This is a genomic window from Siminovitchia jepli, assembly GCF_047228825.1.
GTDB lineage: Bacteria > Bacillota > Bacilli > Bacillales > Bacillaceae_C > Siminovitchia.
Genome location: NZ_JBFEGN010000002.1, coordinates 115,344 through 167,931 on the forward strand (window position 1 = coordinate 115,344; position 52,588 = coordinate 167,931).

A 52,588-nucleotide genomic window follows, 5' to 3' on the forward strand; every position below is an offset into this window, starting at 1 on the left:
AATGGGCAGTCTAAAACCACAGCAGACATAGCGGAGGCCCTCGGAGAATCCGAAAAGTCTACACGTCGCATCCTAAAACTAAACGATCTAATTCCTGAGCTTCAGCAACTAGTCTCATCAAAGCAATTAGGAACAACAGCAGCAGAGCAATTGGCCTATCTCAGTAAGGATGAACAAAAAGCTTTAGTTAAAAATAATAAAGAAGAAATTTCAAATATGACTGTAGCAGAGTCAAAAAAACTTAGAAAAGAGATTGAAACACTTAGAAAGGAGCTAGAAGAAGAAAAAAATAAGCCACCAAAGGTTGAAACTAAGGTTGTAAAAGAGGTTGCAGAGGTTATTCCAGAACATGTCACGAAAGAACTGCAAAAGATGAGAGCTCAACAAGAAGCAGAAGAGAAAGCAAAACGTAAATTACAAGAAATGATTGGAAAACTAGAAGATGAAAAAACAAACCTGGAAAACATATTAAAATCTGATGAATATAAACTGAAACAAAAAAAGGAAAAAGAGGAGGCACTAAGATCAGAGGCACATATCAGTATGTTTGAAGCACAAATAATAATACAAAAATTCATAGAAGAGTTTGCGCCAACAATATATCTTCAAGGGGCAATGGCATATGCAGATAGAAATGTTAGAAAAGAAATGATGGAATCAGTTAAGGCTCTAGAAAAATGCGTTGAAAATTTAAAAGATATGTTACAAGCAGAAAAAATAAAAGGATAAATAGAAAGCTGAAGTCTAATAAAAATAAAAAAGGGAGAATTGATTACTATGAATAACATTAATAACAACAATAATTATAACTTTAACGATGAATAAATTAACAATAAAGAGTATATTTTAAATACTGATACAGGAGCAATGAGTCTTCAAGTATTAAGACAGTTGAAGGAGCAAAATGCTTCCATAAGAAAACAAGCAGAAATCAATGCAGCAAGTTTAGTTGAATTTGAGAATATGTACTATGAGGTTATGAATGTTAAAGATGAAGTGAAGCACATAGTTGCAGAAGTTAGGCAGATTAAAGATGATGTAAACAAAGTAAACGAAGAGATTGATAATAAAGTGTTTATTACTGAAGCAATGGCAGATACATTGAAAGAATTAATCCGTAAAAAATCCACTTTTGTAGCTAAAGATGTTTATGGGTATAACTTAGACTGGAATGGTCTAAGCAAAGCCATTGGTAAAGTAAGACCTAAATTCTGGGCTCTACTTAAACAACATTGTGATGATGCACGTAAATACACAACTATTAAATATAAGGATTATGAAAAAGCAGTTTCGTTTATTGAGTCCTTATCAACACAAGATTTTATTAATTATTGTGGGAAATATGGGATTCCGCCATTGATTTAACTATATACTATATAATTTAGAGCAGCTATATTAGGCTGTTCTTTTTTGTATATATAAATCCTATTAACAACTTAAATAAATATTATAAATTAAAATCTCTGTAGAGGCGTTTTAAGTCTTAAGAGGGTATTTGTATTAGAATCATTTTAAAACCTCTGTATGAGCCTCTAGTGAGCTCTCATAGACATGTTTGAAGTGGATGCAGCATAAAACTAAAAGTGTAAAATTTTCTCTAGTAAATATTTGTGATTGTATTGTATATTGCGATATTATGATAAGACAATTACCTGTTTAACATGGAGGAAAGATAGATGAGAATCGAAGAGGAGAAAAAATATATCTATGACATGATGCGTGAGATTACAGAAGAGAGACGGAAATTAACAGAGGTTTATTATGACTTGAAAAAAAGACTAGATGAATTAAATGAGCTTGAGATCAGAGGATTAGAAAAACTTTCAGTAAAAGGATATGTTGATTTACATAATGAACGCATTAAAGAACTTGCGGTTACTAATGTTACCAGAGAAGCAAACAATGTAATAAAAAGAATTGAAAATGAGCATAAGAAAACCCAAGAAGAATCTATGCAAAAAAAGAGTAGTACTATACCAAAAGAGGAGATATTGAGACTGAAAGAGATAGATAATAAAGGAAAAGTTAAAACAACAACTCCAACTCCAACCCCAACTCATGATAATACATTTGAGAGAAAAAGCATAAAAAGGCTTAATATGAATGAATTAATTCCAGTAATTGAGGATTTGCTGAAAGAAAAAGGAATTCCTATGAGTATAAGTGAAATCCATCAAAAGGCTGAGGAAAAATTAGAAAGAAGAATTGATCCTAAAAATTTTCAAAAGAATGCATTACCAAGAGCTCTTAAGTTCAGTGATCATATTGATAGAGCTACTAAAGGATATTACCAGTATGTAAGAGAAAAAAATAGGAAATGAGAGAGAATAAGAAATGAGAAATAAGAAATATGACTTCAAATTCTTTTGTAGGGGGCAGGTAGGGCTTTAAAGGGTTATTTATCATAATATTATTTAAAGTGCCTATATAAAGATTCTAGAGCGTCTGGAGTAGGTTTTTGAAGCAAAAGAGTCGACTTCGAGTTGAAAAATGGTATCGAAAGGAACGAAATATTAAATCGAGTGATGATAAGGATTATTGGTGTACGCTGAATGAGAAAACGTTGATGAGATAAGGAATGTTTTGAGTTAAGGAAACAGGAAAATTAGTATACTACATTTCAAATAGTAAAAATGAATCGAGACAATGGATATTTTATAAGGGTTTTGAGATCATTATGAGGGGGAAATTGGTGGATTTGAAGAAATTTTAGGAAAATGTGAATGGGGGAGAATGCATATTCTATAAGGATTGTCTCGAAGAGTGTCGAGACGGAAAACGAGATAAAAATAGGGGAAATCGAGTCGGAAAAATTGAGAGTGTGTGAATGTAGGTGGTCTCCGATTAAGCGAAAATATTTGCATCCATTTATTGGAAAATAGCCCCCGTTTTATGTAAATAATAGTGTGTAAAAACGGTATTATAATAGGCATTATATAACCATTTTTTACATAAACGTTTATATAAATTGTAAGAAAATTAAAATACTGAAACAATGAATCTTGAAAAACGATATATTTTTTCATAAAGTCGGAAAAATCGGAGTATAACAGGCGCCGGTTTCGTCAAGACTTCACCCATTATCATGATTCATTTTCCCAATTTCCTATATTCCCATACCACTTTCATCCACTTTCACAAAAGTATAAATCCTTTCATTTCCATTCCATTTCCCATTTCCCACAAATGAAAATATAATTTCCCTAAAATGCAAAATGTAAAAATATGAAACGCCAAAGCAAGAAACGTATTCATGCACTGGAAACTATTCATTTCCCCATAAAAAAAGAATAGCTTTTCAGCTACCCTTTTTCAAAGCATACATCATTTCTACTTCTCCATACTCATTTAATCTCACAGCCTACTTCTATCCAAAGATAACTGCATCCATGGCATTCCGCTTGCCATATTTGCCTATCTTCATCAATCAGATAGGCGGTTACAATTTCATAGCAATTTTCACATTTAACTTGTTTCTCTCTCATTCAAATCAATCCTTTCATTTTTATTTTAGATGGGGGGGGATCGGCTCCATCCCGAGTTTTTATCTTATCGGACAAGGAAGGTAGCTTGCCCATGTGACATTGACATCACCACGTGAATCAACACTAATGTCCACATCATCCCGCAGTTCGACGTAACAAGCAGGGGAATCTTCATACACGGTTGTGCTTCCAGGAACAGGTTGGCGCTGATATGTGTATGTATACGATTCACCATCCCTGTTTTCTATATAATGTACTGAATAGTAGCTATGTTCGGGCAACTCATATACTTTCACACCATCAACGATTTCAACATTTTTCATCTTCATCATCATCCTTTTCATTTTTATGTAACGTTCAACTTAAATACAATTATATACCATTATGTTATTTATGTAAAGCATTTTTATCCTATATTTCACTTATTATACAAAATAAAATAATTATGAATAGTCAAACTATAGATGACTCAACACACACATTTCCATATTTGTTAAGCAAAACAAAATCCTCTCAGATCGCTCAGATTGCCCGATATAGCACATTAAGTTATTCATGTGTACTAGCATTCAAAATTAATTCAAATAAAAAGCATACTATTTTAATAATGTCAAGATATTTATTTTAATATCTTTTATTATTTTTCTTGACAATTCAATATAAGTATGATTTGGCAGCGGATAGCGATTTGTAAAAAAATGCAAACAAAAAAGCGACTATAAAAGTCGCTCATGAATCCTCTATGCTATCATCATAATATTTGACACTGTAATCTATCCAATTGACCATATCGCAAACCACATCACTAAAACTATGATCAAAAGGATAGTGGTTTCCTGCGATACAGTCAAACCATTCCTTTTCGTTCATTTCCAAGCTCTCATTCACATCCAACAATAATTTTTTTAGCTGAATCATTTTATCTCTTGTCTCATCCATTGTGTATTTCCTCCTCTATATAGATCCTGCTTAAATCAAAATATAAGCCATTTTCAGTACAATAAAAGTCTTCTCTTTCCTCTTCATTGTAATCATGATATAAACCAACATATCCATTTTCTAGAAAATATTCTGCCAACACATCTAATGCATATTGCTCACACGTTGCCCACACATCAAAAGTTGGATTAATTGCATTTGATATTGCAAGTGTAATTCTGTGTAGCTTATCATCGTTGTAATATTTTTCATTCACTTTTTCTATTTTCATTCTATATCATCTCCCTTTATGTTTCTAGTTTGCTTTTGCCTACCATCTGTAAGCAAACAAATCATTGTCAAGCTCTATTTCTTCGCCGTCATAATATGCCAAAAAATGACCCGCGCCGTCACATTCAACCGCTTTTTCAACAAATTTTTTTAGTCCACATGTTTTTTCAATTAATTTCAAAACCGCATCGTTGGCAGATTCACATTTTTCTGCCAACATTTCAAAAATTTCTTTGTTCAAACCTGTCATATCTTCTAAAAAACTCGGATTAAAAGCCCATACGCTATTTTTTATTTCTTTTTGTAAAGCTTCCTGTTTTTCATCCTCATTATAGATGCGATACTCTATTCCGTCGGCTGAAAAAATATGCCCGTATTCATGATTCACATTTTTAGTATTTTCGCCTATATATTCTGCAATTGCTTTTATTTTCATTTCAATTTTTTCATTTTCCATTTTCTGTGCCTCCAATATTATATTAAATTATTTTTATCCCTTTCAAAACTTCTTTTCCTACCCGATAAGTTATTTCCTTATCACTTATCACCTGCCTTTCCTGTATTTTTCCTCTTTCCATTTCAATCCATTTTTCTACGTGCTTCCAGTAACTACAGATATAAATAATTTTTCCGCAGGCGTATACATAAATCAGATTCATTTTACGATCATGGCAGTAGCTGTCCAATATCCGCCATATTTCCCCATTTCCATTTTTATTCTCAATCCTTCTTGCTCAAAACGAGCAAAAAGGGATAAAAAAGAATCAATATATTGGGCATAGTATCTTTTCGATGCAATATAATCACAAAAAACAATTTTATGTCCATTCAGCAAGTCATATGCCATACTTTTTTGGACATGACCGCGGGCAACTTTTTCAATTGTCATTTCATTCATTTTCATTTTAATTCCCCCTATCAATTGATTAATCATAGTATAACATTAAGTTACTCATGAAGTCAATGACAAATATGTTACATAAGTGTTACAAAAAGTGAATTGTTTGTAATAAATTAGCCAATAAATGTAAATCAAATCGCTTCCTATAAATACACGCGCGCACGCGTTTATCATAATTTGATAAAAAAGTCAATAGAAAAACTGAAAATCAGAAAAGTAAAAAAATATTTGATAATTGGATTTGATAAAACATGCTGCCGGCCATCGAATGCCGTATGCCGTAGATGGTCGCTATACTAACAGCAAACGGAGAATATCACGGGCAGCTTTTGATCATGCACGCCAGCAGGGAAAGACGTATACTAACAGAAAAATAAAATTATCACTGAAACCAAAAAATATATATTATTTTATGTTATTATTGTTGACAAGCAAAAAGTGGTGTGATAATCTATATTTAAGATCAAAAGTAACATAATAAAATATATAGAAAGGAATGATCAAATGATCCAAAAAATCATTGAAAGACATGGATTCACAATACTGTTTATGCTCATTACATTTGCATTGCTTTTATTTTATATAAACAGCATTGTTGAATAAAAATTTTATGAATAACTTATTGACATATTATTTAAAATGCATTATGATCTATTTAAGCTCAAAAAAACTGAATTGATCCCTTGCTACTGTATCAAAGTTATTGCTTGGGTATGGATGGAAGGGATTAATTCCGGGAAAAAGGGGAATGAGTAATGGAAAAAGTAAAAGATGTTTTTGTTTACAATTTGTTAACAGGTGAAGAAAGATGGTATTCATGTGACGCAATAACGGCAGTCAAACAAGCCTATGCTGAGGAAAATGGTCTTGGTGCACAATTTGCGGTTACACTAGGAAAAATGGATTTGCCAATATTAAAAGGAAAAGACGCCGTTTTTTGTGGGGATTGGGGAGCAAGGATTAGGTAAAAAATTAAATTAAAAATAACATAAAATAATATAAAAAAACACTTGATATGAATAACATAGTGTTATAAACTGGTTATAGAACTTGAAAGGAGTGAATAAAATCGTATAACCATAGTAATCGGCAAAGAGGATTACAAAAACAAATTAAAACAATACGGACAAAAAGGATGGGAAACTATGCAAATTGATCCAGTTTGGTCGGACAGTACAAAGTTATTAGTGGACTTAAAAAGATTATAACAAGCCGTTGCATATATCACTGGAAAAATAAATTTAAAGGAGCATTGAAAATGACTAAACAAACGCCATTGTTTTTAAAGGGGAACGATCTAATGGTAAATACTCCAAACGGAAATTACACATTACACAAATTTAAAACTTTTTCAGAAGCTTTAAATTCCTTGGATATGCCAATATTAGTTATAACCGAAAACGTAGGAGAGAATAAAGTAAAAATTTGGGATAACACAAAAAATAAATACATTACCAGGAAAATAGGAGGAAGTGTATACGTTGACAAGTGTTATTTCACATATAACGGGAAAAAGTACAGGTTAGGTAGACCAAATAATCAGACAGGAAACGGGATAGAAAAAGGTTATTGGATAGTTTGAACTCTTCAAAATGTCTTAACACGTAGCCCGAAATATCACCAAGGAATTTCATAAAACTATAATTTTATTCAAAAAGGAGAATGTAAATGATAAATGAGAGCTTAATAATTAAGCATGGGAAGTCACTAGGTGCTAAAAAAATAAATGTTCTTGAAAAATATGAGGATGGGTCAGCTAAAATAATTTTCATATGTGATACTTTCAATATATGTTATAAGGTAAAGGGAAGTTTATTCGATCAAATATATATAGATTACATTTAAAAATAATTTAAGATAAAAACAACATTTCAATTAGAAAAGGAGAATGTAAGATGTATGATATGATTATTAAAATTAAAAACGAAAATCCTAAAGTAAGATTTTTAACTTCAAAAGGTTGGAGATCGCCAAAAGAAGTGTGGATTGACACAGAATATGGACATAAAGACATGACAAGAAAGGGTGTTATTGCACATAGAGAAAGACTAATTAGATTGGGTATTGAGCCAGATATGACAGAGGAAGAAGCAAGGGAACATATATTAAAAAGTAAGGCTAATTAAAAGCGTGATATAAACTCAATAGCTTATTGAAAGGGAGAATGAAAAAATGGAGAAATTAATATTAAATTTTAGAGAGGAAAAATTTAACTATCAGTTGTTAAGTAGATTGAAATCAGATTGTGAATATTATTTAGGCAATGGGAATAGAAATAAAAAACATCTATGGGCCGAAGATGAAAGGGATCATATTAATGAAATGAAAAAACTATATAATTCTTTTGATGATAATAAAAAACCGGAATGGCTTACATGGAATGATATTCTAAACTATGAAATAAAAATGATTTAATTTTAACTTATCATAAGCTGGCAGGGATAGCCTTAACAGATTAATAAATATATCGCTGCCGGAAATATTAAGTTAAAACAAAAAATAAATTAATAAAAAGGAGAATGTCAAATGACTGTAGAACAGTATAATGAACTTATTAATGAATTGAACTTTTATGATAATAGTATAGGTGTTAATCAAATAACTTTAAAAGATCATGAAACAATAAAAGATATTTTGACAGAATTTAATTATATTCCTATTGGCCATTATGAGACAATAAACAGCGAAGGCTTTAAATTTAAAGATGATAAAGAAACATATTCAATACAAGAAAACAAAGGGAAATTAGATATTTATAAATTAATTGAATTGTAATTAAGGATGTTATTCAATGGATAACAAAAATTATACAATTGAATGGAATGCTAGGGGAATGGATTTTAATTATAACGGAAGTATTGACGTTTGGGCTTCATAAGCTGGCAGCGATAATCTATAACAGATTAGAAAATATATCGCTACCGGAAATGTCAAGTTAAAACAAAAATAAATTAATAAAAGGAGAATAAAAAAATGATTATAAAGGTTATAAGTGTAAAAATTGACGATTATTACATTATCAATACTGAAAAGGATATGTCAAAAGATTATGAGCAAACATTTTTAAACAGCTTAAAGCGCAATAAAAAAGCTGGATTAGTGGATTATGAAATATTAGCAAATTAAGATAAAAACGATATTTTATTAAAAAGGAGTACTTAAGAATGGATAGAATCAATCAATATACCAAAGAAGTAGAAAGAAAAATCCATCGCTTGGAAAAGGAATTGCAACAAATTAGTGAGGACTTAACAAGGCGAATAGATGGGGATCATCGTACAATTATGAGTCATGGCCTTGCAAGGGACGCAGAAAAAATAACTGTCATCCATGCTAAATTAGAGGAATTGTATGATATGAGAGATACTTTATATTCGATTTTTGAAAGTGTCGATTAACAGATAAGTTGTCATAGCAACTATATAAAAATGGTATAATCAAATTATAAAATTTTCTAATTATAAGGAGGAAGTAAAAAATGAACATGGAAACACTTGATCAAGCAATTAAGGATTTTAACGAATGGGATCGGGCAGCATGGCTTTATTATAACGAGAAGGAGGACTATTTTAACACGGAAGCTTTTCCAAATGATATTAGCATGACAGAAACATTTTTGAATGATGATTGTTTTGTAATTTTAAGCAAGTCAGAGAGAGAAAATAAACAAATAGGCAAAGTTAGAAAACAATATATTATTGATTTTGTAAATATGGTTAACGATGGATGGGAGCCATTCCAGGCAGAATATAAGCTTTTAGACAAATACCATCATGTTATATAAAGTCAACCATGTGACTATAAATAGGCCATTAAGCATGGAGCGTTGCCGGATTCTTCCGGCAGGTTGGCAATAACAAAATAACCTATAAGGAGTGTTAATAATGCTTTATCATACTCACAGAGACCAAAATACCATGTTACAATCTTTAAAAGATCAATACAAGGATACATTTATCAATATTCGTTTTTCACACAATGAGGACATGTCACGCTATTATACGGCTGATTGTGTCCATAACAGCCGCGAGAATGTCTTGCTCAAAGTATCATATGAAGAATACGATTCATTTCTTAAAACTCACATATCAAATGTTTCTTACCAGTCTACACATGTCAAAGATGAATTTATTTCCATATAACAGAAATAAAATATTATCGCTAACCAAATTAAAACGAAAAGGAATGATTTAAAATGAAAATTGAAAAACACAATCCATATTACAAATTGGTATCTGCTCATATTGACGATGGACAAAAACATATAGAATTAGTCTATGGTATTTCAAATGAGGGGAAAAATGAAGGTATGGAAGCATATTACTATAGAGATAATGAAATAGACCATTACAGGTCATATAGATGGCTAGATGGAAATATACCACAAAAATTTAATGAATGGTATATTGCACTACGTGAAAATGTAAAGCACTGTCCAAACGGCCACAAATTAGAAATAAATTAAAAGGAGCAAACATAATGGAAAAGATCAATCAATTAAAACAAATTGTAAAGAGTCACTCATTCCAGGAAATAGAAGGCATGATTGTAGACGTACAAACGGCTAACATAATTTTACAAGTATATGAAGCAATCAACGAAAAGAACAAAGAAAAATTTATTAATCAAAGCATTGATAAAATGGCCCATATTGCCTGGCAACTTGTTATTCGATAAGTTTATATAACAGAAGTAAAACAATATCACTAGAAAGGATAGATAAAAATGATTTTAGTCACTAATAAGGAATGGAACGCGATCCCTAAAGATTATAAAGGAAAATGGACAAGGGACATTAGAGAGAATGGATGGCAGCCGGACTTGCCGGAATCTTATATAGACAAGCGGAATGTAATGTCTGGTTGTATCAGTGATAAAATGGGAAGCTTATTAACTGAAGATGTGCATTTTAAAATCATATAACAGAAATAAAATAATATAGCTGGAGGAATGGAAATTGAAAAGAGAAAATCTTAATTTAAACGGTATGTTGGATGAATTATATGCCTTGACAAAAGAAGAACAAAACAGAGTGCTTTCAGATATCGAAAAGGATAGGTACATTTTTCTTGTAAATATTCTACAGGCAAATGATGTTGAAATCGACTTTGGAATTAATATCTAATAAATCCATTATTTCATTATGAAAAGGAGAATGTGAAAATGGATACTTTAATAGCTGTTTATATCGAAAATATTGATACTGGGGGGCAAAACTGTTTTGAGTTTTTCGAAGATGAAATGAAAGCAAATAGTCACTTTCAAAAAATACAAAATGAGATTAAAAAGTATGGAAAGGAATTAGAATTTAAAGTAATAAAGCGACTAGTGGACTATGACAAGTATAATAATCGAGTATCTTTTAGTTAAATAAAACAAATATTTTAAAGTGAGAGGATACTTAAAAAAATGAAAATGAATTACAGTCAAGCTAAAGCATATAAACATGAGTTAGAAACACTATGCAATGAAGCTTCAAACAAGCTGCAACTATTTGAAAGAAATGAAATGGGATTAGTACTGGATCATATTAGAGACACGGAAGAATATAAAGATGCCAAAGATAAATATTATACAGTATTTACCGCATTACAAGACTTTAATAAATGGTATGTAAAGGAGTTTAAAAAAGAAATTAGACAAGACAGAAAGAATCGGTATGTTACTAAATAGGCAAACATTAAGCAAAAGGAGAATTTAAATTGACTGATAAGACATATGATGCTCATGAAACTCATTTTAATAATAATGAAATAAGGTATTATGATTGGCTTGAAAATGCTGATAAGTATGCTGATGAAAATAGCCTTATCATTGAAAACCTGTAAAAGTCGTTGGTTCTTTAATAGAAGATTAAATAAAAGGAGTGTTTACGATGAAAAGATTAGACATGGAAACATGGAAAAACATTTTTAGGAACTTAAAAGAAATGGATGAGGAAGATTATTGCGATGGTGAAGTGGATTGGGTTGAAGTGACATGGCTTGATCCTGGAGATAGTAGCGAAGGGGAATGGTGCTTACACTATGGTGAGGAATTATTCGAAGATGAATTTAAAACTGAAAAAGAAGCTATGGGCCGGCTGCAATACTTGGAAAACAACTTTAATATAAATAACATATAACAAATTTATAAAAATATCACTGAACAAAAAGGAGAATGATTGAAATGGAAAAATTGTTCATTGTAGTTGAGGATAGTGCAGAACATGGAATTGAAACATTTATCTATAAAAACAAAAAAGAAGCTAAAGAGTGCTATGTAAACATTATAAATGAATATAGGGAACATATTAAAGAATTGGGTAACGGTGAAATAGGCGAGTATTGGGCAGAATTAACAAACAAGTGGGATGAAGAAGTGGCAAGGGTATTTTGGCAAGAAAAAACTATACAATAAAATCAATATTTTAAAGGAGTGTTAAACCATGACAAAATTACAATTAGAAGTAGAAAAGCGACTAGAGGATCAATTTAATGTAGAAATGGTTAAGCAAAACGATTCAGAAGGTTATACAAAAGAATTTAAAAAGATGGAGTATCTTTGCAGCCTATCTCCTATTGAAAGATTGAAACAGTATTCAAAAGGAATAGAAATGACGCCTTCACATGGATTAACGAACAATGAATTTTTAGAGTTATGTAATTCATTCAATATAGAATTAAGTTACATTACCATCAAATGGGTAAATGAAAAACTTGATTATATTATTCCTGGTGGATATTCATTCCGTGGCCGATCTTATAATGGCGAATTAAAAGAGATTGGAGAAGCTATTGACGCTATTTTTATAAGTGAATTTTACCCACAAGACATTGAATGTGAAACAGAAAGCAACCGATTTTTAAAAGAGATGAAAGCAGGGCAAATAGCATAGATCAAGATAAGATTAATCATTTATTGAATAACCAACAAAAACAATCTAATGTAAAGGTGGAATATAAAAATGAATACACTGAACATAAGCAAGATCAATCTAAAAAGTATGAATCGCTTTATGGTGGGGAATGGTGGCTTTATACACACATATTATTATCCTTTTGAAGTCACCTTAAACAAGCTTAAAGGAATCCTCCAGGAAGCTGAAAGAAACGGCCAGCAAGTATACTATGTCAAACGGAATCATCATAAAGGAGTGCTAACGATTTAACTTTAATCGGATCGGCAATATGGCACACAAATATGCTATAATCTACATAACAGAAATTTGAAAAAATCACGGTCATATTGCCAATGTAATTAGAGTTAAATTAAATTTAAGGAGTGAGAAATTTGAAAAGCAAAGAGGAAATGAACAATGTGTATTTTGAAGGAAGAGAGTTGATACACGCTGGTTGGGCAGGTGGAGACATCCCGGAGAAAAACATATACAAGCATTTCTACGTTGATAAAAAAGACAGCCCTGCTGATGATGTCAACCATTATGCTGTATGGTGGGATCTAACCGATTTCTTTGAAGCGGAAGAAAAACAAGTGTTTGATTGGCCAGAACCACAAGTATACTATCCTATCTCTGATGATTCTGCCGATAGCGTAATCGAGTATTTTTCAAAATTCACGCCGTTAAACAAAGAATTAGAAATACAAGGAAAGAAAATGACCATTGTAAACAGGCCAGTACGCTTTGCTGAAAACATGGGAGGTCAAGTGATTTATTGGGCTGTAATTGTTTCAGAGGATGACAAAGCTTATCAAGCTTATTGGAACATCCTGAACCTAGAAGAACCATTTAAAATAGAAATGACTGTTGATAATAATAAACATTGCAAACATTGTTTACAAAATTGGACATTAACAGAAAGAAGACAGGACACGAATTTGTAAAACAATGACTAGCGATCTTTACATATAACAGAAAACATAAAATATCGCTAGACAGATGCAATCAATGAACATAAAGTAACATAAAGTTTTTACAGAAGGGAACATAAAAGAATTAAACCTAAAGAATACTCATTAAATGTAGAGGATTATAATTATTGGATTGAAATTAAATAGGGAGTTGATGATAAATGAGTTTTGAAAAAGTCGGAACATGGTGGGCAAACAGGGAAATTGAATTAATTAAAATTGATGGGAAAGTATATGCCTTAGATGGTTGGAATGGTGAAAAATATCTTGATTGCTGGGAATGTATTGGCGATGAATACATGGAAGTAGGTGAACAATATATTATTACACCAATCATAGAAGTTTTTGATGATGAATTTAAAACAGTGAAATATGAGGTCTTTCCAAAATGAATGTTTCATATCAAACAAGAAGAGATAATGCCGAAATCATTGCAAATATACTAAACAATTGTCATATGTTATTTGATTTAGATGTCTTTGAAGAAGGAAAAATAAAATTAAGAGTTATCACTGATTTAGGACATTTTGAGTATGCAGAGGAAAATATTTTCAGAATGCAAAGATTCTTAAAGGAGTTGAGACATTTCGTCAAAAACAAAGAAGATATTGATCAATTGATAGAGGAAAATAGTTGGGAATGATCTATAGCGAATTTAATTTCAATTGAATTCAGTGATAAATGTTACGAAATCTAATATAACAGTCTTGAATATTTATCACTGAATGTCGTTGAAATTAAATTATATCAATCAACAGAAGGGAAGATGAAAAATGAATTTTAAAATTCCTAAAATCAAATGTATTGAAGCAGAAAAACAATATAGAAACAAAGAAGGTTTTAAGACGTTTATTGGAAGGAGAGTTATTCCAGTTGCTTATATTATAAGAGAGTATGGTGGTATTGAGGAATTTATTCAAGCTGAAAAGGGAACGATCTTTGAAGCAGATAGATATGCAATTATTGACTCTAAGGAATATGATTTAAAAAGATATATCAATTACATTCTATAGGAGTGGATTGAGTTGAGGAAAGTTGATTATCATGGTTATACCATTTTTGAAGATGGCAGGATCATCGGACTGTACGGAAAAGAAGTCAAAAAGAGAATTAATAATGGTCGGTATGAAATTAGACTTGTTATTGATGGAAAGCGTAAAAATTATATTGTAGCTAGGCTTATGTATTTTGTATTTGTAGGTTTTGACATTTCTAACAAAGACTTATGTATTACTCATAAGGATGGTGATTATTTAAACGTCCATATAAACAATTTGCAATTGCAGCATCGCAGGGATTTAATACAGGGCGACAAACATGTTAATAGAGCAAAGCTAACCAATGAGCAAGTGGAAGAGATTAGAAGGCTTTATAGAGGAAAGACAGGCAATAATCAATATGATAAGCAGGGCTATAGTCTCCAGGACTTGGCAAACATGTACGGAGTCTCAAAAGCAAATATCAGAATGATTATAAGTGGAGACAGTAGAAACAAAAAGGATTATAAACTGAAATAGATATAACAGCAAGCGAAAAATATCACGGATCTATTTTTAAAAAAGAATTGATTTATAAACAAAAATAACTTATAATTATATTATAATAAATAAAAAGGAGAATAAACATGAATATTATTAATCTTACACCACATGATATTAAAGTTAGAACGGAACAGGGCGATCGAGTTTTTCCGGCAACTGGGGAAGTAGTACGAGTAGATGCCACTTTAGAAGAAATTGGACTAATTGATGGAATACCTGTCTCAAAACAAACATTCGGAGAAGTAGTTGGACTTCCTAAACCAACTCCGGACACTGTATTTATTGTTTCAGCATTGGTTATATCAGCTTTAAAAGCTGCGGGAATAGAGAGAGATGACGTAGTTGCACCCGATACCAATCCCGGGAGAGCTTTTCGAGATGAAAAAGGTTTAATTGAAGCTGTTCCTGGATTCGTTAAGTGATATTAAAATTTTCATTGTTAAAATCTATCTTTTATTAAGGAAGTGATTCTTATGAAAAAGATTCATTTTTACAGAGGAGAAATAATAATGCTTAATACCTTTAATGATAAGGGAAAATGGACTGTATATGAATTGAATTTATATGCCGACAGTCTTGATGAAATTAAAAATAAGATTGATAAAAATTTAGGTGGCTATGCAACAAATAAGAAACCAAAAAGAGCATACCGATGTAAGTCAGATTAAAGTGAGCATTTCATTAGAAAAGGAGAAAGTAATATGAACGGTCTAGCGAGTAAAGTTTTATTTGAAGGTCAAGCAGATGAATATGCAGAGATTATAAACCATAATGCAATCTGTCATGAAGACTGTGTTGAGGTACTGAAGGCAGTAGCAAAGCTAAAAAATACAGGTCATTCCAATGAAAGTATAATCAATAAATTATTGCGTAATTAAAGAAAATAAAATAGACATTTCATTTAATAAAAGGAGAATGATAAAAATGATTAACATTAGTACACTATCTATGAATGATGTTAAAGAAGTAGTAAGTTTTATTTCTGGAACTAAATATAATAAAAAAGAGACAATGAAAAACTTAATCTTGTTTTCAGTTGATACAGCAGCATGTTTACAAGAATGCTTAACCTTGAAATGGTCAGATTTTCAAGTATACGATGACCATGTTGACGTAAACTTTAAGAACAGAATAGCTAAAATATCGGTTAAATTCTATAACCAACTGTCTGTCCTTAGAAACAAGAATTCAGATCGTGTATTTGATATAAGCAACCATTCAGTCAATGTCATGATGACAGCCATTAGGGAGTATTTAGATCCTCTGAACTCAAGAAATATCACGTTCCATTCATTCAAGAAAGCAGGAGTAAGCTTTACAAGAAAAATTCTAGCTAGCACAAAGTTCTAAAAAATATAGATTAATAAATCAGACATTTCATTTAATAAAAGGAGAACAGATAAAATTGAAAAAGTATAAATATTGTTTAAATGAATTGGGAAGGAATGGGTGGAAATTTTCATTTTATGACAATGAAAACGAAAACTATATCCTCATTAAAGAATACGAATAAAAAGATATTTAAAAAGGAAGAAGAATCTATGCCTAATAAAGTTTATAAAAAAGTAACTAAAGAGTTCTATGATATGCTTAAAGCTTTGCATAATAATATCTATAATGGAAAATTTGTTAGCTTTGACTATAAAAACTCGAGAGAATTTATCATAAGAGGTTATAGGCAGGTAACAAGTGAACCTGTGGACTAAGCTTTGTTCATATTGTTGGATTGGCAGAGCTAGAAGAAATAACAGGAGAAAAATATAATGGCGCCGAACAATTGCCCTATTTTGGAGCCATTTTAACTGAAACAGGTAGAGATTTTTTAGATAATGTTAAGGAGTAATAAAATGGGAAGGAAAGTTAATTTTGAATTAGCAAATTTATTACAAAATCTCTCAAATACATTGAGTGAAAGAGAAGGAAGAGAAGCCATTCACCTAGATAATGACGAGTATTTGATCGGTGTAAAGAAAGCTATTCCTGAAGTTGAAAAAGCATTGGCTGATATTAAAGAGTATTTGTTGAACAAGGGAGTGTGATGGTATTGTAAGAATAATAATAATAAAACAAGGGTTTTAACGTCATAACAGACTTAAAATATTATCACTGAAATAGAGAAATAATAATGGAAATTGAACCGAATGTAGAGGTTAATATTAAATTAAAAACTGGAAAGATTGAGTATAGATATTTAATTGGCGATACCAGAGAAATGAATAAACATTTTCATGGTGGATGGGTTAATGAAAAGTATATTGAAAAAATGAAAGAAGAATGTTTAGTTGGTTGATAAAAAGGGAGGTTAATAAAAATGACTGAAAAAGAGTTTGTAGCACATGTAACTGATATATACGAAGTTTTGCCTTCTCCGAATGATGTTTTTCCAAAACTAGAGATACAATATTCCACTGAGCCAAATTATGAATGGTATGCAATCGTAAATGGAGTATTTGTTGATGTAGGAGGCTATGATTGGGAGGACTTTGATGGTTTTATTGAAGCATGTGTCAAAGAGTATCAAAAGCAGAAAGCCCGCTGAAACAAGTAGCGGACTGTAAGATAATGGCCTCCTTGATTTTATTACTATTTAAAATCCTCATAGGTAAGATAGGGAGGCCCTTTGAATCAAGAATAAATGTGTAGGATATAGTAATCCTTGTTAAATTTTAATTCCTTTTTAGGGAAGATAGCCACTGTTTAAGCCTAATTATACGTTAAAATGAATTGTAATGTCAATATAAAATGAATATAAATAAATACAAAGGAGGAAGTCAAGGTGAATGTGCAGATTTTTGGTAAAAATCATAATATTGACTATGACTTTGAATTAAAAGGATATATAAATTATCTAAAAGATGTTATTGAAAATTTAGATAAACCTTTCATTTAAACATGTATACAAAGAAATATATCCAAAAGGAGGGGAAGATGGACAAGATGGATTCTTGGATGTTGAAGTTTTAGATAATGATTCAGGGAAGAGTGTCAGGTTTTTTGTCAGAGATGTATTTGACTTTGGTGTGTACAACTATCCAAAACGTGTCAATGGTACAGATGACGTATTTAACAGGGAAAACTGGACAAGTGAAGAAAAAGCAATTTCCAAATGGCTAAATGAATTCAATCCATTTGGAAACTGTATTAGAATGTAAATTTAATTATAACGGAGGGAACAGAAAATGAGCAAACTTCATTTTGGTAAAAACTTTCCGTAAAAATTTGGGTGGAACGGAGAATATAAAAAGAATTTTGTCGGAGTTTAAACAGAGGAAAATTGAAAGTGGTAACTATGAGGAAGAGGTACAGATGTTCTTTTAACTCGATCAGGAGGTATAAAAGATATTAGACCCATTGCGCTACCTCCTATATAACAGGAGGCAGATGGTATCACTAAAAATACTGATATTTACCTTGATCAAGTGATATAATATTTAAAAAGGAGTTGATTTGAATGGTTATGAGCATTGAAGAAAAAAGAAAACAACTCAAAGAGTTTGTAGACAAGTTGGATAGTGAGAAATTAGACAAGTATCTGTTTCAAATGTTTTCAGATGTATTAGAGAAGCAAGATCTCACGGATGAAGAAATAAAAGAAATTGAAGAAGGCCTTGAGCAGATAAGAGATGGTGAGTTATACAATTTTGAGGAAGTGTTTGGTGATCGTGATGTATGATATTAAATTCACTAAAAAGGCAAAAAAATTTCTAGATAAACAAGACACAATCACCAAAGAACGAATTAAAAACAGCTTATTGAAATTAGCGGAAAATCCAAAAGACAACATTAAAAACGACATAAAATTATTAAAGGGTTTGTCAGAAACAGCTTTTCGTTTAAGAGTTGGAGATATAAGGATTGTCTATAAATTAGATGATGACCATTCCTTGATTATTGTTGTGATTATTGATAGCAGAGGACAAATATATAAACGTCTGTAGCATAACAAAAATAAAATAATATTATATATAAATATAAAGGAGTTGCGAAAATGGCAAAGTTTAATTTGGGTACAGTGTTTATGACTAGAGGGATAGTAGACTCATTAGATGAATTGGGGATAGAAAATATAAAAAAGATCATAGCAAGACACTCACAAGGTGACTGGGGCGAACTAGAAGAGAAAGATAAAGAAATGAATGACATGGCTGTAAGAACGGGAGAAGACCGTATATTGTCAAAATACACCATCAATGGAGAGAGTATTTACATCATTACTGGAACAGATCGTTCATTTACGACAATTATGTTTACACATGAGTACTAAAAATTATTATAACAATCAAACATTTGTCGTAGAAATGACCGGAGTATGGTATTATCAAATAAAAAACAAAAAGGGGAAAATAAAAATGAGGAAGATACTTATGGCAATTATGGGAATAGCCGTCATTTTAGCCGGCTGTGGAAAAGAAAAAGAAGAATCTCTAAAGGTTAAACAAGAACAGTTAGATGATATATACGCGGAAGATCAAGATGAAGACTATTCAAGCACTGACAATAATTTAACTGATCATTTAGAACTAGTAAGCTGGAATTCTGAAGATCGAAGCAAACTTACCTATGCTGTAGGTGAGATCAAAAACAACAGCGATCAAGATATAGACAGTATTGGTGATATGGTGTTCTTATCTGAAGATGATTCAGTGATTACTGTGAAAAAAGTTATGGTCAAAGTGGGAGCTGGAGAGTCTATCTATTTTGATGAGTTGATTGGACTAACTGAGGATCTCACTGAAAGGCCTAATAAGATGTTATTGCAGGGGTTTGAATGATATAATAGTACCAATATTTTATTTCTGATTTTCATCAGTGATTTCACATAACAGCCATATTTTTAAATCACTGATGTAAATCAAAAATAAAAATTAAATAAAGGGATGGAACACGATGGAATATATCAATCATGTTACAATAACCACTGGACATAGTAGAAAAACATATCCAAACGAAGTGGACAAAGAGCTTTACTTTATTTTAAAAAGAATTTACAAGGATTGTTTTAAGAATAATGGAACAGAAATAATGGAAAATTATAGGATAAAAGGGACGATTTCAGAAATTGGCATTTTAATGACGATATTTAATAATGAAGATTTACCAGTTCTTACTACAGCTATAAGCAACTCCGATCATGATGGAGTTTTGTGGGAAATGCTTCATTCAAACACTATGATGCCTATAGTCACTGATTCCAAAAAACGCATAGGACTTCCGTATATTGCTGATAGACTAGAAGTTGGTGCAATATCTTCAATTGATGCAATGAAATGGACTGGTGACTTTTCAAGGTGTATGGGATGGATTGCCTTAGCACCAGAAAAGGTAAGATAGAATCTATATAACAGATTGATCAAAATATCGCTGGCGTAATTAGATATAAAAATAAAATAGATTATAAAAAGAGGGAGTGTTCAGGGTGAAAAGAGGTGACATTTACTTCGCAGATTTAAGTCCAACAAAGGGCAGTGAACAAGGAGGATATAGACCTGTTCTAGTGATTCAGAATAATATAGGAAATAAGTACAGCCCAACAACTGTTGTAGCAGCCATAACAGGGCAAATACAAAAAGCAAAGCTGCCTACTCATGTGGAATTAGATGCTAAAAGATACGGTCTTTCTAAGGATTCTGTGATATTATTGGAGCAAATAAGAACCATTGATAAAAAGCGATTAGAGAGCAAGGTCACAACATTAGATCATTTTACAATGAATAAGGTTGATAATGCGATTATGGTTAGCTTGGGAATGGCAGAGGGGTTATAATTGATATAACAGCAGTGACTAAGTATCGCTAGGATGATAAGGAAGGGTGATTCAAGAAATGAATGAGGAAAAAATTAGAATAGTAATTTTGAAAGAATCTCGGCCAGGTGGATTGTTAGAATATACGAATGAAGATCTTTTTGATTCAGAGATATTAGGATTCTCATGGAAAAAATTCGTTGATCAAGTAAATTACTTGTATGCAAATGAATATATTACTAAGCCTCCATACGGTGATGGCACTATCCCAGAATATGCCTCAAGTGTAACTGAAAAGGGCGAGGAGTATTTAAAAAATAGTAGATGGATAAATAAGCTTTATAAGACTGCAAAGGAAATTAGAGATTGGATTAAATAAAGCGAATATTTTATTGAAAGGAATGTTAGCTATGGAAATGGAACTGTTCAATATTCTAGAAGAGTACAAAAAATTAGAAACAAACTTGTATTTTCGTTTGATTGATGATGAGAAAATGGAAATAGAAAAAGCAGAGGAGCTAGTAGAAGGATTCACCGATTTCTATGAGAGAACTTTGAAATTAGGTAAATATTTAGATGAAGAAGCCTATGTCAATAAAGACACCTACCTAATAAAAAGATATAAAGGTCTAGACTCTTATTTAAAGTTAAATATCATTTATGAATACGATAACAATCTTGTGCTATGTGAAACAACATCTAGTATGATTTTGTTAGTGCCTAAAGAATACATAGAAGCCTATCAGAATTAATACTAAATAAAATGACAATTCTATCATGGTCAGGAGGGGTTTAATGCAGGAAAAACAATGTAGCATATGTGAAAATTATTTTAAAGCAACTAATGAACATTTTTATAAAAACAAGTCTAGCAAAGATGGGTTATTTCCATATTGTAAAACCTGTACTATTAAAAAGAACTCTAAGTGGCAACAATCAATCAGCCGAGAAAGAAAGCGTGAGTATTATAAAAAATGTGACTCCTCTCCAAGGAGAAAGAAAATAAAAAGGGACTATAGTAAAAAGCAGAAGGAAATTGGGTATTACAAAGAATGGCAAGAGCAAAATAGAGATAAAATATATGATTATCAATTAGAAAGAAGCATGAATAAAGATCATGATATTTCGGACACAGAATGGTTTGAATGTCTAGACTTCTTTAATAACAGTTGTGCTTACTGTGGTATTACAGAAGGAGAAGCATATAAATTATTCGGTCAACTGTTGCATAAGGAACATGTTGAACATTATGGTGTAAATGATATAACGAATTGTGTTCCATCTTGTAAAGGCTGCAATAGTCAAAAATGGGAGTTTGAATTAAATGAGTGGTACAACGAAGAAAATCCTGTTTACAGTAAAAGAAGATATAACAAGATAATTGAATGGTTGTTAAGTTTCTCGGAAGAGAAAATCACGATGAATTAACTAATTTATGGAGGAATGGAGATGGAGAAAGAAACATTTGAAGCCATAAAAGAATACGAGATACTAATTTCTCAACTTTATATGAATCTATTTGATTTAGGTGTTTCAGAAAAAGATGAAGTTCAATGGATGTATGATGATCTGGAAGATTTACACGACAGATTATTTAAGATAGGAGAATATGAAGACAAAGATAAAGCAATTAACAAAGAAGGATACTTAATTAAAGATTATAACGGTTTACCAAAATACTTTAAACTTTTAATTATTTATCGGTATGAAAATGGATATTGTCTATGTAAAAATACAGCAGGGCATGTAGAGCTTATTCCTAAAGACTTAATATCATATGACATATAACAGAAACACAAAATTATCGTGGGAGTACAAAATTAATGGATAAGAAAATAAAAGAAATATTAAATAGAAACATTGAAGAATGGGGTGACATTTCACTTAGTCAATTTGAAAGTGACATTAATTTATTAAAGCAACTAATATTATCGCTACAGTCAAAGATTAACTCACTAGAAAAAATGATTAAACCGAGAGTGAATTTAAATGACCTTACAGTGGTGAAGGCTGTAACATTAGAAGTAATGTATATATTTATGCAGGTAAATAATACAAGTGTTAGTTTTTAATATAACGGGTAGGTGATTTAATGACTAAGAAAATTAAAGATAAGGAACTTAAACTTAAAACAATATGTTATTTTCTTAATGTAATATTAAATAATAAGCATTCACTAGAAGAACGTAAAAAGGAGTTATTAAGAGTTGCGGCTAAACTAAATGGTTTTCCTGAGTTTTCAGATATATGGGGAACAGAATTAAGAGCACTTGATGAGGTTAGTCTATGGGAATTAAGAATATTATTAAATGAATATGATGAGTCTAAAATATTGGCAGAATATCAATAAAACAATGTTTTGATAATAACAGGTGGTGGTTAATATCGCTGATAAAATTGATAGAGAAAAAGCGTTAAGGTTAGCTCAAGAATTTAAACTAGACGTTGAATTCACTGAGGATCAGAATGGCGGAGTTTATGTTGAAAATAAAAAGATTAGTTTTAAAGAGTTCTTTCCAGAATTAAAAGAAATAAAGCAATAAAATAGGTTTTTTATAAGGATGGGCGTAAAACCCCTACGCCTTTAGGCTAGGGGATGTAAGCCCTAACGACCTTGTTCTTGAATATATTTTTGGATAATCTCTTTGCTTACATTCCCAATACTACAAGAAAAATATCCATCACTCCAAAAGGTTCGTTCTTTCCAAAAATGCTGAGAAAGATATTTGTTATGCTTTTGCCATATTCGATAAGTTGTGAGTTGCTTCAATAATCTAACGATTTCAAGAATACTCCATTTTGGAGAATATCTGATTAAGATATGAATATGGTCTTGGTCTATTTCTTGCTCAATAATTTGCCAACCGTAATGATTAGCTATTGATTCGATTTTACAAAGAGGAGGTGAAAATCAATGATTGTGAATAAAGCATATAAATTTAGAATCTATCCAAACAAAGAACAAGAAATATTAATTAATAAAACATTTGGTTGTTCCCGATTTGTATTTAATCATTTTTTAGCAAAATGGGACAATACTTACAAAGAAACAGGAAAAGGTTTAACTTATAATTCTTGTTCTGCTCAGTTAACACAACTAAAAAAAGAGTTAACTTGGCTAAAAGAAGTAGATAGTATTGCGATTCAATCGTCATTAAAAAATCTCGCTGATGCTTATTCTCGTTTCTTCAAGAAACAAAACAATAGACCAAGTTTTAAGTCCAAGAAAAATCCTGTTCAGTCTTACACGACAAAACATACAAATGGCAATATTGCTATTGATGGTAATAAAATCAAATTGCCTAAACTTGGATGGATTCGTTTTGCAAAGAGTCGTGAAGTAGAAGGTCGTATTCTCAATGCAACAATTAGACGAATTCCAAGTGGAAAACATTTTGTATCCATTCTTGTAGAAACAGAAGTACAACCCTTAGAAAAAACAGATTCTTCTGTGGGCATAGATGTCGGCTTGAAAGATTTTGCTATTCTTTCAGATGGAACTGTCTACTCTAATCATAAGTTTTTTCGAAGATTAGAAGAAAAGTTAGCCAGAGCACAACGTATTCTTTCTAGACGTACAAAAGGTAGTTCTAATCATGACCGAGATATTAACGCAAGTTTAAATCTTCGCAAGGAAGCCTTGCGATTAACCGTAGGAACTACGGGGATAGCCTAATCAATTAGAGTTCGATAGAACTCTGTACTTAGGAATCCACTATGGCTTTAGCCTAGTGGTAGTTCAATCAAGGAGTAGCTTATGCAGCGGGACTTGTTAGAAGGTATGGGAGTGATTCAGATCAGATAATTGGAGAGTCTGGTATTACAAAAGAGGAGTTAATGGAATATTGTGATGAGTATGATTTAGAGAATCTTGGATTGATTAATGAGGATGAACCGGAAGATTAGTGTAATAAAAACATTCATTTTAAAAAAGAATATAAAAATTAAATAAGATGGGGAAAATGAAAATGAATTTAAATGAATATAAAGAGTGGTATAAATTATTATTAACTGCAAAGGATAACAAAATCGCAATTGATGAAATCAAAAATTTTCTAAGAAAAAGTAAAAAGCTTGAAATTACAATTAAAGTGATTGACAAAGATAACATAATGAATTACAATGATGATAGGGATAAAACATGATTAATTTAAAAATAAAATAATGTCATACAACTCAGGAGGGTAGTTTAAATGAGTGAATTGATAGCACTAAATGATTACGTTACTAAAGAAGGGAAAATTATTGAAGAGTTTCTTCAAAGCAAAAAATTGAAAAATAAAAACACATATTTAGCATATAGTACAGATATTAAGCAGCTTATTGAAGGTCTTTTTACAAATAAATCTATTTACAATGTAACAAAGCGTGAATTAAATAGCATTAACTTGTCTAAACTAACATCATACTTTAGTGAGCTTTATGAGCTTGCTAAAAGTAAAAAGATCAGATGTAGTAACAACACTTTAAACAGAAAACAATCAACGGCTAAAGAATTCATAAGATACTTAAAGGCAAGAAATGTCATTGAGACGGAAATATCATACCTTGATTTAATCGAAAGCTTTCCTGATGATAGTGAAAGCATTGAATATATGCCTTTGGATATTGCTAAGCAATATGCAGAGCATATTCGAAAGTTTGAAAAACATAAGGCAGAAGAGAAGTACCGACTAGTGTTATTGGCAATAGATTCGGGGCTTAGATTAAGCGAGATACTTTCAATTAGATGGAATGATTTTATTGAAGAAGATGGTTTTGTTTTAATTAGAGGAAGAGGAAAAGGAAACAAGAAGTGGATTGAAAAAATTAGTTATGAATTATATAATTTGATACTAGAAATAAAAAGTGGAAATAATGATAAAGTGTTCACTTTGACTCCGAAAAATGTAACAGATATGATGAAAAGAACAAAAAAAGCATTAAGACATGATAACAGAAACTATAGCTTTCATTCATTTAGAAAGACTGCTGTTACTTTTACTCGCAGAATTACAGGAAGTGTTAGAGAGGCTCAACGTAAGGGAAGACACTCAAATGTGGCAACAACAGAAATATATCTAGCAGAAGAAGAATATCCCATGACCGGAGCCATTTCACTTGGGCAAGGATTAAATCACAACTTATATAGAGAAGTTAGTCATAAAGAACTTATTGAAGCATTGTCTGAAATGAACAAAGATACACTATTTGCATTAAACATGAAGCTAGTGCTGAATAGAAAAGAAAACTAGTGACAAGACAGTATAACATTTGTTATATTAACTTTATATATTAACTAAACTTATAAGGAGGGGAAATTAATGAAAGTAAGTAGAGCAGAGGTTATAGAAATTCTTAAAAATAACTTAGATATCGTAAGGAAGGATAGTAAGATTAAAAAAGAAATTAAAGATCATATGGCGAAATACGGAGTGGTTAGTGGGATAATAAACTCGTACTTAATTAATCCAGACAGAATAAACGATATAGACATTAGAGAGATCGGTCTTTTAATTGAGCAACTATATTTGAAAACAGGTGATCAAAGTCTAAACCCAGAGAAATTTTTTACAAAAAGTGAAATAACAGAAATGAGACAGTATCACTTTGTACCTGAAGACGATAGCGTTCATTTACCAATAGAATTAGAAAACTTTTCAGTGGTTGGAAATGGGGTCTATGTTGGTGTAATATCTGCAAACTTAGTTGCAAGGTTGATGAAATCTCACTCACTTTATTATAATTTTGATATTCAAAGACAAGCAACAAGACAAAAAAGAATGGATGAAGTTATTCTTAAGCCAACTATTTACAAAAAGAATGTTCGAGAAATTAAAGACATGATATTGAAAGGAGAATTAGTTAGTACCACATTAGCGTTTAATGCTGCAATTGGTACAGCAGACGAAGGAGAAGAATTAACCTACAATAGTTCAAATCAAACATTGACAATTAATGAAGGAACAAGATTAGATATTTTAGATGGGATGCACAGATGTCTAGGGAGCCTTGAGGCCTATGAAGTGGATAAAAACATAAAAACAAATTTTATCTTGAAAATTTCTAATTACACAACCAAGCAAGCCCAACAATATCAGGCACAGTTGGCTAAAGCAACTCCGATTCCAAAAACAAGAGTGCAAGAGCTAGAAGCTAATCGACTTGCTGATACGGTTGTACAATCTCTTCGTTCTGAATCGGAATTAAGGGGTAAAATATCTTCTACACATACTGTATCAGTGTCAACAGGTGAAATGGTGAGTTACAATACCCTAGCAGACACAATAGATGATAACTTTAAAATGGAATCTAGATTAAATGCAATTTCAGTTGGGAAATATTTATCTGAGTTTTTTGATTATCTTTTTGATTATTTTGCAAGAAATAAAAATAAGTACTCTGAAGATGATTTATTGACATACAATAAAATGTTTGCTGGATACATTATACTTGCCAAAAGAATGCAGGACGAAGAAATTAATTTAACGGATTTGGATAATATAATGGACAGTATAGATTTTTCTAGAACAAATCCACTGTGGGAGAAGTTAGGTGTAGTTGAAAATGGAATCGTAACTACAAAATCTGAAAAAGGAATAAAAAAATATTTTAAAAAAATTAAACTGAAAAAATAAATAAAATATAAAAAGGAAGGTTGGTCTAGCCATGGAATTAAAAGTGAAAAACCTTTTCAATGCAGAAATTAAACAAAAATATCTTGATACAATCGAAAATGAAGGCACAAAAACTACAATATATTTTCAACTACTAAATGCAAAAAGTACAGAAGAGCAGCTAGAGAAAGACTTATATGAAATGAACATTGATGAGATAGCGTTAGTAATGTATGATATTTCATGTTCTACGTTAACAAGTGTAACTAATCATTTATTTTGTTATAACAGCTACATTACTTGGGCTATTAAAGAAGGATTCACAAAAGGATCAAGTAATTTTTCAGTACTTGAAAGTAAAGATTTTTATGAATGGGGCAAGCAGTTTGTAGCCACTTATAAAACAAGAATATTCACCAGGGAAAAAGTGTTAAAGATGACTAATGAGCTGGTAAATTACACTGATAGAGCGCTTATATTAGCTTTATTTGAAGGGATTAGTGGCTCAGGATTCAGCGAAATTTTAAACTTAAAAACATCTGATTTAAGACAGGATGAAAGCAAATATTTTGCTCACCTTTATGACTCTGATGGAACAGAAAGAGAGATTGAAATTAGCAAGGAACTTTATGAAAATCTAATTAGAGCCGATGAAGAGAAAATGTACATCAACGCTAATGAAATGAGTACTAACCCTAGATCTGCAACCAGTTTGTATGTTGAGTCAGATAGGATCTTCAAAAAAGCATTACGCGGAAGACAGAGTGGAGAAAATCTATTGGATAGAATGTTTATAACAAGGAAATTCCTCCTCTTTAAGAAAGTATTCAATAATAAATATTTGACAGCAAGAGACTTTTTAAAAAGTGGAATGTGCCATATGGCATATGAACTTTATAAAAAGCATGGTACATTAGGAACAAAAGAATATAGAATGATTGGTGATCAATTTAATACGGCTATGACGAATACAGGTGGGAATTATTACAGGAATGTAACTGTGATAAAAAGAACAGTTTGCACAGATAGTTTTAAAGAAGTATACGGAGTGTCTGTTTGTGAATAAAAGAAGTGCATCTAAATGTAGCAGTACCACTGTTTGCATTTAGATGGAACTCAAAATTAATAATAACTTAATGTAATAAATAATTGTAAATTGCTTGTGTTATTTTTAAATTTAATGAGTTTAATCTTAAAAGTGCCACAAGGAGTTTTCAATTTGCGAAGAGGAGAATTAAGGATCTGTAAAAAACTTGTAAAAAAAAATTTAATTTTTTGTTGCAATAGCATGAAAAAAGACGTAATATATAAGTAACATATAAAAAGAAAATAATGTAAATTTTCATGCAACCTGGTAATTTCATTTAAGAGAGGAAGAATTAGATTGAAGAAGAAAAACATAGCCGGAATAATTAAGTTGAATTTTTTAGTCCAGGGGTGTGATGCAGAAACTTTTTTAATAGACTTTAATGATTTTATGGTATCTAGTATTACACTAGAAAATGAATATGGCGAAAAGCTTGAAATGGAATTAATGGAGTATGAATGCGAAGAGCTATATGAAATTGACGAAGATGATCAAGATAAAGTTTATTAGTTAGTAATAAAAATTACTTAATGCAACATAGTAGGGTGCATATTTTTGGAAAAGTATTAATTTTATTAGTCACATTACTACATATTCTCCTTAATTCATTTTAAGATTGTTGTTTGTAGTATTAATGAAAAGACGATACTTAAATACTAGTCAACAAAGAGTAGTTCTTGTTGACTAGTAACAAAAATAATATATTAATATGTTATAGGGAGTGTACCTTATGAAAGATGTCTGTTTATTAAAAGTAGGTGACATTATTCAATTTTATGGAAAAGAAGAATGTCCATATTTAGTAGCAAATGTTGATGGAGAAGTGTTTTTAATGGGACTTGACGGGAAATCAACGCTAGAATATCATGCTGAATTGGAAACCGCAGAGGATCTTGAATTGGTTTTAGCAATGGAATATCCTCCATTTAAAGTATATTCTAATAAACAATTGATGATCAACAATAAAGAAAAATAATTATAATAAAAAGGGGATGAAATTAATGAACATATGTATAAAAGACAACATTTATCTGAAATCAGATGGTAAAGGCTATACAATAGCAAAATTAACTGGGACTGATAATAAAGGAAAAGATTTATTCTAGAAAGAAGGTAATTAGAATAACTAAAAATAAAAGAGATAAAGGAAAAGTTATACTAGATGAAGCTAAAGAAGAATGTCCTGCCTGGGAAAGAGTAATTAGAGATCATAAGCCTGTTACAGACTATATAGGTAAACAAATATATAAAAGTATTCCTGTCCCACCTAAACCTAAAGTAATGTATTGTCCATATTGTTATGGCTATAAAACTTTTAAAAAAATAAAAAATGAATATGGATTAGAAATAAAGGGATGTGAAAGCTGCGGGATTTCCGTTGAAGACTTTCATGTAAAGACTGTGAATGGATTATGGAAAGAAATTAAGTAGCAGATCTATCGGGAGAAACTGATAAGGAGGCAATCAAAAATGAAGACTATCGTGCTTCAGTATAGATACGAATTAGGTAATCGTGATTAGTTGATGATGATGTAACCAAAGTAAGATAGAAAATGTGACGTAACCATATTTCTTAGACGAGAAGAAAGGGTGAAGAAAAATGATAAAAGATAACAAGTATATTATCAGAATTGATGGTGATTATCTTGTAGGATTTGAGGGTAAAAGTGGACTTGGCAAAACTTCTCATGGCGGATGGAATCAGCAAGCGACTGAAATGAGAGAAGTTCAACTGTCAATGTATAAATGTGATGCAAAAGTGTTTGATGGCAAAATAAACCTAAAAAGTGGGTTAAATAAACTATATGACAGAATGAGATATGGTAATTTTGATTTCGACCATTTGGAGGTGATCCGTTGTGAATAAGCTTTGGTGATTTCAAGGGTTGATTTTACACTCTTTTTGTATTTTGGATAAGTGTAATCGTAGGGGTATTAATATTTTGATTATGTCGCACTTCGGAGAAAATGTGAATTAGAATGGTGAGATAAAGGTGAATTTACCAATAGCAGTAGCGGATGAAAATGGAATTTTTCATTAAATGGTTGTAAGTAGTGGTTTTTTGAAAGATGTGGCTGAAACATTACGGACTGAAGGAGTGTCACCAATTCGAACAATTAATGACAAGGGAAATAAAAATACATACAATGCCCACGCCATTGTGCTAATGGCTAAAGGTTGTAATGGCAGTGTGTTATTTATCCCAAATAATTAACTCGCAGCTCGGAGAAATTGCGAAGGAGTGAAGTCATTGAGTAAGATATTAACCACAGGACAAATGATTGATAGATTAACATATGGACAAGTTGCTGAAAGAATTTTTGAGCCAATTGGAGTTTGTTCTGATGCATACACTAAAGCAAAGATTGACGAAGATGGAAATTTAATGTTTTACGTTGATCATTGGGGAGACTGGTCATACGAAAGATTGACAGAAAATGTCATTGCTTCAAAATGGATTATTCAAAAGTAATTTGTAGTACGATGATTGCCCCTAGGAAAGAAGAAGTGATATTGAACAGAGGAAAAACATAACAGCGACTCGAAAATAACACGGAACGTTTCAAAAAAATTTTTATTTCTCTTTTACAAAAGCAACTTATATACATATAATTAAAAGTAGTTGAATAAACACGGAGGCTTTAAACGGATAAAAGACTTTTTCATTACTCACAAGATGAGTGGCAACTAGAATTAAGGCGAAAGTAGGGGATGGTTTGCGTTTTTGTGGTTTGGATTTATCAACTAAGACTGGTGTGGTTATACTTGATCAGCAAGCTGAAGTTGTTTTGGCAGAAGAGATTGTGGCTAAGAACAAAAATGATCCTGAAAGAATGCTAGAGATTTGGAAAAGAATTAAAAGACTTCTTGATTTTGAAAAAGACAAGATTATTATTGAGGGATTTGCATATAACGCTCGTGGTCAAGGAGTGTCTTTTCAATATGGATTAGGGTGGATAGTTAGGACAAAGCTATTTGAAGATAATATAAGATACTTAGATGTAACACCAACTCAAGTAAAGAAATTTGCCACTAACAAAGGAAATGCGGCAAAGGATGCAATGGTTCTTCCTATTTATAAAAAATGGGGATTTGAACATGACAGTGATAATGTCCGTGACGCTTACGTGTTGAGTAGGATAGGATATAGTATGTATAACCATGATGGATTAACAAAATATGAACAAGACATACTAAAAAATCTTAAAAAAATTTAATTGTAAGTTTACATTAATAATATAGAAACATATAATAAATATTGCGGGTTAAAACCTGGATACATAAATTATTAAAAAACAAAAGGAGAGAGATTTTATATGACAGAGAAAAAACAATTAAGACAAGCATTAAATCAGGTTGTCGTAGTTGGCACATTGGTAGAGAAAAATTTGGAGTCCAAAGAATTTACTCGCCAAGACGGAACAAAAAGTGAGGCTATGACAGGTTCAATTAGCGTTCGTACTGGGGAAAATGAAGTTCATCAAATTCGCTTTTTTGCTAATAAATTTACTAAAGCAGGTGCAGAAAATAGGCAATATAAAGCATTGCAGACGGTTATTGATGAATATGTTAGTGTTGCAGATACAGAGAGTAATCCTGATGCAGTACCATCTAAAGTAAGAGTAACCGGAAAGCTTGCATTGAATGAGTTTTATGCTCCAGATGGTCAACTTAGACAGTATCAAACCATTGAGGGTCGTTTTGTAAATCGTCTTAAAGAAGGCGAAGACGATACTCCAATGGCACAGTTCGATACAGAAGGTATTGTAAGTGCTGCTAAACCTGAGTTTGATAAAGATGGAGAGGAAACAGATCGTGCAATTCTTGAATTGTTAATTCCGCAATATAACGGTACAGTTATTCCTTATACATTTGTGGTCGGTGAAAATGGAAAAGATTTTGTTCTTGATGAGTATACGAAAGGCAAGTCGGTCAGGATTTATGGCGACATTGTAAGTATTCGAAAAGAACATACAAAAGAAATTGAAATGGGCTTCGGTGCAAATAAAATAGAAACTACATATGAATATTTAGATGAGCATTTAGTATCCGGTGGTATTCCTCCATATGATGAAGACAGTAACAAAGCTTTTGATGTTACATTGGTTAAGGCTGCTTTGCAAGATCGTGAAGTTTACCTTGAAGGATTGAAAACACGCAATCAAAATCAAGGTGGAGCAAGCAAAGAAGAACGAAACACTTTTGGCTCAGGCGGAGCTAAGAAGGAAGCAGCAAAAAAAGAAGCAGCTAGAGTTGATGTAAGCAATTTATTTTAATATCTCAAAAGTAACTTAATGTTATAAAAGAAACATTTTAAACTATTCTACATAATTAAATGAGAGGTAGGGATTCAGCACAGGATATTACTGCTGCCTCTCATTTGATATGTACATTTTATATTACAACGGTTTTATAAATAACTAAAAAAGGGAGAATGATAGTTAATGAAAATTGATATTTTAAACCCAAGTATTTCAAAAGTCTCTGCTGGACTTGAAGGCAAGGTTATACTTCTATATGGGGGAAATAATGTTGGAAAAACTCTTCAATCAACCAGGTTAGAACGCCCTTACTACATAGGACTAGAGGACGGGCTTCGGGCTATTGCTGGTATACCATTTGCTTCTGTAAAAGATTGGAAAACCTTAAAGGATATCATTAAACAGTTTACAGACCCTAGAACTATCGAGGCTGTAAAAGAAAGATATCAAACGATCATTTTCGATGGTGTATACGACTCAGCTATCATGTGCCAAGAGTATATTTGCAGAAAACATGGTGCTACTCATATTGGAGAGACTGCACCAAGAGGAGAAAATCGTCCGAATTTATGGACGGCTTATGAAGTTGAATATCTAAGTGAGATTGGCAAACTACTGAAAAGTGGGTTTACAGTGGTGTTTATAGGACATGCTGAAACCGATAAAGATACAGGTCAAATCAATCCTCGTGGAGACAAGCGCAGTATGTTATTGATTCGTAATAAAGCAGACATTACAGCTTATATTGAATCAAATGGAATTGATGAAGATAATAATGTAATTAACTCTACAGCATGGTTCGTTGAAAGAGTTGGCGAGGGAGGACATTTTGCGAGATCAAGATTTACACATATTGTTCCTAAAATTGAGTTTACAGCAGAAAATTTAGAGAAAGCTATTTCTGATGCAATTAAAAAAGAAGAGGAAGTTACAGGTATTAATTCAGTAAGCTTTGAAGAGCAACAGAAAGATTACAGGGCTCCTGAGTATAATTATGAAGAATTAATGAAAGAAGTCGGAGAAGTGGGAAATAAGCTCTTTGAATTAGGAAAATCAGAGGATATTCAACATATTGCAGAAAAGCACTTAGGTCAAGGTGGAAAAGTTATGGAGTGTAGTAAAGGCCAAGAGCAGATTATCGCTGTAATTTTAGATGAGTTGAAAGAGTTATTAAGTAGTCTTGAATAAGAATTTATTACATGTTGTGGCTAACTGTCTATTATTTTAAAACAGCTAGTGAGAGTGTAAAGGAAGTCTGTGTAGATAAGAACCCACCGACTTTAGTCGTGTGGAGTTTCAGAAAGGGCAACCAATAAATAACATTTAAGTCATAGTTATAAGAGCAAATAAATACCATTATTCAGGCACAGCAAAATATTGTTCTCACAGTATTAGCTGTGCCTCTTTTGTAAAGAAGGTGAGTCAAATTACTGAGCCAAATCAATCACAGCCAAAAAAATATCGCTCGGTTAAATGTCCACATTGTAATGAGACATTAGATCGCAATATTGAACCATTTGTAACACATAATAAGCGATACTATCATAAAACATGTTTTGAGTCGTTCAATCAACGAGCAACGCATCGAAAAGAGCTAATTGATTACATATGTGAGTTGTATAATATACCAGCACCAACTGGTTTTATGCTTAAGCAAATTAAAGAGTTTGAAGATACACATGGCTACACGTTAAAGGGAATGGAGATGACGCTCAGATATTTCCATGAGATTAAACAAGAGCCAGTTTTGAAGGGCGCTGGAATAGGCATTGTAGAATATTTCTACAATGAGGCAAGAGATTACTATACAAATTTAAGCAAGATTAGAGAGTCTAATTCAAAAGTAAACTACGACAATAATGAGGAAATTATTTATATAAAACCTCCTAAACATAAATCAAGAAAATTAAAACAGATAGATATTGGGGGATTATAAACAGTGACATTATTACAAGACAAAAAAGCAATTTTACATGTGCTTGCTGGATTGATGGCAAACCCACATCTACTAAGTCAAACAAGAGAATATGAACTATCAGTTGATGATTTTCCAGAAAGGCATCACCAAATTATTTTTGGAGCAATTTCAAACTTACAAAGCCAAGGGATTGAAAAAATTACTCCTCCTGATATTGATGGCTATCTTTCTGAATATCCTAACCAATACCGCATATTTAACGAAAACCAGGGTATTGAGTATTTATTTAAGCTTCAAGAAATTGGTGAGCCTGATAACTTTGAATACTATTACACCCGTATTAGAAAATATAGCTTGCTTAGGACTTGTAAGAAGTTAGGTATTGATACAACTGATTTATACGATGTGGATGTATTAGATATTCAAGAAACAGAGCATCAGCAAGCTCAATTTGATTCCATGCCTATTGAAGACATGGTTAAACATGTAGAGGCGAAAATGGTTCAAATTAAGGATGAGTTTCTTGCTACCACAGGAATTCTAAATAGTCATATGTCTGATAACACAAAGGAGATTCTAGAAGAATTAAAACAAACGCCCAATTATGGAGCAAATACAATTTCAGGATATTTGAACACTGTTTCTCGCGGGCAGCGGCTTAGAAAACTATTCCTATATTCCTCAAGCACGGGTGGAGGCAAGAGTCGATGGGGTCTTGCTAATATATTAAATGCCTGTGTGCCTGAGATATACGATCCAGACAAAAAACAGTGGATTAAAACTGGAGCAACGGGAAGAGGTTTGTTTATCACAACTGAGCTAGAAGAGGATGAGGTAAAACTACCTGCCTTATGCTTTATCGCATGTGTAGATGAGGAAAAGATACATGAGGCAAAACTAACAGAAGAAGAAGAAGCCAGGTTAGTCAAAGCCACAGAGATACTTGAAAATACACCAATGTGGTTTGAAGAATTAATGGATTTTGATATTGCGGATATTGAATATGCAATCGAAAGAAACGTAATAAAAAATGATGTTCATTTCATTTGCTTCGACTATATACACAGTTCATTGAAAATATTGTTGAGCATCACAAAGCAAGGTATTAGGAATCTGAGAGAAGACCAAATACTTTTACTGATGGGGATTGCGTTAAAAAATATCTGTAACAAGTACAACGTATTTATTAGTTCAGCAACACAACTAAATGATAATTATAAAGAAGAGGGTAACTCCAATCTTGACCAAAGTTCAATTAGAGGGTCAAAAGCTTTGGCAGATAAGGTTGATTTAGGAGCCATCATCCTTCCAGTTAATCATAAAGACGAAAAGATTATTGAGACAATTATTCAATCAGGAGCAATTAGCGGATTTGGTACACTTCTTCCAACTCATACTATTAATGTTTACAAAAATCGTGGAAACAGGCATAAAATGATTAGAATCTGGATTTATTTTAATGCTGGAACACTTCGCTGCAAAGACAGTTTCGTGACAGACTATAAAGGAAATTTGATTGACAACATAAAACCAAGATTTATTCAATACATAACCGAAGAAGAATCACGAGAAACAGACATTCAAGAAGACGAGCTTCCTGAGTCTTTTATGGAAGAAGCTGATATTCAAAGTGGAAAATATGATTTTTAAGGTGGTGAGTAATCATCTATGTTTGGACACAGATATGATAAAGATCACCTTAAAGATACACTTACAGTTGATGATATTATTAAACTACTTAATGAGTTAGGAGTAGATAATATCATCAACGAAAGGGAAACTAAAGGACAGCTAATCACCAATACAATCTGTCATGATAATTCAGGTACAAGTAGCCAAAAGCTTTATTATTATATAGATTCAAAAACTTTTCATTGCTACACGGAATGCTCGTGTAGCTTTGACATATATGAATTAGTTAGACGTAGCTATGAGGCTAAGGGCATTGAATTGCATTTTTCCAGTTGCGTAGACTGGGTAGCAAGAAAGTCGGGCAAGTCGTTTGGTTTCGGGTTTGGTATAGACCTTCCTGAAAAGAAACCTATTGATTCAGAATGGGAGTGGATGAATAGGTTTAACCGCAAGAAGATAGTAATTCAGGAGCCGAAAGAATATAGTGATAGGATATTAGATGTGTTTAGTAAGGTTTATCACCCTGAATTTCTTAAAGATAACATTAATGAGGAAGTTATGGATTTTTTTGAGATTTCCTACTATAATCGAGACTCTCGAATCACCATTCCGCATAGACACTGGAAGACAGGCAAGATTATTGGAATCAAAGGTAGAGCAATAAGACAGGAAGATATTGACAACGGCTTTAAATATCTTCCTTTGATGATACAAGGGAAGCTATTTAATCACTCTAACTACTCTAATCTATACGGTCTGTGGCAGAATAAAGAAGCGATCAAAAGACTGAAGAAAGTGATTATATTTGAATCTGAAAAGAGTGTTCTTCAATGTGCGAGTTACTTTGGTATAAACAATAATTTTTCTGTTGCTTTATCAGGTAGAAACATATCGCAGTATCAAATTGATATCATACTTGGGCTAGGAGTGAACAAAGTTATACTGGCCATGGATAAGGAATATAACACTGTTGATAAAAGTCCTAAAGTGAAAAAACAGTTGGAGCGCGAGATAGAATTCATCTTAAGAATGGGAAGAAGATTTTCTCCCTATGTTCAGACCTATACTTTGTTTGATAAGCACAATTTGTTAGGTTATAAAGAATCGCCTAGTGACCGTGGAAAGGATATTTTGGTGAGTTTAATGGCTTCTAAACAGGAGATTTTAAACAAGGATTAAAAATAACTTAAAATATATATATATATATATATATAAATAACTTGACTCCACAACATGAATAACTTATAATCATATTTAACGAGTAAATAAATTGATTTATTGGAGGGAAATGAAATGTGTGAACCGAGTAAAAGAACAGATATGATCATAGATGTTTTAAAAAGTAATAAAGGATACATCTTTACACTTCCATCATTAGGATATAACTCAAATAAATATTATAAGGTCAACGGAGAGAAGGTTGAGGCAGGTAGAACATACACAACTGAAACTGAACCAGCAATTGAAATTTATTCAACTCACTCAGTAAAAGTAAAAGCAAAAAGTTTAAATAACGAGCTGCCCGATCTTTCTATTGATGAATATGAAAAGGAAAAAGAAAGACTGGAATCTAAAAAAGAGTGGGATTCATATGGAGAATATAAGATTTTCAAAGACTTGGAAGATGAATACAAATATAAAAAGTTTCTTAGAGATTATGAAATAATTACCAAGAAAGACGAGGAATATGTTCAAACACTGCAACTAAATATTATTAAAAAATTAGAGTCTGACAACTCATTTATAACTTTACATAGACATATGGGAAAAGAAATCACATCACAGGCAGCTACATATGATCGTTGGGGTTTTTACAAGCATTACATAAGAAAGTATCTTAGAGATCAAGGGTTCGAAGATGAATCAGATAGTTTTAGCAATTCCGGTAAAGGAACATTTAAATTGTATGAGTATCATCAGGGCATGGTCAACTTATTTATCGAAGGTAAACAACTGTTTGATATAAAAGTACATAGCTTTAGTGATGAACTTGATATTGTAGAAAAGAAATATGAAGAAGATAAAGCTTGGATTGAAGATAAAATAAACAATTATATTCGCAATTCATATCAATTGCCGTCTGTTCAGGATGTTATTTCAAAGATGAAGCGGATTTTAGGATTTGTTCAGAGTATTGATTCTAAAGTTAAGACTTATGATGACTATAATGCTGCAATTAGAGAAATTAAAAGTTTTATTGCTGACTTGGAAGCAGGAAAATATTCAAAATAAAATATGAGTTTTAATGGGAGGGTGAATAATGGGATCATTTGGAGATAGAATGAAAGATTACGAGAATTCGTATAGGGTTAAACTTCCAAAAAGAATGCCAGTCATTATTCGGATTGATGGTAAGGCGTTTCGTACATACACAAGAGAAATGAAAAGGCCGTTTGATGAAGAATTAGTAAATGCATTTTGGGAAACATGTAAATATCTAGCTGAAAATATTATGGGGTGTAAATTGGTTTATCACCAATCTGATGAAATCAGTTTGCTACTGACTAATTACGATAAGCTCACAACTCAGTCATGGTTTGATAATAATTTGCAAAAGATCGTATCTATCTCTGCTTCATTAGCCACAGCTAAGTTTAACGAGTTAATGAATAAAAAATATCCTATTGCGCTATTTGATGCAAGAGCATGGGTTTTACCTCGTGATGAAGTTTGTAATTACTTCTTATGGAGACAGCAAGATGCCACTAAGAATAGTATTTCTATGGTTGCTCAGGCAAACTTTTCTCATAAGCAACTACAGGGATTAAATGGTAGTCAAATGCAAGATAAATTAATGTTAGAGAAAAATATAAATTGGAATGACCTTCCTATCTGGCAAAAAAGAGGAGCCTGTATAACTAAACAACAATATCGAAAAGGTGAAGTAATTAGAAGTAGATGGGACGTTGATCATGAGACGCCAATTTTCTCTAAGGATAGAGAGTATATTGAAAAATATGTTTATCTGAGTGATCAATAAAAAATAAATATAAAATGAAAGGCAGTAAACTACATGCACAATATTAACTTTAAAGATTCTAATTTAGACTGGCTAGAAGATCGAACAATTATCTTAGCACCTACAGGAAGTCATGCATACGGTACAAATGTAGAGACTTCAGATGAAGATTACAAAGGAGTATGTATTCCACCTATTGATTACTATTTAGGATTAAACTCTTTCAACGAATACAATACAAGTGGTGGAAAGAATTTTAAGAACACTAAAGATGATGTAGATGTGAATATCATTCATGTTAATAAATTTGTAAAAGATGCTATGCAAGGTGTTCCTAATAATATTGAAATTCTCTTTGTAAGAAAAGAAGACTATTTGAAAACTACAGACTTAGGTAAAATCTTGATTGATAACCGTCACTTATTTTTATCAAAACAGATTAAAAACAAATTTGGCGGATATGCGTACTCACAAATTCAGAAGCTAAAAAATAAAAAGTCTAATGGTACTGGTAGAACAGACTTGATCGATAGCTATGGTTATGACACAAAATTCTTCGCTCATAGTATCAGATTGCTTACAAGTGCTATTGAAATATTAGAGACAGGTGATTTTAGCACATTCCGTCCTAATAGACAGTTGCTGCTTGACTGTAGAAATGGAAAGTATTCATTCGAAGAGGCACTTGAAATGGTTGAAATGTATGATAACGAATTAAAGGTTACTCTGGAAAAATCAGAGCTTCCTAAAACGCCTGATTATCACAAGATTAATAGTTTACTAATTGAAATTAATAAAGAAGGTTTATCATTATAAAAAAATGTTAAGCCCTTCAAAAATAAAATAAATTGAAACTAAAGCCCAATAGGAGATGAATGAAATGGAATTCAAAAACTTTAAAAAAGCATTGCAGGAAAATTTTAATGAAATGTCAGCAGATGTGAATCATTTATTTGAAGTGGAGTTAGACAAAGATGAGCTATGGGATTTATACTTAGACAGCTTTCCAGAGGGAACTAATGAAATATATAGAGAAAGAAGAGAGTATGATTGCAGTTGCTGTAAACAATTTATCAAGAGCATTGGGAATGTAGTGGTTATTAAGAATAATAAATTTAAAACTATATGGGATTTTGAAACAAACAGTACAAAATTTCAACCTGTCGTAGATGCTTTATCTAATTATGTAAAGTCAAAAATAATATCAGATGTCTGGGTAAATAAATTTAATAAATTAGGTACTGACAGAAATTATGAGCACTTAGACAACGGAGATGTTATGACATGGGAACACTTTTACTTAGAACTGCCAAGCAAATTTGTTGATAGAAGCAGCAGATCGGAGGCAGAGATTAGAGGTGGACTTAGAGATACGAGAAATGTTTTTAAAAGATCACTAGAGGAAATTACAGAAGAAAGTCTACTTACTGTACTAGAACTTATCTCCCAAAATTCATTATATAAAGGTGAAGAGTGGAAAGGTGTATTAAATGAATTTCTTAAGTTTAAAAAAGAATTTGATGAATTACAAACAGAAACAGAAAAAGAGAATTACACTTGGGAACAGTCTGTGAAAATTGGTGGAGCAATAGGTAGGATTAGAAATCATAGTATCGGAACCTTATTAGTCAATATTAGTGAGGGCATGGATTTAGATACAGCAGTTAGGAAATATGAAGTAATTGTAGCTCCTGAAAACTATAAGCGATCTAAACCTATCTATACAAAAAGAATGTTAGAGGATGCCAAGAAGACAATTGAAGAGTTAGGATACATGGACTCTCTAAACCGTAGACATGCCACATTAGATGACATTACAGTAAATAACATTTTGTTTTCAAACAAAGACTCTGCAAAAAGAATCAATGGGATGGACGTATTTGAAGAGATGGCTAACGAGGTTTCACTTAACCTAAAGCAATTTTCGAGAGTAGATGAAATTTCAATTGATAGTTTCGTAGAAAATGTATTACCAACAGCAAAAGAGATTGAAGTGCTTCTTGAAAATAAACATTCAAATAATATGGTTTCATTAATTGCACCTGAAAATAAAGATAGTAAAACTATGTTCAAATGGAATAACGGATTCAGTTGGGCATATTCAGGAAATATGACTGATAGCAGCATGAAAGAGAACGTGAAATCTGCTGGTGGAAATGTTGAAGGAGTATTAAGGTTCTCGATCCAATGGAATGATGATGAATACAATCCGAACGATTTTGACGCACACTGCGTAGAACCAAACGGAAATGAAATATATTACAGCAATAAACACAACTATCAAACTACTGGACAATTAGATGTTGACATTATTAATCCAAGAAGAGGAACCCCTGCTGTCGAAAACATTACTTGGGCTAATAAAAACAAAATGAAAACAGGAAAGTATGAGTTTTTTGTTAGGAATTATAGTCATAATGGTGGCAGAAGTGGCTTTAAAGCAGAGATTGAATTTGATGGTCAGATTTACACCTTTGAATACAATAAAGAACTAAGACATAAGGAAAATGTAGTAGTTGCTGAAGTTACTTTTGATGGAGACAACTTCACTATTAAAGAAAAATTACCTTCAAATGTATCATCGAAAGAAATATGGAATTTAAAAACAAATCAATTTGTACCTGTTTCAGTGATGATGTATTCACCGAATTATTGGGACGAGCAACAAGGGATTGGAAATCGACATTACTTTTTTATGCTAAAAGACTGTATTAATCCAGAATCACCGAATGGTTTTTATAATGAGTTTTTGAAGGAAGATTTAGTAAAGCATAGAAAAGTGTTTGAAGCATTAGGGGCAAAAATGTCAGTAAAAGGAGTTGATGATCAGTTATCTGGAATTGGATTTTCTTCAACTAAAAGAAATGAATTAGTAGTCAAGGTTAAAGGAAATGCAGAGCGAGTATTAAAAGTAAAAATATAATAATAAATTAAATTATAAAAGAGGAGAAGTGATTAATTATGGCAAACAATAATTTATTTGAGGTAGCAACAAAAACAAAAATGAGATTTCCATTTAGAGGACTAATCTCAGTAGAAGACCTGTGGGATCTTTCTCTGCAAAACTTAGATCAAGTCTTTAAGGTTTTAAACTCTGAGTTAAAGCAAGTGAATGAGGAAAGTTTGCTCAACACTAAAACAAAAGAAGATAAAGAATTAGATGTAAAAATTAAAATAGTGAAACATATCGTAAAAGTTAAATTGGAAGAAGAAGAGTCAAGACAGCAAGCTAAAGTTAAGAAAGAGCAGAAGCAACGAATCATGGAAATCCTATCTCAAAAACAAGATGAAAGTCTACAAAACAAATCAATTGAAGAGCTTAAGGCTCTGCTTGAAGAGGTGGATAACTAAGTTTAAAAGGGGAGATATTCTCCCCTACTTCAATAAAGTATGAATTTAATTGGAAGGAGAGATTATAGATAAAAATATGCGTTGACTGTAATATAAGTAAACCTTTAGATGATTTTTACTCTCAAAAGAAGCATAGTAAAAAGAGAGGTGATTATATATACTACCAACCTTATTGTAAAGAATGTGCCTACGTAAGAAGTAGAAAGTGGCAACTAGATAATCACGAATACTTTTTACAATATAAACATGAATACAACAAAAGAGACAGGATTGAAAGACCGTACAGGCGTGAATATGATAGAAGACATGCCAGAAACCAAAAAGAAAGTGGATACACAAAAGCATACTATGAGAAAAATAAAGAATATTTAATGGAGTACCATAGAAAGAGAAGGATGCACAAGTCACATGAAATCAGTGAAGAAGAATGGCTGTTGTGTAAACAATACTTTAACAGCTCATGTGCATATTGTGGCCTTCATGAAGATGATCATTACATAATTTACGCAGGAGCGCCGAAGAAAACGGACTTACATAAAGAACATGTAGACCATGATGGCAGTAACAAAATAGATAACTGTGTGCCGTCTTGTCAGACATGCAACTCTAAGAAATGGGCGTTTACCTTAGATGAATGGTACACAGAAGAAAATGAACACTATTCCGAAGAAAGATTAAATAAAATATTAAGATGGACAGAAAAAGACCATAAACTTGCTATAGTCAAATAATAAAAGGGAGCGATGTTGTGTGTACTACGTTTACGAGTCCCATCTTTCAGGTGAAGCCTATGTATCGTTTGATCAAAAAGAATACGAAGAATTGTATTGTGAGCAGTGTGGAGACTCTGATTGGGAGCTTGATGCCTTTGAAACGGTAGAAGAGGCGGAGGAGTTCGCCAAGAGGTTTAATGATGGTGAAATAGACTGACCAAATAAAAACACAGTTTTATCAGAAAGGAAGATTGTCTTTGCTTGATAGATTATTTGATGCACAATGTAAAATTATAGAAGATCCAGAAGTTAATCTTGAAATAAAACTATTACTGATACTGGAGTTATCCTATAATGGTGAAATTAGTCTAGCAAAAGCCAAGGAGCTATGTAGTGAAGTTGGATTGTTTTCTGAGTACTACATGGCTGTAGATGATAAAGCAACGAGTCTCGTCAAGAATGTTCTTGAGAACAGCAAGAATAGATAGAAGTACAAATATATTGTGAAATTCTAGGAGTGAGAAAAATGAAGGTTAAAGAACTAATTGCAGAATTAGAGATTCGTAATCCAGAATCAAGAGTATTTGTTCTTGACGATGAAGGAGATAAAGCAAGAGTTCATAAATTATATCGCATAGAGGATGATAGACCAAAACATCAACAAGATGTTCTTATAATGCATAAGATTTAGCATGAAATTACTATTTCAATAGGTAGGTGAAGATAGTGGAAGATAAAAAGCTACTGGGAGAGTGGAGCGACACTATAAATGCTTTTTGGTTCGGTGCTAACAACTGTGAATGGATTGCCTGGAAAGGATCGCATCAAGTTTTTGTTTACCCATGTGATGAACATCCAAATCCCCCTAGTCAAATTATACAGCATAGTAACCGGATAGAATCACTAGAGGATTTTACGGAAGCAATTTACAATGGCAATTTATATGAGCCTGAATATAAACAAGTGAAGAAGCATTGGGAGAATTAGTGGAATAAATGCAAGAAAGGAGAAATCTCGTATTATGGATGTTGAAGCAAAAAACAACCAACAATTAAGAAGATTAGTAATTAATCTAGGTTATGAAATTAGTGGCCTTATAGATCACGGAGAATATTTTTATGACTTAGAGGAGCTTAATGATTTTTGTGCTACATTAGATAAACTTAAAAACGCTGCTCGTGAATACTATATTTCAAACCAAGAGGAAATTGATGAGTGATATAAAAAACATAATAAATGAGTTCTTTTATTTATAAACGGAGGGATAGAGATGAACAAAAATAACACAAAATATGTAGTTGAATTTACGTATGATGGGAACGAAAAATATTCAATGGAGTTTGAGAATAGGGAACATGCAGTTGATTTTTATAGTAGTTTAGAGGAAGGAAATACTACCAGTGTTTCATTACAAGAGATAACTAGTATTATGGCTTGTTTAAAGATTGGAGAAGTAGGCAGCCTACCAGAGGAAGCAGGGATTAAGAATAGCATATTATTTTATTAGGATGGTGAAAATGAAAAAGTGGAAGGTGAGTAGAGAATTAGGTTTAGCTATTGACGCTGCTATAGAAGAGTTTGGTCTAGAAGGAGTATTGGACGCTCCAAAGCATTTTGATAAATGGAGTAATGATTGCGAGTACTTAAACAACATTGACACGTTCACATTAGCAAAATATATTATTGAAGGATATGAGTATCCTAAGACAAAAGAAGAATTAATTGATGAATTTATTAGCTGGTTAGCAGATTACAATTTGAATGTTCAATATCCAACTAAAAAGAGCAGTTATCGTAAAGGTAGAAGAGATACCTTGGAAGAGATCGAGAAAAAATTAGTTGATTTAAAATTAATAAATGAAATCAATATTACCAGTGGTAGAGACGGAGGCATTCATTATAATTAAATTGATTTGAGATAAATTATTTCTTTTATAGGGAGTGGGGTGAGAGGGTTCAGTGTTTTAATTATTAGATCGGAAACACATATTATCAATAAAAGCCATAGACTTTTTAACTATTGTGAAGATATGTGTTTTAAATCGAAGAATCTTTATAACTATGCTAACTATATCTTAAGACAAGAGTTTATAAAAAAGAATAAGATATCATCTGCCTTTGATCTAAATAAACTCTTAAAAAATGAAGATGTGTTTAAACAACTTCCATCAAAGACATCGCAGCAAGTCATCATGTCACTTTGCAACAATTGGAAATCATTCTTTGCTGCGATAAAAGACTGGAGCAAGAACAGTAGCAAATATTTGGGTAAACCAAGACCACCAAAATATAAAAAGAAAGATGGGCGCAACATAGTTTACTTTGATTATCAGCAAGGAACGTTAAAGGAGGGAAGATATAAGTTTCCTAAATCAGACCATTTTATAGAAACAGGAATAACAAAGAAATCTTTTAGACAGGTGCAGATAATTCCTTATGGATCATGCTATAAAATTGCTCTGATATATAGAAAAGAAATAAATCAAAAAGAAGATATGAATGATAATTATCTAGCAATTGATTTAGGAGTAGACAATCTTGCTACGTTAACAAGTAACATTGGACTTAAGCCAATTGTTATAAACGGTAGGATACTAAAATCCATAAATCAATACTACAACAAGAAATTGGCTGGGTTGAAGTCATATGTTGGCAATGGAACCAGCAAGAGAATACAAAGACTATCCTTGAAGAGAAATAATATCGTTCACACGCATTTTCATAAGATTAGCAGATACATTATTAACTTTTGCCTAGAGAATGACATTGATAATATTGTGATTGGAAAAAATGGGAGATGGAAGCAAAAGGCTAAAATGAGCAAAACAAGCAATCAGAAATTTGTTCAAATACCATTTGAAAAGCTTATATACCAGTTAACATATAAAGGGGAAGAGTGTGGAATCAATGTAACAACTGTTGAAGAACAATACACAAGTGCTGCAAGTTTCATAGACAGTGACTCTATTCCGACTAAATTCGGAGATTATAAATTCAGTGGAAAAAGAGTTAAAAGAGGGCTTTATAAAAGCAAGAATGGAACACTTATAAATGCTGATGTAAACGGTAGTTACAACATTTTAAGAAAATGTATTCCCGAATTTTCATATGACGGGATAGAGGGTGTATCATTGCATCCAATTAGGATAAATATCGCCTAATAAAGATTTAAAATCACAATGAAAGAATCTTTTTATCTTGAAGTGCGAGGTGAAAATCATGAAGAGAGAGCCGTATTACATAGGAGACAAAGAGTATTTAGTTTATTATAAAAAACCAAACAGTGAAAAAACCTGTAAGTTCATTGGCATATGCGAAAATTTTTCTACAAACTCAACTAGTCTAAACGCCTTTTGGAATAAAGATAGCGAACAAATGTTGTTAGTAAAATATTCTGATATCGTTGGTCTGTTTCCAACTGAATAAAACAAATCTTTTATTGATGAAATAAACTATAAGGAGATAATAGTATGGAATTGGGAAATTTAATATTCGGCAATTCAAGAGGGAAATACTTAGTTGATCGTGATTGGCAGGATGCTTTTTATTCAGCTCTTTATGATATGAGATTTAACGGGTATGGTATGCCTGAACTAGATGAGTCAGAGTATAATGGTAAATTTGTAGAGTTAAAATCTAAATATGGAAACACAAAGTACTTTGAAAATGACACTTTTATTATCATGCCATATTACTGGGGAGACGATGATGATTTTTGCGAACTTCCTAATTTTATACATAAGTCTTCTGGATATGAGTTGAGCTGGTACAAATATGCTTTAAGAGACAGTTATGCTAATAAAGAAATTGCCTTTGAAGAACTAATGAATATTATGGACGATTGTAAAAAAAGCTTAGGGTTTGAAGGAGTACCACACAATTATTTGCGAGCCATTGAGCATATAGAATCCGCAATGGATGAACTTTATTGCACAGACAATAAAGAAGAGACTATTGATATATATAATAAATTAAGAGAAATCAAAGAAGGAATGGAGTAATGTTTGAAAAATGGAGGCAGAAAAGAGAGTTAAAAAGACAAGCGAGAGAGTTAGAACTGATTCAATCTCAATGCCCTCATGAATGGCATATAGTTAGTGAGTACAGTATGGATGTTGGTGAGTGGGAATATGATTTAAGGGATTTCTGCGATTTATATTGTCCATCTTGCCATAAAACCATGAATACAGTGAGTAAACTTCAAGGAAATAAAATTCTAGAAATACAGAGAGTGAGGAAAGAATATGAGAATAAGCGATGAATTATTGAATTTCCTGGGGGATTTTTTCGTAGAAGTTAATCTTGAAGAGAAACTTAATACTACATTTATTGAATTCGTGGAGTCATATCTGCGAAATGTGGAATATTCACTAAAATGCCAAACTCAATAAAATTTGGTTTTTAATGAGAAATGAGGTGGAAAATTTGGAAAAGTTTACTGCGAATGATATGAGACTCTTTGGAATAATAATGTGTACTTTAGGATTTGTTATAGGGAAGCTACTGTAGAGCTTAGAGAAAGGTGGTGAGTAGCAATTAATGGAACTGTTGACAAGCTTGTTAATTGGATTAATATTAGGTGTTTTCATTGGAAGTAAAATTGTTCAACATTTATTTAATGGAGGAGTAAGGCCAACAACATATATTGAAGACGAAGATAAGATTGATGAAGCTGCAAGAGAATGGTTAAAAAGCAATTCTCTATAATTAAATAAATAGCAAAAGGTGGTGATTATTATGCTGCGATTGCTTTTATCTATTATTATTTTAGCTTTAATGATTACATACTTAGCTATACCTTTAATGAAATGGATAAGGAGATTTGGTAAAAGCGAAGCAAAAAGAATTGATGAAGCTTTTAAAAAAGAATAACAAAAGCAAAATAAAATTATATGGAGGAATAAGATAAATGAGCACAAGGGGAATATTGAGATTAATTGGAACAGGCATTGGAGTATTATTGTTGATTATTGGACTATTTATTTTTGTGGAAAGAGTACCAGAAGGAAAGGTTGCAGTAGTTTATTCACCATCAGGAGGAGCAAAAGAAGTATTGAATCCTGGATGGCATTTGGTTGGTCTGTTTGAGAAGACACAGCAATATCCTACACGTATCACAATCTTGAAAAACAAAGTTACTGTTACAACAAAAGACGGTAAAACAGTTACGATGCCAGCAAGCTATGAAATGAAAGTTGATCGTTCAAAAGTGTTAGAAATCTTTAAGGAGCTAGGATCACAAAATGTTGAACAGATTCAAGAAGGATATCTATACAATAAGCTATTTAGAGCTGCACGTTCGACAGTTTCAAATTATAGTGTATTAGATATTTATGGGACAAAAACAACTGAAGCTTCTGCAAAAGTAACTGAAGTAATGGCCGAGGATGTTTCAAAACTAGGATTTATTGTAAGCAATGTAACACTTGGAACACCTAAATTAGACAAAGAAACAGAAAAGGCAATTGATGCTCGTGTAAAGGCAGCACAAGAGTTAGAACTTAAGAAGCAACAATTAGAGAATGAAAAAATTGAAGCTGAGAAAAAGAAAGTAGTTGCTGAGGGGGAAGCCCAGAAAAAGGTTATCGCAGCAGAAGCAGAAGCTAAAGCAAATGCTACTATCAGTAAATCTGTTACACCTGAGATTTTAAAATTGAAAGAGCTTGAGGCGAGAAACAAACATGGGTGGATTACTATTCAAGGTAGTGGCGGATTAATTGTTGACGATAAAAAGTAATTAAATACATATATCCTCTCATAGTCTTTGTACTGTGAGAGGACTCTTAAAAATACTAGGAGGTGTTTATTTGGAAATACTAGCCGATGCAAAAGTGAAGTATCAATACGATTCTCTTTCAGTAGAGAAACTCGTCCTGGTGGTTAAATTTAAAAAGCCCAACAAATTCTTTAAGACTAAAGTGAAAAGAGTGCTTTGTAGTACTTGGTGGTTAGGAGATACATATAGAAATAGAGATGAATTTCTTGATGATGTTCTAGCACACCTATCGAATAAAAATGTTTTAGAGGAAGAGGTTGTACATATGGTTCAGAAAGAGTTGGGGCTAACTGAAAAACAGATTGTAAGAAAATCTAAAGAAGATGAGATAAGAAGGCTACTTAAAGACAGTAAATTCACAGTAAAAGTAAAAATAGATTGAGATAAATTGTAGGATTTAATAGAAAAGTAGAGGATAAGTCTATGAAACGTAAAATTGCTTCACGTAAATTAAAACGAACTTGTACATGCTGCAATAAATCATTTGCAAAAGGTGATGTGTATTATCTGAAAAGGGTAGTTTTTAAAGATTACTACTATGATGAGATTATTGCTTATGAATATCTAACTTGCCCACGCTGCAAGTATGAAAACGAGCGCAAGGGAAAACGATATAAGCGATTTATAGAATCAGGAAAATGTCATCATCCGGTAACTGATGAAATATGGACAACAATTGCGGGAGAAGAATATGTGAAAGAACCTTCACATACAGAGTGTTTAATTTGTGGGAAACGAGTTTAATGTTAGATGATACAAACTGTGAAGTGAGGAGGTTTTAGATATTGTTTGGTCAGTCAAAACTCAAGGATTCCAAGCCATTTCATGCGATTGTTTCAGCTTATATGTTTAAGGATGATGATGGGAACACCTGTATTGAGCTTCTTGATTTTATCCACAACGATGTTGAGGGTACAGAAATATTCTGTGATATTGAATACACCTTGAGAGACTACCTGGATTTTGGTGGTAAAGAAGAATCTTATTTTATGGCTCATGTCAAATCATGGTTTTACTCTTATTATGATTACTTTGACGGTTATCAAAGCGAGGTCGAATCAGAAGTGACCGAGTTAAAAAGTATAGATGATTTTACAAAATTAGAACTAATTTAACCGAACAGCTCGCAGATTAAATGAGAGAAGGTGTAGTATGAATAAACGACAAAAGAAAAAGCTCATTCCGAAAGACACTGACTATTGCTATGAAATAACTGGGTATTTTGAAAATGGAATAATTAAAACTAAAAAATGTCCGCATTACAAAATTATTGGATATGTTGATGATAAGTCAATAGATGATAGTGGCAATGAGTATCCTTGTAAGACTCCTGTATATTATTGTGCTTATACTAAAGTAAGTAGCGAAGAAGATTTTCTTCTTTCTGATCAAGTAAAGACATGCGGAGAAAGATTGCCAAATTATTATTTTAAGCGATAAAATGAGTGTTTTAATTTTAAACGACACAACAAAAGTGGATTAAAGCAAATATTAAATTGAAAGAGGTGACATCATGAATCGCAAGAATATTCAAAAAAGCTGTGAGGTTCTTGAAAAACTACTAGAAAGAGATTTATCAACAAATGGCAAAGTACTTGATGAAGAGGAGTTTGTAGCTGTTAATGTTTTATTGTTGGAATTAGATATTGCTGAACTTTATAGAGTAAAGCACAATGTAACACATTAATATGGAGATGGTTTCAATACAAAATGTCAAAGAAAAAATAAAACAAAGAAGAAGACAAATCATTGTTCACTCTTATATATACTATTATTTAAATAACAGTGTAATATCAGATCATATATATGACCGTTGGTGTAATGAATTAGTTGAATTACAGGAAAAATATCCCGATATTGCTTCAGAATGCGAGTTTGCAGAGGAATTTAAAGGTTTTACAGGTGAGACTGGTTTTGATTTGTATATGGGTTCTTGGGTACATGAAGTCGCATGGAAAATATTGAAGTATCATCTATATTTACAAAAATAACTTAAATACATATAATAATATAGAACAAAAGAGAAAGGGTTGATATTCATTTATAAGATTATTGGAGAAAATAATTTATTTGATGTCTTAGGAACAGTACTAAAGAACAGAGGAATTGAGGATAAGGAAAGGTTTTTGAATCCTTCGAAAGAAGATGTGATTCACTACAATAAGTTGAAAAATATTGAAAAAGCTGTGGAATTATTCAATAAGCACAGAGGGGGTGGTTCGGCAATCGCAGTCATCGTAGACTCCGATTGCGACTAGCGATGGTTACACATCTGCTTCAATGTTAATTCAATACATAAGAAACTTGGATGGTAATTTAAATGTACAATATTATATCCATCCTGGCAAAGAACACGGACTCACAAAAGAGGCTATGGAGTGGATTAGTAAAGTAAATCCAAGATTGGTAATCGTTCCTGATGCTGGAAGTAATAATTTTGAAGAACATAAAACACTTAAAGAAAAGAATATTGATGCAATTATTTTGGATCACCACAGCGTTTCAGAAGAGTCTAAGGATGCTGTTGTAGTAAACAATCAATTGAGCCCTGAGTATCATAATAAACAAATTTCTGGTGCAGGAATTACCTATAAGTTTTTGCAAGCATTAGATAATTTTTATGGAACTAGTGAAGCAGATAACTACTTGGATTTGGTTGCATGGGGAATTGTAGCTGATTCAATGGATTTGTCATCTTTAGAGACAAGATATTTGGTCTATAAAGGACTAAAAAACATCAGAAATCCGTTCCTAAAAGAGCTAATTAAACAAAACACAGAAGCGAAGAAAATATATCCAGTACATATTAGTTTTGATATTGCCCCTAAATTGAACGCAATGATACGAATTGGAAAACAAGAAGAAAAGCATTGTGTCTTCAGATCTCTTGCTCTTCTTGGTGGAGAAGAGAAGTATTTCAACAAGCGAACAAAGAAAACTGAAACGCTACCATATAAAGCTGCAAGACTATGCAAAAACGCTCATGCTCGACAAGCAAAGCTTCGTAAAAAGTGGACGGAAGAAATTAAGCAACAAATTGAAGCCGATGGATTAGATGTAGAAAGTTTTCTTCTTATAAAATTAGAGAATTTTGATAAAGAGTTGTCGGGACTAATTGCAGGAAACTTAGTATCGCAATATAGAAAGCCAGTGCTTATATTTTCAGAAAACAAAGAAGGCAAGTTATCAGGATCAATGCGTGGTTATGAGGGATTGATGAACAATACTAAAACCTTTTTGCAGGAATTGAATATATTTAATTTTATCGAAGGTCATGAATCGGCATCAGGTTTTGAGATTGAGCCTGAAAGATTTGAGGAGTTAAAGAGATTAATTAAAAATATTAATCTAAATGAAGAAATTGATATTTTAGTTGATTTCGCTCTAAAAAGTAGCAGTCTGAGAGAAGATTTAATTAAAGAGATTCTTAAATATGACTGTATATGGGGAAAGGGAATTGAGCAGCCTAAACTGGCAATCAAAGATCTGGAATTACATACAAACACAATCTATAAGAGTGCGTCAAGTGAATACACAAAATGGACAGCTAATGGAATTGACTA

96 protein-coding genes and 1 pseudogene (2 of these 97 only partly in view) are annotated in these 52,588 nt (G+C 31.9%); 91 read left to right on the top strand and 6 right to left on the bottom strand.

Going from position 1 to position 52,588, the window contains the following annotated elements; genetic code table 11:
- From AB1L08_RS01930 to AB1L08_RS01940, 3 genes are all read left to right on the top strand, one after another.
- A protein-coding gene (locus AB1L08_RS01930) for a ParB N-terminal domain-containing protein (protein ID WP_413062981.1) crosses the window boundary here: on the top strand, positions 1-729 show its 3' portion. It extends 321 nt beyond the left edge of the window; only the last 729 of its 1,050 coding nucleotides appear in the window; the start codon falls outside the window, past its left edge; it ends in the stop codon at positions 727-729.
- Positions 730-867: 138 nt separating this feature from the next.
- Complete coding sequence (locus AB1L08_RS01935) at positions 868-1,365, top strand: ORF6C domain-containing protein (protein ID WP_413062982.1); 498 nt, start codon at positions 868-870, stop codon at positions 1,363-1,365.
- 311 nt (positions 1,366-1,676) lie between these two features.
- On the top strand, positions 1,677-2,321 hold the full coding sequence (locus AB1L08_RS01940; RefSeq protein ID WP_413062983.1) for a hypothetical protein: 645 nt from the start codon (positions 1,677-1,679) through the stop codon (positions 2,319-2,321).
- A gap of 1,223 nt (positions 2,322-3,544) precedes the next feature.
- Here AB1L08_RS01940 and AB1L08_RS01945 read toward each other — a convergent pair.
- The 5 genes from AB1L08_RS01945 to AB1L08_RS01965 form a co-directional block, all read right to left on the bottom strand.
- The gene (locus AB1L08_RS01945) at positions 3,545-3,808 is read right to left on the bottom strand and encodes a hypothetical protein (RefSeq protein ID WP_413062984.1); all 264 of its coding nucleotides are present in this window, start codon (positions 3,806-3,808) and stop codon (positions 3,545-3,547) included.
- A gap of 406 nt (positions 3,809-4,214) precedes the next feature.
- Complete coding sequence (locus AB1L08_RS01950; protein WP_413062985.1) at positions 4,215-4,424, bottom strand: hypothetical protein; 210 nt, start codon at positions 4,422-4,424, stop codon at positions 4,215-4,217.
- On the bottom strand, positions 4,417-4,695 hold the full coding sequence (locus AB1L08_RS01955) for a hypothetical protein (protein ID WP_413062986.1): 279 nt from the start codon (positions 4,693-4,695) through the stop codon (positions 4,417-4,419). Before AB1L08_RS01955 ends, AB1L08_RS01950 begins: the two co-directional genes overlap by 8 nt.
- A 39-nt stretch (positions 4,696-4,734) precedes the next feature.
- Positions 4,735-5,151, bottom strand: coding sequence for a hypothetical protein (locus tag AB1L08_RS01960; RefSeq protein ID WP_413062987.1), 417 nt, complete (start codon positions 5,149-5,151; stop codon positions 4,735-4,737).
- A gap of 198 nt (positions 5,152-5,349) precedes the next feature.
- On the bottom strand, positions 5,350-5,598 hold the full coding sequence (locus tag AB1L08_RS01965) for a hypothetical protein (protein ID WP_413062988.1): 249 nt from the start codon (positions 5,596-5,598) through the stop codon (positions 5,350-5,352).
- A 752-nt stretch (positions 5,599-6,350) separates the two neighbouring features.
- Between AB1L08_RS01965 and AB1L08_RS01970 the strand changes: the two genes are divergently transcribed.
- From AB1L08_RS01970 to AB1L08_RS02195, 46 genes are all read left to right on the top strand, one after another.
- A complete protein-coding gene (locus AB1L08_RS01970; protein WP_413062989.1) occupies positions 6,351-6,563 on the top strand; it encodes a hypothetical protein in 213 nt (70 codons plus the stop codon).
- A 290-nt stretch (positions 6,564-6,853) separates the two neighbouring features.
- Positions 6,854-7,177 carry a hypothetical protein gene (locus AB1L08_RS01975; RefSeq protein ID WP_413062990.1) on the top strand — a complete coding sequence of 108 codons (324 nt, stop codon included), beginning with the start codon at positions 6,854-6,856 and terminating at the stop codon, positions 7,175-7,177.
- Between the two features lie 313 nt (positions 7,178-7,490).
- On the top strand, positions 7,491-7,721 hold the full coding sequence (locus AB1L08_RS01980) for a hypothetical protein (protein ID WP_413062991.1): 231 nt from the start codon (positions 7,491-7,493) through the stop codon (positions 7,719-7,721).
- 46 nt (positions 7,722-7,767) lie between these two features.
- Complete coding sequence (locus tag AB1L08_RS01985; RefSeq protein ID WP_413062992.1) at positions 7,768-8,010, top strand: LPD11 domain-containing protein; 243 nt, start codon at positions 7,768-7,770, stop codon at positions 8,008-8,010.
- A 111-nt stretch (positions 8,011-8,121) separates the two neighbouring features.
- Positions 8,122-8,370, top strand: coding sequence for a hypothetical protein (locus AB1L08_RS01990; protein ID WP_413062993.1), 249 nt, complete (start codon positions 8,122-8,124; stop codon positions 8,368-8,370).
- A gap of 198 nt (positions 8,371-8,568) precedes the next feature.
- Positions 8,569-8,721 (top strand): hypothetical protein, encoded by a 153-nt coding sequence (locus tag AB1L08_RS01995; RefSeq protein WP_413062994.1) that lies wholly within the window; start codon positions 8,569-8,571, stop codon positions 8,719-8,721.
- Positions 8,722-8,759: 38 nt separating this feature from the next.
- Positions 8,760-8,993, top strand: coding sequence for a hypothetical protein (locus AB1L08_RS02000; protein WP_413062995.1), 234 nt, complete (start codon positions 8,760-8,762; stop codon positions 8,991-8,993).
- 80 nt (positions 8,994-9,073) lie between these two features.
- Entirely contained in the window at positions 9,074-9,379 is a 306-nt protein-coding gene (locus tag AB1L08_RS02005; protein ID WP_413062996.1) for a hypothetical protein, read from the top strand.
- A gap of 411 nt (positions 9,380-9,790) precedes the next feature.
- A complete protein-coding gene (locus tag AB1L08_RS02010; RefSeq protein ID WP_413062997.1) occupies positions 9,791-10,060 on the top strand; it encodes a hypothetical protein in 270 nt (89 codons plus the stop codon).
- A 14-nt stretch (positions 10,061-10,074) separates the two neighbouring features.
- Complete coding sequence (locus tag AB1L08_RS02015; RefSeq protein WP_413062998.1) at positions 10,075-10,272, top strand: hypothetical protein; 198 nt, start codon at positions 10,075-10,077, stop codon at positions 10,270-10,272.
- 48 nt (positions 10,273-10,320) lie between these two features.
- Positions 10,321-10,518, top strand: a complete 198-nt coding sequence (locus tag AB1L08_RS02020; protein WP_413062999.1) for a hypothetical protein — start codon at positions 10,321-10,323, stop codon at positions 10,516-10,518.
- Positions 10,519-10,552: 34 nt separating this feature from the next.
- Entirely contained in the window at positions 10,553-10,720 is a 168-nt protein-coding gene (locus tag AB1L08_RS02025) for a hypothetical protein (RefSeq protein ID WP_413063000.1), read from the top strand.
- Positions 10,721-10,758: 38 nt separating this feature from the next.
- Positions 10,759-10,965: a hypothetical protein gene (locus AB1L08_RS02030; protein WP_413063001.1), complete on the top strand. Its 207-nt coding sequence runs from the start codon at positions 10,759-10,761 to the stop codon at positions 10,963-10,965.
- Between the two features lie 39 nt (positions 10,966-11,004).
- A complete protein-coding gene (locus AB1L08_RS02035; RefSeq protein WP_413063002.1) occupies positions 11,005-11,268 on the top strand; it encodes a hypothetical protein in 264 nt (87 codons plus the stop codon).
- 29 nt (positions 11,269-11,297) lie between these two features.
- Positions 11,298-11,423: a hypothetical protein gene (locus AB1L08_RS02040; RefSeq protein ID WP_413063003.1), complete on the top strand. Its 126-nt coding sequence runs from the start codon at positions 11,298-11,300 to the stop codon at positions 11,421-11,423.
- Positions 11,424-11,470: 47 nt separating this feature from the next.
- Complete coding sequence (locus AB1L08_RS02045) at positions 11,471-11,719, top strand: hypothetical protein (RefSeq protein WP_413063004.1); 249 nt, start codon at positions 11,471-11,473, stop codon at positions 11,717-11,719.
- 44 nt (positions 11,720-11,763) lie between these two features.
- A complete protein-coding gene (locus tag AB1L08_RS02050; RefSeq protein ID WP_413063005.1) occupies positions 11,764-11,994 on the top strand; it encodes a hypothetical protein in 231 nt (76 codons plus the stop codon).
- Positions 11,995-12,022: 28 nt separating this feature from the next.
- The gene (locus AB1L08_RS02055) at positions 12,023-12,472 is read left to right on the top strand and encodes a hypothetical protein (protein WP_413063006.1); all 450 of its coding nucleotides are present in this window, start codon (positions 12,023-12,025) and stop codon (positions 12,470-12,472) included.
- 69 nt (positions 12,473-12,541) lie between these two features.
- Positions 12,542-12,745 (top strand): hypothetical protein, encoded by a 204-nt coding sequence (locus AB1L08_RS02060; protein WP_413063007.1) that lies wholly within the window; start codon positions 12,542-12,544, stop codon positions 12,743-12,745.
- Between the two features lie 122 nt (positions 12,746-12,867).
- Positions 12,868-13,419 (top strand): hypothetical protein, encoded by a 552-nt coding sequence (locus tag AB1L08_RS02065; RefSeq protein WP_413063008.1) that lies wholly within the window; start codon positions 12,868-12,870, stop codon positions 13,417-13,419.
- Between the two features lie 188 nt (positions 13,420-13,607).
- Positions 13,608-13,838 carry a hypothetical protein gene (locus AB1L08_RS02070; protein ID WP_413063009.1) on the top strand — a complete coding sequence of 77 codons (231 nt, stop codon included), beginning with the start codon at positions 13,608-13,610 and terminating at the stop codon, positions 13,836-13,838.
- The gene (locus AB1L08_RS02075; protein ID WP_413063010.1) at positions 13,835-14,089 is read left to right on the top strand and encodes a hypothetical protein; all 255 of its coding nucleotides are present in this window, start codon (positions 13,835-13,837) and stop codon (positions 14,087-14,089) included. The genes AB1L08_RS02070 and AB1L08_RS02075 overlap by 4 nt, the downstream gene beginning before the upstream one ends.
- 130 nt (positions 14,090-14,219) lie before the next feature.
- Positions 14,220-14,459, top strand: a complete 240-nt coding sequence (locus tag AB1L08_RS02080) for a hypothetical protein (protein ID WP_413063011.1) — start codon at positions 14,220-14,222, stop codon at positions 14,457-14,459.
- Positions 14,460-14,471: 12 nt separating this feature from the next.
- The gene (locus tag AB1L08_RS02085; protein WP_413063012.1) at positions 14,472-14,963 is read left to right on the top strand and encodes a hypothetical protein; all 492 of its coding nucleotides are present in this window, start codon (positions 14,472-14,474) and stop codon (positions 14,961-14,963) included.
- Between the two features lie 107 nt (positions 14,964-15,070).
- Positions 15,071-15,409, top strand: coding sequence for a hypothetical protein (locus AB1L08_RS02090; RefSeq protein WP_413063013.1), 339 nt, complete (start codon positions 15,071-15,073; stop codon positions 15,407-15,409).
- Positions 15,410-15,460: 51 nt separating this feature from the next.
- Positions 15,461-15,655: a hypothetical protein gene (locus tag AB1L08_RS02095; protein ID WP_413063014.1), complete on the top strand. Its 195-nt coding sequence runs from the start codon at positions 15,461-15,463 to the stop codon at positions 15,653-15,655.
- Between the two features lie 33 nt (positions 15,656-15,688).
- Positions 15,689-15,865 carry a hypothetical protein gene (locus AB1L08_RS02100; protein ID WP_413063015.1) on the top strand — a complete coding sequence of 59 codons (177 nt, stop codon included), beginning with the start codon at positions 15,689-15,691 and terminating at the stop codon, positions 15,863-15,865.
- Between the two features lie 46 nt (positions 15,866-15,911).
- The gene (locus AB1L08_RS02105; protein ID WP_413063016.1) at positions 15,912-16,337 is read left to right on the top strand and encodes a hypothetical protein; all 426 of its coding nucleotides are present in this window, start codon (positions 15,912-15,914) and stop codon (positions 16,335-16,337) included.
- A 116-nt stretch (positions 16,338-16,453) separates the two neighbouring features.
- Positions 16,454-16,693 carry a hypothetical protein gene (locus tag AB1L08_RS02110; RefSeq protein ID WP_413063017.1) on the top strand — a complete coding sequence of 80 codons (240 nt, stop codon included), beginning with the start codon at positions 16,454-16,456 and terminating at the stop codon, positions 16,691-16,693.
- 141 nt (positions 16,694-16,834) lie between these two features.
- The gene (locus tag AB1L08_RS02115; protein WP_413063018.1) at positions 16,835-17,026 is read left to right on the top strand and encodes a hypothetical protein; all 192 of its coding nucleotides are present in this window, start codon (positions 16,835-16,837) and stop codon (positions 17,024-17,026) included.
- Positions 17,027-17,112: 86 nt separating this feature from the next.
- A complete protein-coding gene (locus AB1L08_RS02120; protein ID WP_413063019.1) occupies positions 17,113-17,277 on the top strand; it encodes a hypothetical protein in 165 nt (54 codons plus the stop codon).
- A 21-nt stretch (positions 17,278-17,298) separates the two neighbouring features.
- Positions 17,299-17,526: a hypothetical protein gene (locus AB1L08_RS02125; RefSeq protein WP_413063020.1), complete on the top strand. Its 228-nt coding sequence runs from the start codon at positions 17,299-17,301 to the stop codon at positions 17,524-17,526.
- 406 nt (positions 17,527-17,932) lie between these two features.
- Complete coding sequence (locus AB1L08_RS02130; protein WP_413063021.1) at positions 17,933-18,139, top strand: hypothetical protein; 207 nt, start codon at positions 17,933-17,935, stop codon at positions 18,137-18,139.
- 299 nt (positions 18,140-18,438) lie between these two features.
- Positions 18,439-18,660 (top strand): hypothetical protein, encoded by a 222-nt coding sequence (locus tag AB1L08_RS02135; RefSeq protein WP_413063022.1) that lies wholly within the window; start codon positions 18,439-18,441, stop codon positions 18,658-18,660.
- On the top strand, positions 18,653-18,925 hold the full coding sequence (locus AB1L08_RS02140; protein WP_413063148.1) for a type II toxin-antitoxin system RelE family toxin: 273 nt from the start codon (positions 18,653-18,655) through the stop codon (positions 18,923-18,925). Before AB1L08_RS02135 ends, AB1L08_RS02140 begins: the two co-directional genes overlap by 8 nt.
- Before the next feature lie 50 nt (positions 18,926-18,975).
- Complete coding sequence (locus AB1L08_RS02145; protein WP_413063023.1) at positions 18,976-19,251, top strand: hypothetical protein; 276 nt, start codon at positions 18,976-18,978, stop codon at positions 19,249-19,251.
- A gap of 85 nt (positions 19,252-19,336) precedes the next feature.
- Positions 19,337-19,759, top strand: a complete 423-nt coding sequence (locus AB1L08_RS02150) for a hypothetical protein (RefSeq protein ID WP_413063024.1) — start codon at positions 19,337-19,339, stop codon at positions 19,757-19,759.
- Between the two features lie 115 nt (positions 19,760-19,874).
- Positions 19,875-20,318 carry a hypothetical protein gene (locus AB1L08_RS02155; RefSeq protein ID WP_413063025.1) on the top strand — a complete coding sequence of 148 codons (444 nt, stop codon included), beginning with the start codon at positions 19,875-19,877 and terminating at the stop codon, positions 20,316-20,318.
- Between the two features lie 85 nt (positions 20,319-20,403).
- On the top strand, positions 20,404-20,751 hold the full coding sequence (locus AB1L08_RS02160) for a type II toxin-antitoxin system PemK/MazF family toxin (RefSeq protein WP_413063026.1): 348 nt from the start codon (positions 20,404-20,406) through the stop codon (positions 20,749-20,751).
- A gap of 58 nt (positions 20,752-20,809) precedes the next feature.
- Positions 20,810-21,109 (top strand): YjcQ family protein, encoded by a 300-nt coding sequence (locus AB1L08_RS02165; protein ID WP_413063027.1) that lies wholly within the window; start codon positions 20,810-20,812, stop codon positions 21,107-21,109.
- A gap of 31 nt (positions 21,110-21,140) precedes the next feature.
- A complete protein-coding gene (locus AB1L08_RS02170) occupies positions 21,141-21,482 on the top strand; it encodes a hypothetical protein (protein ID WP_413063028.1) in 342 nt (113 codons plus the stop codon).
- 43 nt (positions 21,483-21,525) lie between these two features.
- Positions 21,526-22,158, top strand: a complete 633-nt coding sequence (locus AB1L08_RS02175; protein ID WP_413063029.1) for an HNH endonuclease — start codon at positions 21,526-21,528, stop codon at positions 22,156-22,158.
- A 21-nt stretch (positions 22,159-22,179) separates the two neighbouring features.
- On the top strand, positions 22,180-22,518 hold the full coding sequence (locus AB1L08_RS02180; protein ID WP_413063030.1) for a hypothetical protein: 339 nt from the start codon (positions 22,180-22,182) through the stop codon (positions 22,516-22,518).
- A gap of 35 nt (positions 22,519-22,553) precedes the next feature.
- On the top strand, positions 22,554-22,802 hold the full coding sequence (locus tag AB1L08_RS02185; protein ID WP_413063031.1) for a hypothetical protein: 249 nt from the start codon (positions 22,554-22,556) through the stop codon (positions 22,800-22,802).
- 20 nt (positions 22,803-22,822) lie between these two features.
- Positions 22,823-23,080 carry a hypothetical protein gene (locus AB1L08_RS02190; RefSeq protein WP_413063032.1) on the top strand — a complete coding sequence of 86 codons (258 nt, stop codon included), beginning with the start codon at positions 22,823-22,825 and terminating at the stop codon, positions 23,078-23,080.
- Between the two features lie 22 nt (positions 23,081-23,102).
- A complete protein-coding gene (locus AB1L08_RS02195; RefSeq protein ID WP_413063033.1) occupies positions 23,103-23,273 on the top strand; it encodes a hypothetical protein in 171 nt (56 codons plus the stop codon).
- A gap of 62 nt (positions 23,274-23,335) precedes the next feature.
- On the opposite strand, the gene tnpA is transcribed toward AB1L08_RS02195, so the two are convergent.
- On the bottom strand, positions 23,336-23,620 hold the full coding sequence (gene tnpA, locus AB1L08_RS02200) for an IS200/IS605 family transposase (protein WP_413063149.1): 285 nt from the start codon (positions 23,618-23,620) through the stop codon (positions 23,336-23,338).
- A 24-nt stretch (positions 23,621-23,644) separates the two neighbouring features.
- On the opposite strand from tnpA, the pseudogene AB1L08_RS02205 reads away from it, so the two are divergent.
- From AB1L08_RS02205 to AB1L08_RS02410, 42 genes and pseudogenes are all read left to right on the top strand, one after another.
- Positions 23,645-24,334, top strand: a pseudogene (locus AB1L08_RS02205) (RNA-guided endonuclease TnpB family protein); the annotation flags it as partial.
- Between the two features lie 364 nt (positions 24,335-24,698).
- Complete coding sequence (locus AB1L08_RS02210; RefSeq protein ID WP_413063034.1) at positions 24,699-24,875, top strand: hypothetical protein; 177 nt, start codon at positions 24,699-24,701, stop codon at positions 24,873-24,875.
- Positions 24,876-24,923: 48 nt separating this feature from the next.
- Positions 24,924-25,964, top strand: coding sequence for a tyrosine-type recombinase/integrase (locus tag AB1L08_RS02215; RefSeq protein WP_413063035.1), 1,041 nt, complete (start codon positions 24,924-24,926; stop codon positions 25,962-25,964).
- Between the two features lie 69 nt (positions 25,965-26,033).
- Positions 26,034-27,347, top strand: a complete 1,314-nt coding sequence (locus tag AB1L08_RS02220; RefSeq protein ID WP_413063036.1) for a DNA sulfur modification protein DndB — start codon at positions 26,034-26,036, stop codon at positions 27,345-27,347.
- A gap of 31 nt (positions 27,348-27,378) precedes the next feature.
- Complete coding sequence (locus AB1L08_RS02225) at positions 27,379-28,392, top strand: phage lytic cycle repressor MrpR family protein (protein ID WP_413063037.1); 1,014 nt, start codon at positions 27,379-27,381, stop codon at positions 28,390-28,392.
- 318 nt (positions 28,393-28,710) lie between these two features.
- Entirely contained in the window at positions 28,711-28,923 is a 213-nt protein-coding gene (locus AB1L08_RS02230; RefSeq protein WP_413063038.1) for a hypothetical protein, read from the top strand.
- A gap of 220 nt (positions 28,924-29,143) precedes the next feature.
- On the top strand, positions 29,144-29,389 hold the full coding sequence (locus AB1L08_RS02235; protein ID WP_413063039.1) for a hypothetical protein: 246 nt from the start codon (positions 29,144-29,146) through the stop codon (positions 29,387-29,389).
- A gap of 624 nt (positions 29,390-30,013) precedes the next feature.
- Positions 30,014-30,280 carry a hypothetical protein gene (locus AB1L08_RS02240; RefSeq protein WP_413063040.1) on the top strand — a complete coding sequence of 89 codons (267 nt, stop codon included), beginning with the start codon at positions 30,014-30,016 and terminating at the stop codon, positions 30,278-30,280.
- Between the two features lie 385 nt (positions 30,281-30,665).
- Positions 30,666-30,887: a hypothetical protein gene (locus AB1L08_RS02245; protein ID WP_413063041.1), complete on the top strand. Its 222-nt coding sequence runs from the start codon at positions 30,666-30,668 to the stop codon at positions 30,885-30,887.
- A gap of 208 nt (positions 30,888-31,095) precedes the next feature.
- A complete protein-coding gene (locus AB1L08_RS02250) occupies positions 31,096-31,632 on the top strand; it encodes a hypothetical protein (protein ID WP_413063042.1) in 537 nt (178 codons plus the stop codon).
- A gap of 99 nt (positions 31,633-31,731) precedes the next feature.
- Positions 31,732-32,691, top strand: a complete 960-nt coding sequence (locus tag AB1L08_RS02255; protein ID WP_413063043.1) for a hypothetical protein — start codon at positions 31,732-31,734, stop codon at positions 32,689-32,691.
- Positions 32,692-32,859: 168 nt separating this feature from the next.
- Positions 32,860-33,864, top strand: a complete 1,005-nt coding sequence (locus tag AB1L08_RS02260; RefSeq protein ID WP_413063044.1) for an ATP-binding protein — start codon at positions 32,860-32,862, stop codon at positions 33,862-33,864.
- Between the two features lie 229 nt (positions 33,865-34,093).
- Positions 34,094-34,612, top strand: a complete 519-nt coding sequence (locus AB1L08_RS02265; RefSeq protein ID WP_413063045.1) for a hypothetical protein — start codon at positions 34,094-34,096, stop codon at positions 34,610-34,612.
- A gap of 3 nt (positions 34,613-34,615) precedes the next feature.
- On the top strand, positions 34,616-36,244 hold the full coding sequence (locus AB1L08_RS02270; protein WP_413063046.1) for a DnaB-like helicase C-terminal domain-containing protein: 1,629 nt from the start codon (positions 34,616-34,618) through the stop codon (positions 36,242-36,244).
- Between the two features lie 18 nt (positions 36,245-36,262).
- Positions 36,263-37,405, top strand: a complete 1,143-nt coding sequence (locus tag AB1L08_RS02275; protein WP_413063047.1) for a hypothetical protein — start codon at positions 36,263-36,265, stop codon at positions 37,403-37,405.
- Between the two features lie 114 nt (positions 37,406-37,519).
- Positions 37,520-38,458 (top strand): hypothetical protein, encoded by a 939-nt coding sequence (locus AB1L08_RS02280; RefSeq protein WP_413063048.1) that lies wholly within the window; start codon positions 37,520-37,522, stop codon positions 38,456-38,458.
- A gap of 28 nt (positions 38,459-38,486) precedes the next feature.
- Entirely contained in the window at positions 38,487-39,206 is a 720-nt protein-coding gene (locus AB1L08_RS02285; protein ID WP_413063049.1) for a tRNA(His) guanylyltransferase Thg1 family protein, read from the top strand.
- A 33-nt stretch (positions 39,207-39,239) separates the two neighbouring features.
- A complete protein-coding gene (locus tag AB1L08_RS02290; RefSeq protein ID WP_413063050.1) occupies positions 39,240-40,001 on the top strand; it encodes a nucleotidyltransferase domain-containing protein in 762 nt (253 codons plus the stop codon).
- A gap of 64 nt (positions 40,002-40,065) precedes the next feature.
- The gene (locus AB1L08_RS02295; RefSeq protein ID WP_413063051.1) at positions 40,066-42,108 is read left to right on the top strand and encodes a DUF2135 domain-containing protein; all 2,043 of its coding nucleotides are present in this window, start codon (positions 40,066-40,068) and stop codon (positions 42,106-42,108) included.
- A 38-nt stretch (positions 42,109-42,146) separates the two neighbouring features.
- Positions 42,147-42,536 (top strand): hypothetical protein, encoded by a 390-nt coding sequence (locus AB1L08_RS02300; RefSeq protein WP_413063052.1) that lies wholly within the window; start codon positions 42,147-42,149, stop codon positions 42,534-42,536.
- 395 nt (positions 42,537-42,931) lie between these two features.
- Positions 42,932-43,267 (top strand): HNH endonuclease, encoded by a 336-nt coding sequence (locus AB1L08_RS02305; protein WP_413063053.1) that lies wholly within the window; start codon positions 42,932-42,934, stop codon positions 43,265-43,267.
- A gap of 19 nt (positions 43,268-43,286) precedes the next feature.
- Positions 43,287-43,466 carry a hypothetical protein gene (locus tag AB1L08_RS02310; protein WP_413063054.1) on the top strand — a complete coding sequence of 60 codons (180 nt, stop codon included), beginning with the start codon at positions 43,287-43,289 and terminating at the stop codon, positions 43,464-43,466.
- Positions 43,467-43,506: 40 nt separating this feature from the next.
- The gene (locus AB1L08_RS02315; protein WP_413063055.1) at positions 43,507-43,737 is read left to right on the top strand and encodes a hypothetical protein; all 231 of its coding nucleotides are present in this window, start codon (positions 43,507-43,509) and stop codon (positions 43,735-43,737) included.
- A 38-nt stretch (positions 43,738-43,775) separates the two neighbouring features.
- The gene (locus tag AB1L08_RS02320; protein ID WP_413063056.1) at positions 43,776-43,940 is read left to right on the top strand and encodes a hypothetical protein; all 165 of its coding nucleotides are present in this window, start codon (positions 43,776-43,778) and stop codon (positions 43,938-43,940) included.
- 35 nt (positions 43,941-43,975) lie between these two features.
- The gene (locus AB1L08_RS02325; RefSeq protein ID WP_413063057.1) at positions 43,976-44,236 is read left to right on the top strand and encodes a hypothetical protein; all 261 of its coding nucleotides are present in this window, start codon (positions 43,976-43,978) and stop codon (positions 44,234-44,236) included.
- A 34-nt stretch (positions 44,237-44,270) separates the two neighbouring features.
- Positions 44,271-44,468, top strand: a complete 198-nt coding sequence (locus tag AB1L08_RS02330; protein WP_413063058.1) for a hypothetical protein — start codon at positions 44,271-44,273, stop codon at positions 44,466-44,468.
- A 51-nt stretch (positions 44,469-44,519) separates the two neighbouring features.
- Positions 44,520-44,756, top strand: a complete 237-nt coding sequence (locus tag AB1L08_RS02335) for a hypothetical protein (RefSeq protein WP_413063059.1) — start codon at positions 44,520-44,522, stop codon at positions 44,754-44,756.
- Positions 44,757-44,766: 10 nt separating this feature from the next.
- Positions 44,767-45,156 (top strand): hypothetical protein, encoded by a 390-nt coding sequence (locus AB1L08_RS02340; protein WP_413063060.1) that lies wholly within the window; start codon positions 44,767-44,769, stop codon positions 45,154-45,156.
- A gap of 39 nt (positions 45,157-45,195) precedes the next feature.
- On the top strand, positions 45,196-46,410 hold the full coding sequence (locus tag AB1L08_RS02345; RefSeq protein ID WP_413063061.1) for an RNA-guided endonuclease InsQ/TnpB family protein: 1,215 nt from the start codon (positions 45,196-45,198) through the stop codon (positions 46,408-46,410).
- A gap of 58 nt (positions 46,411-46,468) precedes the next feature.
- Positions 46,469-46,675, top strand: a complete 207-nt coding sequence (locus AB1L08_RS02350) for a hypothetical protein (RefSeq protein WP_413063062.1) — start codon at positions 46,469-46,471, stop codon at positions 46,673-46,675.
- Positions 46,676-46,719: 44 nt separating this feature from the next.
- Complete coding sequence (locus AB1L08_RS02355) at positions 46,720-47,250, top strand: hypothetical protein (RefSeq protein ID WP_413063063.1); 531 nt, start codon at positions 46,720-46,722, stop codon at positions 47,248-47,250.
- Positions 47,250-47,510, top strand: a complete 261-nt coding sequence (locus AB1L08_RS02360; protein WP_413063064.1) for a hypothetical protein — start codon at positions 47,250-47,252, stop codon at positions 47,508-47,510. The genes AB1L08_RS02355 and AB1L08_RS02360 overlap by 1 nt, the downstream gene beginning before the upstream one ends.
- Before the next feature lie 278 nt (positions 47,511-47,788).
- Positions 47,789-47,956, top strand: a complete 168-nt coding sequence (locus AB1L08_RS02365) for a hypothetical protein (RefSeq protein WP_413063065.1) — start codon at positions 47,789-47,791, stop codon at positions 47,954-47,956.
- A 30-nt stretch (positions 47,957-47,986) separates the two neighbouring features.
- Complete coding sequence (locus AB1L08_RS02370; RefSeq protein ID WP_413063066.1) at positions 47,987-48,121, top strand: hypothetical protein; 135 nt, start codon at positions 47,987-47,989, stop codon at positions 48,119-48,121.
- Between the two features lie 37 nt (positions 48,122-48,158).
- Positions 48,159-48,986, top strand: a complete 828-nt coding sequence (locus AB1L08_RS02375; protein WP_413063067.1) for a prohibitin family protein — start codon at positions 48,159-48,161, stop codon at positions 48,984-48,986.
- Between the two features lie 70 nt (positions 48,987-49,056).
- Positions 49,057-49,407 (top strand): hypothetical protein, encoded by a 351-nt coding sequence (locus AB1L08_RS02380; protein ID WP_413063068.1) that lies wholly within the window; start codon positions 49,057-49,059, stop codon positions 49,405-49,407.
- Between the two features lie 41 nt (positions 49,408-49,448).
- Positions 49,449-49,769, top strand: a complete 321-nt coding sequence (locus tag AB1L08_RS02385; protein WP_413063069.1) for a hypothetical protein — start codon at positions 49,449-49,451, stop codon at positions 49,767-49,769.
- Positions 49,770-49,810: 41 nt separating this feature from the next.
- Positions 49,811-50,140, top strand: a complete 330-nt coding sequence (locus tag AB1L08_RS02390; RefSeq protein ID WP_413063070.1) for a hypothetical protein — start codon at positions 49,811-49,813, stop codon at positions 50,138-50,140.
- A gap of 37 nt (positions 50,141-50,177) precedes the next feature.
- A complete protein-coding gene (locus tag AB1L08_RS02395; RefSeq protein ID WP_413063071.1) occupies positions 50,178-50,465 on the top strand; it encodes a hypothetical protein in 288 nt (95 codons plus the stop codon).
- A gap of 73 nt (positions 50,466-50,538) precedes the next feature.
- On the top strand, positions 50,539-50,712 hold the full coding sequence (locus AB1L08_RS02400; protein WP_413063072.1) for a hypothetical protein: 174 nt from the start codon (positions 50,539-50,541) through the stop codon (positions 50,710-50,712).
- Position 50,713: 1 nt separating this feature from the next.
- Positions 50,714-51,016 carry a DNA ligase LigA-related protein gene (locus AB1L08_RS02405; RefSeq protein WP_413063073.1) on the top strand — a complete coding sequence of 101 codons (303 nt, stop codon included), beginning with the start codon at positions 50,714-50,716 and terminating at the stop codon, positions 51,014-51,016.
- Between the two features lie 256 nt (positions 51,017-51,272).
- A protein-coding gene (locus tag AB1L08_RS02410) for a DHH family phosphoesterase (protein WP_413063150.1) crosses the window boundary here: on the top strand, positions 51,273-52,588 show its 5' portion. 175 nt of this gene lie beyond the right edge of the window; only the first 1,316 of its 1,491 coding nucleotides appear in the window; its start codon is at positions 51,273-51,275; its stop codon lies off the right edge, out of view.

Bases quoted from the DNA above. Each gene is read 5' to 3' on its own strand.
- AB1L08_RS02055 (WP_413063006.1), top strand. From the start codon at position 12,023: ATGACAAAATTACAATTAGAAGTAGAAAAGCGACTAGAGGATCAATTT.
- AB1L08_RS02190 (WP_413063032.1), top strand. From the start codon at position 22,823: ATGACTAAGAAAATTAAAGATAAGGAACTTAAACTTAAAACAATATGT.
- AB1L08_RS02110 (WP_413063017.1), top strand. From the start codon at position 16,454: ATGACAATGAAAACGAAAACTATATCCTCATTAAAGAATACGAATAAA.
- AB1L08_RS02290 (WP_413063050.1), top strand. From the start codon at position 39,240: ATGCACAATATTAACTTTAAAGATTCTAATTTAGACTGGCTAGAAGAT.
- AB1L08_RS02330 (WP_413063058.1), top strand. From the start codon at position 44,271: ATGGATGTTGAAGCAAAAAACAACCAACAATTAAGAAGATTAGTAATT.
- AB1L08_RS01935 (WP_413062982.1), top strand. From the start codon at position 868: ATGAGTCTTCAAGTATTAAGACAGTTGAAGGAGCAAAATGCTTCCATA.
- AB1L08_RS02180 (WP_413063030.1), top strand. From the start codon at position 22,180: ATGGAGAAAGAAACATTTGAAGCCATAAAAGAATACGAGATACTAATT.
- AB1L08_RS02355 (WP_413063063.1), top strand. From the start codon at position 46,720: ATGGAATTGGGAAATTTAATATTCGGCAATTCAAGAGGGAAATACTTA.
- AB1L08_RS02220 (WP_413063036.1), top strand. From the start codon at position 26,034: ATGAAAGTAAGTAGAGCAGAGGTTATAGAAATTCTTAAAAATAACTTA.
- AB1L08_RS01985 (WP_413062992.1), top strand. From the start codon at position 7,768: ATGGAGAAATTAATATTAAATTTTAGAGAGGAAAAATTTAACTATCAG.
- AB1L08_RS02320 (WP_413063056.1), top strand. From the start codon at position 43,776: ATGAAGGTTAAAGAACTAATTGCAGAATTAGAGATTCGTAATCCAGAA.
- AB1L08_RS02365 (WP_413063065.1), top strand. From the start codon at position 47,789: ATGGAACTGTTGACAAGCTTGTTAATTGGATTAATATTAGGTGTTTTC.
- AB1L08_RS02170 (WP_413063028.1), top strand. From the start codon at position 21,141: ATGGAAATGGAACTGTTCAATATTCTAGAAGAGTACAAAAAATTAGAA.
- AB1L08_RS02340 (WP_413063060.1), top strand. From the start codon at position 44,767: ATGAAAAAGTGGAAGGTGAGTAGAGAATTAGGTTTAGCTATTGACGCT.
- AB1L08_RS02305 (WP_413063053.1), top strand. From the start codon at position 42,932: ATGCACAAGTCACATGAAATCAGTGAAGAAGAATGGCTGTTGTGTAAA.
- AB1L08_RS02035 (WP_413063002.1), top strand. From the start codon at position 11,005: ATGAAAATGAATTACAGTCAAGCTAAAGCATATAAACATGAGTTAGAA.
- AB1L08_RS01990 (WP_413062993.1), top strand. From the start codon at position 8,122: ATGACTGTAGAACAGTATAATGAACTTATTAATGAATTGAACTTTTAT.
- AB1L08_RS02350 (WP_413063062.1), top strand. From the start codon at position 46,469: ATGAAGAGAGAGCCGTATTACATAGGAGACAAAGAGTATTTAGTTTAT.
- AB1L08_RS02215 (WP_413063035.1), top strand. From the start codon at position 24,924: ATGAGTGAATTGATAGCACTAAATGATTACGTTACTAAAGAAGGGAAA.
- AB1L08_RS02385 (WP_413063069.1), top strand. From the start codon at position 49,449: ATGAAACGTAAAATTGCTTCACGTAAATTAAAACGAACTTGTACATGC.
- AB1L08_RS01975 (WP_413062990.1), top strand. From the start codon at position 6,854: ATGACTAAACAAACGCCATTGTTTTTAAAGGGGAACGATCTAATGGTA.
- AB1L08_RS02335 (WP_413063059.1), top strand. From the start codon at position 44,520: ATGAACAAAAATAACACAAAATATGTAGTTGAATTTACGTATGATGGG.
- AB1L08_RS02225 (WP_413063037.1), top strand. From the start codon at position 27,379: ATGGAATTAAAAGTGAAAAACCTTTTCAATGCAGAAATTAAACAAAAA.
- AB1L08_RS02105 (WP_413063016.1), top strand. From the start codon at position 15,912: ATGATTAACATTAGTACACTATCTATGAATGATGTTAAAGAAGTAGTA.
- AB1L08_RS02300 (WP_413063052.1), top strand. From the start codon at position 42,147: ATGGCAAACAATAATTTATTTGAGGTAGCAACAAAAACAAAAATGAGA.
- AB1L08_RS02370 (WP_413063066.1), top strand. From the start codon at position 47,987: ATGCTGCGATTGCTTTTATCTATTATTATTTTAGCTTTAATGATTACA.
- AB1L08_RS02000 (WP_413062995.1), top strand. From the start codon at position 8,760: ATGGATAGAATCAATCAATATACCAAAGAAGTAGAAAGAAAAATCCAT.
- AB1L08_RS02280 (WP_413063048.1), top strand. From the start codon at position 37,520: ATGTGTGAACCGAGTAAAAGAACAGATATGATCATAGATGTTTTAAAA.
- AB1L08_RS02100 (WP_413063015.1), top strand. From the start codon at position 15,689: ATGAACGGTCTAGCGAGTAAAGTTTTATTTGAAGGTCAAGCAGATGAA.
- AB1L08_RS02235 (WP_413063039.1), top strand. From the start codon at position 29,144: ATGAAAGATGTCTGTTTATTAAAAGTAGGTGACATTATTCAATTTTAT.
- AB1L08_RS01980 (WP_413062991.1), top strand. From the start codon at position 7,491: ATGTATGATATGATTATTAAAATTAAAAACGAAAATCCTAAAGTAAGA.
- AB1L08_RS02395 (WP_413063071.1), top strand. From the start codon at position 50,178: ATGAATAAACGACAAAAGAAAAAGCTCATTCCGAAAGACACTGACTAT.
- AB1L08_RS02125 (WP_413063020.1), top strand. From the start codon at position 17,299: ATGACTGAAAAAGAGTTTGTAGCACATGTAACTGATATATACGAAGTT.
- AB1L08_RS02095 (WP_413063014.1), top strand. From the start codon at position 15,461: ATGAAAAAGATTCATTTTTACAGAGGAGAAATAATAATGCTTAATACC.
- AB1L08_RS02295 (WP_413063051.1), top strand. From the start codon at position 40,066: ATGGAATTCAAAAACTTTAAAAAAGCATTGCAGGAAAATTTTAATGAA.
- AB1L08_RS02400 (WP_413063072.1), top strand. From the start codon at position 50,539: ATGAATCGCAAGAATATTCAAAAAAGCTGTGAGGTTCTTGAAAAACTA.
- AB1L08_RS02255 (WP_413063043.1), top strand. From the start codon at position 31,732: ATGACAGAGAAAAAACAATTAAGACAAGCATTAAATCAGGTTGTCGTA.
- AB1L08_RS02060 (WP_413063007.1), top strand. From the start codon at position 12,542: ATGAATACACTGAACATAAGCAAGATCAATCTAAAAAGTATGAATCGC.
- AB1L08_RS02010 (WP_413062997.1), top strand. From the start codon at position 9,791: ATGAAAATTGAAAAACACAATCCATATTACAAATTGGTATCTGCTCAT.
- AB1L08_RS02050 (WP_413063005.1), top strand. From the start codon at position 11,764: ATGGAAAAATTGTTCATTGTAGTTGAGGATAGTGCAGAACATGGAATT.
- AB1L08_RS01945 (WP_413062984.1), bottom strand. From the start codon at position 3,808: ATGAAAAATGTTGAAATCGTTGATGGTGTGAAAGTATATGAGTTGCCC.
- AB1L08_RS01960 (WP_413062987.1), bottom strand. From the start codon at position 5,151: ATGGAAAATGAAAAAATTGAAATGAAAATAAAAGCAATTGCAGAATAT.
- AB1L08_RS02135 (WP_413063022.1), top strand. From the start codon at position 18,439: ATGGTTATGAGCATTGAAGAAAAAAGAAAACAACTCAAAGAGTTTGTA.
- AB1L08_RS02260 (WP_413063044.1), top strand. From the start codon at position 32,860: ATGAAAATTGATATTTTAAACCCAAGTATTTCAAAAGTCTCTGCTGGA.
- AB1L08_RS02080 (WP_413063011.1), top strand. From the start codon at position 14,220: ATGAATTTTAAAATTCCTAAAATCAAATGTATTGAAGCAGAAAAACAA.
- AB1L08_RS02090 (WP_413063013.1), top strand. From the start codon at position 15,071: ATGAATATTATTAATCTTACACCACATGATATTAAAGTTAGAACGGAA.
- AB1L08_RS02075 (WP_413063010.1), top strand. From the start codon at position 13,835: ATGAATGTTTCATATCAAACAAGAAGAGATAATGCCGAAATCATTGCA.
- AB1L08_RS02145 (WP_413063023.1), top strand. From the start codon at position 18,976: ATGGCAAAGTTTAATTTGGGTACAGTGTTTATGACTAGAGGGATAGTA.
- AB1L08_RS02120 (WP_413063019.1), top strand. From the start codon at position 17,113: ATGGAAATTGAACCGAATGTAGAGGTTAATATTAAATTAAAAACTGGA.
- AB1L08_RS02210 (WP_413063034.1), top strand. From the start codon at position 24,699: ATGAATTTAAATGAATATAAAGAGTGGTATAAATTATTATTAACTGCA.
- AB1L08_RS02240 (WP_413063040.1), top strand. From the start codon at position 30,014: ATGATAAAAGATAACAAGTATATTATCAGAATTGATGGTGATTATCTT.
- AB1L08_RS02405 (WP_413063073.1), top strand. From the start codon at position 50,714: ATGGAGATGGTTTCAATACAAAATGTCAAAGAAAAAATAAAACAAAGA.
- AB1L08_RS02015 (WP_413062998.1), top strand. From the start codon at position 10,075: ATGGAAAAGATCAATCAATTAAAACAAATTGTAAAGAGTCACTCATTC.
- AB1L08_RS01940 (WP_413062983.1), top strand. From the start codon at position 1,677: ATGAGAATCGAAGAGGAGAAAAAATATATCTATGACATGATGCGTGAG.
- AB1L08_RS01995 (WP_413062994.1), top strand. From the start codon at position 8,569: ATGATTATAAAGGTTATAAGTGTAAAAATTGACGATTATTACATTATC.
- AB1L08_RS02285 (WP_413063049.1), top strand. From the start codon at position 38,487: ATGGGATCATTTGGAGATAGAATGAAAGATTACGAGAATTCGTATAGG.
- AB1L08_RS01955 (WP_413062986.1), bottom strand. From the start codon at position 4,695: ATGAAAATAGAAAAAGTGAATGAAAAATATTACAACGATGATAAGCTA.
- AB1L08_RS01950 (WP_413062985.1), bottom strand. From the start codon at position 4,424: ATGGATGAGACAAGAGATAAAATGATTCAGCTAAAAAAATTATTGTTG.
- AB1L08_RS02030 (WP_413063001.1), top strand. From the start codon at position 10,759: ATGGATACTTTAATAGCTGTTTATATCGAAAATATTGATACTGGGGGG.
- AB1L08_RS02005 (WP_413062996.1), top strand. From the start codon at position 9,074: ATGAACATGGAAACACTTGATCAAGCAATTAAGGATTTTAACGAATGG.
- AB1L08_RS02020 (WP_413062999.1), top strand. From the start codon at position 10,321: ATGATTTTAGTCACTAATAAGGAATGGAACGCGATCCCTAAAGATTAT.
- AB1L08_RS02185 (WP_413063031.1), top strand. From the start codon at position 22,554: ATGGATAAGAAAATAAAAGAAATATTAAATAGAAACATTGAAGAATGG.
- AB1L08_RS02165 (WP_413063027.1), top strand. From the start codon at position 20,810: ATGAATGAGGAAAAAATTAGAATAGTAATTTTGAAAGAATCTCGGCCA.
- AB1L08_RS02045 (WP_413063004.1), top strand. From the start codon at position 11,471: ATGAAAAGATTAGACATGGAAACATGGAAAAACATTTTTAGGAACTTA.
- AB1L08_RS01970 (WP_413062989.1), top strand. From the start codon at position 6,351: ATGGAAAAAGTAAAAGATGTTTTTGTTTACAATTTGTTAACAGGTGAA.
- AB1L08_RS02150 (WP_413063024.1), top strand. From the start codon at position 19,337: ATGAGGAAGATACTTATGGCAATTATGGGAATAGCCGTCATTTTAGCC.
- AB1L08_RS02155 (WP_413063025.1), top strand. From the start codon at position 19,875: ATGGAATATATCAATCATGTTACAATAACCACTGGACATAGTAGAAAA.
- AB1L08_RS02140 (WP_413063148.1), top strand. From the start codon at position 18,653: ATGTATGATATTAAATTCACTAAAAAGGCAAAAAAATTTCTAGATAAA.
- AB1L08_RS02275 (WP_413063047.1), top strand. From the start codon at position 36,263: ATGTTTGGACACAGATATGATAAAGATCACCTTAAAGATACACTTACA.
- AB1L08_RS02175 (WP_413063029.1), top strand. From the start codon at position 21,526: ATGCAGGAAAAACAATGTAGCATATGTGAAAATTATTTTAAAGCAACT.
- AB1L08_RS02115 (WP_413063018.1), top strand. From the start codon at position 16,835: ATGGGAAGGAAAGTTAATTTTGAATTAGCAAATTTATTACAAAATCTC.
- AB1L08_RS01965 (WP_413062988.1), bottom strand. From the start codon at position 5,598: ATGAAAATGAATGAAATGACAATTGAAAAAGTTGCCCGCGGTCATGTC.
- AB1L08_RS02360 (WP_413063064.1), top strand. From the start codon at position 47,250: ATGTTTGAAAAATGGAGGCAGAAAAGAGAGTTAAAAAGACAAGCGAGA.
- AB1L08_RS02070 (WP_413063009.1), top strand. From the start codon at position 13,608: ATGAGTTTTGAAAAAGTCGGAACATGGTGGGCAAACAGGGAAATTGAA.
- AB1L08_RS02375 (WP_413063067.1), top strand. From the start codon at position 48,159: ATGAGCACAAGGGGAATATTGAGATTAATTGGAACAGGCATTGGAGTA.